This window comes from Alkalibacter mobilis (genome assembly GCF_015594845.1).
GTDB lineage: Bacteria > Bacillota > Clostridia > Eubacteriales > Alkalibacteraceae > Alkalibacter > Alkalibacter mobilis.
In genome coordinates, this window is the sequence record NZ_JADNRK010000014.1 from 1 (window position 1) to 54,630 (window position 54,630).

Below are 54,630 nucleotides of genomic sequence, written 5' to 3' on the forward strand. Positions count from 1 at the left end.
TGACCTTATAGGTCTTTAACTGCTCTTGCGACAAAGTGATCCATCCTTTTTTCATATTTTCAGTTTAATAGAATGTGACATTTTATCAAGTGAATCTAAAGGTGACATTATCACAAGTTAACAACAACAAATAATAAAAGTTTTGAAAATAAAGGGAAATTATGTTATTATAATTTCATTGATGTTGCCGAAGTGGTGAAACTGGCAGACACGCTGTGTTCAGGGCGCAGTGGGATTATTCTCGTGCGGGTTCGAATCCCGCCTTCGGCACCATATGTAATCACCTGGAATAAATGGATACAAGGTGATTACCATTAAGAAGATTTTCAACTTACATAATTAACTCAGTGGATTTCGCTGAGTTTTTTTAATGAGTCATTTTTTGGAATATGATATAATTAAATGACGTCATAATACAGAGAGGGGATTTTATTGAGAAAAATTTCCCGAATTCTAATAAAAATATTTGTTGGAAGAGATAAGATCAGGCCTCCTCAAATCTTAGTTCTCGGTTTTGCAGTGATAATTTTTTTCGGTGCCATGGTACTTTCACTGCCGATTTCATCTGTTTCGGGGGACAGAACAGACTTATTGACTGCTTTATTTACGGCAACATCAGCAGTTTGTGTTACGGGTTTGGTCGTTGTTGATACTGGAACTTACTGGTCGAACTTTGGACAGGGTGTGATTTTGTTTCTAATACAGATAGGTGGTTTGGGTTTTATGACCATGACCACACTTATTTTTCTAATAGCTGGAAAAAGAATTACTATCAAGGAAAGGATCTTGATAAAGGATTCATTAAGTAGCAACACACTGGAAGGCGTTGTCAGATTTGTCAAATATATTTTGGCATTTACATTTTTAGCTGAGCTGGCAGGTGCAATAGTTCTTGCTTTTACTTTTATTCCCTTATACGGAGGGGTAAAAGGGGTAGCGTTGTCTATTTTCCACTCAGTATCGGCATTTTGCAATGCAGGCTTTGATTTAGTCGGAGGGTTTAGAAGTTTGACGCCCTTTGTAAACAATATATCCCTTAATTTGACGGTAATAATTTTGATAATACTTGGAGGATTGGGATTTTCTGTTGTCAATGATGTTTTTAAGATAAAAAAATTTAAGAGATTGAATTTTCACAGTAAAATAGTTCTTTCTATTTCAGCTGTTCTGATAATTACAGCTTTCATTATTTTTGGCATCTTGGAGTCAGGAAATCTTGATACTGTGAAGGATCTACCCTTGCATGGCAAATTTCTATCGACTTTATTTTTAGCGGTGACACCAAGAACCGCAGGATTCAATACAGTTGATATGGCATCATTGACTATGGGGTCACTAGTTTTTGTTATATTTTTAATGTTCATAGGAGGTTCTCCGGGATCTACTGCAGGAGGTGTCAAGACTACGACTTTCGGTGTCTTGCTTTATACACTCATATCAGTTCTCAGAGGCAGGAAAGAAACAGAAGTATTTGGAAGAACTATTTCCGCTGACACGGTTAGACGTGCGCTTTCAATCATCATGATCGGAATGGGATTGTTGTTCATCGATGTACTGATATTGACTTTTACAGAAGATGCAGGTTTGGTCGAAATAGTATTTGAAGCTGTGTCAGCATTTGGAACAGTTGGTTTGAGCATGGGGATCACTCCGCAACTGTCATCAGTTGGAAGAGTTATGATAATGATCACCATGTTTGCAGGAAGGGTTGGACCACTTACCATAGCATTTGCAATCAGTGAGGTTCAATCGGATATGGAAGCCGGAAAATACAGGTACCCGGAAGGAAAAGTTATAGTCTAGTTAATCGAAATGAGGGTTGTTGAATGAAACAGTTTGCCATACTTGGAATAGGGCGTTTTGGTTTTAGTTTGGCTACAAAATTGTATGAATTGGGTTATGATGTTTTAGCCATAGATAAAGATGAAGAAAGAATAAAGTCCATAGCAGATCATGTAACTTATGCTGTTCAAGCTGATGCTACCGATATAAATACATTGAAATCGATAGGTCTCAAAAATATAGATACCGCTGTTGTGTCAATAGCATCTGATATCAATGCAAGTCTGATGGCAATACTAAATCTCCAGGAATTGGGAGTCGAAGAGTTGTTCGCAAAAGCTCAAAATGAGCAGCATGCCAAAGTATTGCATAAGATAGGTGTCGAAGAGGTGTTTTTACCGGAGAGAGACATGGGGCGACGGGTTGCGCAACATATTGCATCCAGTAATATTTTGGATCTGATTGAACTGGATCCGGATCACAGCGTTATAGAAGTAAACGTGCCTAAAAGCTGGGTGGGGAAAAACCTTTCTGATCTCGATTTAAGAGCAAAACATGGAATAAATGTAATTGCTATTAAAAGAGATTCCGATGTTCAGATATCGCCTAAGGCTACTGAAATCATCAAAGAAAGCGATGTAGTAGTAGGTGTAGGAGAAAACGAAGCCTTGTCAACGCTTAAAGAAACTGGAAAAGAGAGATTATGACGATAATTACCAGTAGGACTAACCCAAAAATCAAAAAATTACACAAGCTGAAGCAAAAAAAATATAGAGACAGCCTGGGAGAGTTTATTATTGAAGGGACCCGGTCAATTGAGATCGCTTTGACTGAAAATCAAGAAATTGAGAGTATTTTTGTTGACTCAGAATATCAATTTAAATTACACGACTGGTTGGTTGAATCTGGATTGGCAAACCACGGAAACTTCAATTTGGTCGAAGGAAAATTGCTTAAAGAGGTTTTTGACACTGTTGCGCCTCAAGGAATTCTTGCAGTAGTAAAATACAAAAAATTAAATTTGGATGAATTGATGTCTTTAACGACACCCAAGGTAATTTTGCTCGACAGGATACAGGATCCTGGTAATTTGGGAACTATAATCAGGACGGCGGATGCAGCAGGTTATGATACGATCCTGTGTACCAAGGGATGCGCTGATTTGTATAATCCAAAGACTGTAAGAGCAACGATGGGTTCGATTTTAAACGTTAAAATTTACGATGATCTGAATCAAAGTGATGTCATTGACTTTCTAAAAATAAATGGATATACAATCATTTCATCTACCCTAGAAGGCGGAATGGATTATACGGACATTCAAAAGCCTGTTAGATTTGCAGTAGTATTTGGGAATGAAGGCTCAGGTATCGATCCCCAAATATTAAAAAATAGTGATTTAAAAGTTAAAATACCAATTTTAGGCAAAGCTGAATCCTTAAACGTGTCTGTAGCGGCGGGTATTTTGATTTATTACTTTGGAGTTTGAGATCAGTCAGTATTGACATTTTATCTTTAAATGTTATAATCGATAATAATTGCATACAAAAATCAATGATGGAGACGGGAGACCGTAAGATTCTTTCAAGAGAGAGAGCACATACGCTGAAAGTGTTTTTATCGAATCAGGTCGAAATTCACTCCGGAGTACAGAATGGAAATCATAGTATATTCTGTCGGCCTGGCCGTTATAAAAAGAGAGGATATCATTTTATCAAATTGGGTGGAACCGCGGTATTTATCGTCCCTTGCTAATGCAAGGGGCTTTTTTATTCTAAATAAATAGAAATAAACGTTTTGGAAGGAGAAATCAATGAAAGAAAAACTTACTAAAATCAGAGAGATCTATATAGAAGAGATAAACAATGCAACATCTTCTGAAAATCTTGAAGATATAAGAGTAAAAGTACTTGGGAAAAAGGGCGAACTGACACTGGTTTTACGAGATATGGGAAAACTCAGCAAAGAAGAACGTCCTGAAATGGGAAAACTGGCAAATGAAGTAAGAGAAGCAATAGAAGTTAGCTTGGCAGGCCAAAAGGAAAAAATAATTGAAATTGAATATGAAAAAATGTTTGAAAATGAAGCAATAGATATAACACTTCCTGGCAAAAAAACTCCATTTGGGAGTCACCATCCACTTAATATAGTTGTTGAAAGGCTGAACGACATTTTTATAGGTCTGGGTTTCACAGTTGAAGAAGGACCTGAGATCGAATGGGCGGAATACAACTTTGATCATTTAAACATTCCGAAAGAGCACACATCCAGAGATTTGCAGGATACTTTCTATGTGAATGATGAAATGGTATTGAGAACTCAAACTTCTCCGATTCAAGTTAGGACAATGATGAAAAGAAAACCGCCTATTAGGATTCTTGCTCCTGGGAGGGTGTATCGTTCGGATGAAATTGATGCTACCCATTCTCCGGTTTTTCATCAGGCTGAGGGTCTGGTAGTAGACGAAGGTATTACAATGAGTGATCTTAAAGGAACCTTGGATTTGTTCGCAAAAGAAATGTTTGGACCAGATACCAAAACCAAATTTAGGCCGCATCAATTCTATTTTACTGAACCCAGTGCCGAAATGGACGTAACTTGTTTTGCTTGTAATGGAAAAGGCTGCAGGGTATGTCAGAATACCGGGTGGATCGAGATCCTTGGTTGCGGTATGGTACACCCCAATGTTCTTGAAGTATGCGGGATAGACCCGAAAAAGTACAGTGGATTTGCCTTCGGAATGGGGCTGGATAGAATAGCAATGATAAAGTACGGAATCAGTGATTTAAGACTTATGTTTGAAAATGACATAAGATTTCTGAAGCAATTTAAGTAGGAGGAGGAATACAATGCATATAACACTTGAGTGGTTGAATGAGTTTGTCGATATAAAAGGAATAGATCCTAAGGAATATGGAGATAGGATGACAATGTCGGGAAGCAAGGTAGAGCAACTGGAAATCCTTGGAGAAGATATTGAAAACGTGAAAGTGGGTAAGATTTTGGAAATAGAACCTCACCCGCAAGCTGATAAGCTGGTAGTATGCAAAATCGATGTAGGGAATAAGATACTTCAAATCGTCACTGGGGCTTCAAACATAAAGGTCGATGACGTGATACCGGTCGCAGTACCCGGTGCGAAACTTGCCGGTGGAATGAAAATTAAGACCAGCAAACTCAGAGGGATCGAGTCAGAGGGTATGTTGTGTTCAGCCGGTGAATTGGGGCTAAGAACTAATCTAATGGCAAAAGAAGATATTGAAGGAATTTATATTTTTAAAGAGGATGTTCAGATTGGAGAAGATGCCAAAGCTCTTTTGGGGCTGGAGGATGTAGTGGTTGAATTCGAACTTACTGCAAACAGGCCGGATTGTCACTCAATAATCGGTATGGCAAGAGAGAGTGCAGCTACTTTCAATAAGCATTTGGTTTTACCTTTGATCGAAATCAACGAGGAAAACAGCGTTGACGACATTGAAGATTACTTAAGAGTGGAAATTGAAAATACTGAAGGTTGCCCTAGATATGTAGCCAGGATGATGAAAGTTGTGGACAACAAACCTTCGCCGTCGTGGATGAGAAATAGACTTTTGAACTGTGGAATACGTCCCATAAATGCAATTGTAGATGTGACGAATTATGTCATGTTGGAAATGGGACAGCCACTTCATGCTTTTGATTATATGAAATTGGGTAGCAACAATATTCTTGTTAGAAACGCTGAAGAAAATGAAGAAATCATTACACTTGATGGCAATAAAAGAATCCTGAGTTCTACAGATTTGGTCATAACAAATGGGAAAACCCCTGTGGCAATAGCAGGAGTCATGGGTGGAGAAAATTCGGACATCGAAAATGGTACTCAAACGATAGTAATTGAGTCAGCAAATTTTAATAAAAATTATATCAGGGCAACATCTAAAAATCTTAATTTCAGGACGGATTCATCCACAAAATTCGAAAAGGGGATAGATCCTGGTTTGGCTGGTGAGGCCGCTGACAGAGCTGTGCAACTTCTTTTGGATTTGGGAGTTTGTGAATTGATCAAGGGAAAGATCGATGTCTACAAAGAAAACAACTTTAAAAAAATTATTGAAGTAGAATGCTCATGGGTCAACAGGTTTGTCGGGATCGATATCGAAGATGATAAGATGGTGGAATATCTGGAGAGACTTGCTTTAAATGCAAATTTGAACCAAGGTATAATTGAAGTTGAGATTCCATCATTCAGGCAAGATCTTGAAATCAAAGAAGACATCGCTGAAGAAATAGCAAGGCTATTTGGATATAACAATATACCAAATACTGTAATAAGCGGAACCGCCACCGAAGGCGGCAGAAGTGGAAAGCAAAGATTACGCGCAGAACTAAAAGCTTTGCTGACAGATAAAAATTTTTACGAGATTCTAACGTATTCATTCACAAGCGATAATAAACTTGCGGATTTAAATCTGACTGAAAAATCACCACTTGTGACAGAAAGCATTAGGTTGGTAAATCCGCTGGGAGAAGAGAACAGCCTTATGCGAACTACATTGATACCGGGTATGTTGCAGGTGATTTCTCATAATTTTAACAGGAATATACCAAGAGCGGGATTTTTTGAATTTTCGATGAATTACAGAAAAAACAACAAGGAAAATTCACTCCCTATAGAAAGAAACATGATATCTATTGGTCAGTACGGACAAGGTGATTTCTTTGATTTGAAGGGGATCTTGGAGCTTTTGATTGAAAAGGCGAAAATTGATGAATCGAGAGTCGAATATATAAGGGGCAACTCAACCATGTTTCATCCTAACAGGAACGCTGAAATTCATGTTGACGGTAAATGCCTGGGACTTATTGGGGAAATTCATCCAAAAGTCGTAAAGAATTATGATTTGCCAAACAGAACTTATGTAGGCGAAATTGATTTTGATCTTTTGCATGAGTTGTTTTCGGATTTGATAAAATTTGAAGAATTGCCTAAATATCCTGGTGTGCAGAGAGACTTGGCTTTTCTCGCATCTGAAGAAATTCCTGCAGGAGATATTGAAAGCTTGATCAGACAAAGTGGAGGGAACTTATTGAAAGAAGTATCCTTGTTTGATGTTTATCAGGGATCCCAAATTCAAAAGGGTCAAAAAAGCATGGCTTACTCACTATATTTTCAAGCAAAAGACAGAACTTTGACGGAAATAGAAATAAAGGAGCGGATGGACAAGATTTTAATCGCCTGCAAAGAAAAGCTTAATTTGATTCTTAGAGATGCGTAGGCAGAAAATGACGTCCAAATGGATAATATTATGAAAATGTTGATTATGAATTGCGGAAGTTCATCTATAAAGTGCAAATTGGTTGTAATGCCTCAATATGAAGTTATTGCATCGTTAAGCGTCAGTCGTTTGGGAATGGAAGATGCTCATATAAGTGTTTCTGTTCAAGGCTTGGAAAATTCGTCATTTATCGCACCAGTATTTAATCATGAGGAAGGAATAGGGCGAATACTTGGGATATTATTCGATGGAGATGACAAAATCATTGATAAAACAGAAATAAAAGCAATAGGTCATCGCATTGTTCATGGCGGAGAAAAAATGAGCAAATCAGTCATTGTGGATCAAGAATTGATCGATTATCTCGAATCCATATCGGATTTGGCGCCTCTCCATAATCCAGCTCATGTGGCAGGAATCAGGGCATGCACTAAAATGCTCCCTGATGTACTGCAAGTTGCAGCTTTTGACAATGGATATCATCAGTCCCTGAAAAAACAGGTTTATTCGTATGCAATACCCTATTATTATGCTGAAAAGTACTCCATTAGAAAATACGGATTTCATGGCATCGCTTTTAGAAGCATGACGGATGAGGCCAAGGAAACCTTGAATAGCGATCTAAATGGTAAGAAGACAGTGCTTTTAATGTTGGGAAGCGGGACTACTGCCAATGCGGCTGTAGATGGCATCTCATATGACGTTAGTACGGGCTTCACTCCTCATGAAGGTTTGATTCAGTCTACTAGATCCGGCGATACAGACCCGGCAGTATATACATATTTAATGAAAAAAGAAAATTTGACTCCTGATGAGGTCGATCATATCATGAACAAGGAAAGTGGTTGGTATGGTATGACTGGAATAAGCAATGACCTAAGGGATGTTTATATGGCGGCACAAAATGGTGACGAAAGAGCTTTAAATGCAATCGAGTCCCTGTGCCACAGAATAAAAAAATATATTGGTGCATACGCTGCGGTTATGGGCGGTATAGACACATTGATTTTTGGTGGGGGAGTCGGTGAACATGCTTGGTATGTAAGGGAAAAGGTTTGTTCGAATATGGAGTTTCTTGGAATTCAGATCGACGCAGAAAAAAACCGGGAGCTCGAGGGTCCCGGAATTATATCAAACGGTAAAATGTCGGTAGAAATCCTAGTAACCAAAGTGGATGAAGAAAAAGTGATTTCCAAGGACGCATATCAAGTTATTAAAGATTGTCAGAAGTAGCGTCATACTTCGATAAATTTAAGAAAAGGCTGCTTAATAAAAGCTGCACAAATATAAATACCATACTTTGAAAAAACGCCAGGGTGAAGTTGGATGCCATGGCGTTTTTAATTATAGTGGAAGTCAGATAATCAAAGCTGTTTATTAGAATAAATGAAAGTAAAAAAAATGTTAAACTATATTTCAATACATAAAGTTTATATTTTTTGAAAAGCTTTCTACTGGATTTAAAACTTTTGACAACACTTGAATTATTAATAATCACATAATGGCTCCAAAACATTATGTTTAAATAAAAATACACTGTTACCAATATAATGGCCATAGAAAAAATGCTAAAAATCAAGCTGTTCCCATAAAACACTGGGAGCAGGGAGACAATAACCGTAGAAAGCAAAAATATGCTTAAAATCATCAACAAATAGCCTGAAAACAAGGGGATCAGTTTGGTGGTTGCTTTTGATATGATTTCCACGAATCCAAAATTTTTGCCGGTTATAAAATTATTTGTCAGCAACATTATAAAGGGGATCAAAAAAAGAAAAATGATCAAATTCAAAATAAAGACAATTGATATTATGGAATCAGGGATAGACGATATTGATTCAAAGCTTCCATCTCCCATATAAATGTACATAAAGCTGTAACTGGCAAAGGGAATGGCAGCAAGGTACAACAAAAAAACCAAAGAAGATTTTATTATCGCTTTGACGATTAAAAAATGTTGACGTAAAGGTAGTATTGATTCTTCATAGATGTGTTCTAAATTCATTGGGGGCCTCCTGTAAATAGTCTATACACCATTATAACTCAGAGCATGATCAAGTCAACCGGGTATGGTATCAAAAAATTAATAATCCATTAAAGAAACTAAGGTATAATTAAAGAGTAAAAAATTTAATCGATCAGGATGAAGATAATGAATAAATCGAAAAAATATGTTTTGTCTATAGATTGCGGCACTCAAAGTATCAGAGGATTGATATTTGACAAAATGGGGAATTTGCTTGCAAAAGAAAGCATCATTTATGAAATTCCCTACGAATCTCCCCAAATCAATTGGGCGGAAAGAGATCCAAGAAATTATCTGGATGAGTTGTGCAAAGTAACCAACAGGTTAAAAGACAATTTTGCCGACTTGTTTTATGAATTATCGGCTGTTTCTATTACGACTCAAAGGGATACCTGCGTTTTGGTCGATGAAAATTATGATGTATTGAGGCCGGCAATACTTTGGTTGGATAACCGAAAATCAAAGAAATCAAGATCATTGAATCCGATATATAGTTTGGGAACAAAAATCATAGGTATGAAGAAAACCGTTGATGTATTCAGCAAAGAGACTCCAGCTCACTGGATAATGGAAAATGAACCTGATGTCTGGTCAAAAACCAATAAATATTTAATGTTGTCAACATATTTGATATACGAATTGACTGGTATTGCTGCAGATTCGATATCTGCTCAAACAGGTCACATGCCATTGAATTACAAGAAGCAGATTTGGGATAATAGATGGGGTCTTAAAGGAAACATTTTTCAAATCCCCCCAAAAAAACTTTATCCAATATATCCTGCAGGAACAGTCGTGGGAGGCATATCAAAGGAAGCTGCCGATAAAACAGGGTTAAGAGAAGACATGCCCTTGATTCTCGCAGGATCGGACAAAGCATGTGAAACTTTGGGAACAGGCTGTCAAAATGAAGAAATTGCCAGTGTATCGTTAGGGTCGCAGGCAACGATCGAAACGGCAAGTTCTCGATACTACGAGGTTCAACGATTCATTCCACCATTCCCATCTGCAATACCGGGAATGTACAATCCTGAGATCAACGTATATAGAGGGTTTTGGCTCGTTTCCTGGTTTAAAGAACAATTTGGCGAAGAAGAGCTGAGAGAATCAATGTTATCCGGAAAAAGCCCGGAAGAAATACTAAACGAAAAAATCCGTGGGATCGAGCCCGGGTCTCAAGGACTCATACTTCAGCCGTACTGGGGAAACGAATTAAAGAGACCTGAATCAAGAGGGGCAATAATTGGATTTAATGAGGAGCATACGAAATATCATATATACAGGGCAATTATTGAGGGAATTGGGTATGCACTAAAGGAAGGCATGTTAAAAATTGAAAAAAAATCAGGAACTGAAATAAGTAAAGTCGCCATATCCGGCGGTGGTGCTCAAAGCGATTTGATATGTCAAATTATGTCAGATATTTTTGACAGGAGAACATATAAAGTTCAAACTTCGGAAACTTCGGGTCTGGGAGCAGCAATATGCGCATTTGTAGGGCTTAATGAATATCGTGATTTTAGTCATGCAATTGCCGAAATGGTACATATTTCCAGTGAATTTTACCCGGATGAAGGTAGAAAGCAAATATATCAAGAATTGTATCATAAGGGTTATTCGAAAATTTACCAACGTCTTAAACCCGTATATGTGGAGTTGGAACGAATGCAAAATGAAGATATTGACAATAATTAGTAATAAGAATAAGATATAATTTAATCGCATTTATTCAGAGGAGGAAAGAAACTGAATGTCTGGTACAAAACATTTTAATTTGGGATTGGATGTCGGGTCTACGACTGTAAAGATGGTTATTTTGGACAAAGGTAAAATGACCTATAGCGTTTATAAAAGACATTTGTCAAATATTAAGTCAACAATAAAAGATATTATCGAAGAAGCCTACGAACAGGTTGGAAACATCAACGTTAAAGCATCGATTACAGGATCCGGGGGTTTATCTGTATCAAAATGGCTGAATATAAAATTTGTTCAAGAAGTTATTGCTTCAACGCTTGCAGTGGAAAAGACCATACCTGATACGGACGTGGTCATTGAATTGGGTGGAGAAGATGCAAAAATAACCTACTTTGATAGTTCTATTGAACAGAGAATGAATGGTACATGTGCAGGGGGGACAGGAGCCTTTGTCGATCAAATGGCTTCACTTCTTGAGTGTGATGCAGCAGGACTAAACAATCTGGCAAAAGATTACGGTGTTATTTACCCAATAGCTTCAAGGTGTGGAGTTTTTGCAAAAACAGATGTACAACCGTTACTGAATGAAGGTGCAAAAAAGGAAGATATAGCGGCTTCGGTATTTCAAGCTGTAGTTAATCAGACAATCAGCGGTTTGGCTTGTGGCAAGCCAATAAAGGGCAATGTTGCATTTCTTGGCGGACCGCTCTATTTTTTGTCCGAGTTGAGAAAGAGATTCATAGAAACTCTCGAATTGACAGAAGATCAAATCAGATTTCCTGACAATTCCCAAATGTTCGTTGCTTTAGGGGCAGCTTTCGATTCTATTGATAATGAAGATATAATCGAATTCTCGGAAATCGTCCAGAGAACAAACGAAATGGGTGACATTCAGTTGAAGGAAGTTCACCGGCTTGAGCCATTGTTTTCCGGTGTTGATTCTCTGGAGGAATTTAAATCAAGGCATCAAAGGGAAAAGGTACCTCGGGATGACTTGGTAAATTATAAAGGCAAGGTGTTTTTGGGAATCGATGCAGGATCGACAACAGCCAAAGCTGCCCTTGTTGGAGAAGAAGGACAACTTCTATATACTTATTACAGCGGAAACCAAGGAAGTCCTCTCAACCAGGCTAAAATTATTCTAAGGGAAGTGTACGATCTTCTTCCTGAAGATGTTAAGATTGCTAAGAGCGCGGTAACAGGGTATGGCGAAGCATTGATCAAGTCTGCCCTGAAAATAGACATAGGTGAAATAGAAACCATGGCACACTATAAAGGAGCAAAATACTTTCAGCCTAAAGTAGATTTTATACTTGATATCGGCGGTCAGGATATGAAATGCTTGAAAATAGTTGATGGTGTCATCGATAATATCGTCCTTAATGAGGCATGCTCATCGGGATGTGGCTCATTTTTAGAAACATTTGCCAAATCATTGGGCATGAATGTTGAAGAGTTTGCCAAGGAGGCACTTTTAGCAAAAGATCCAGTGGATCTGGGCACCAGATGTACTGTTTTTATGAATTCAAGAGTCAAGCAGGCTCAAAAAGAAGGGGCTACAGTTGGAGAAATTTCAGCAGGTCTATCTTATTCAGTAATTAAAAATGCCCTTCAAAAGGTAATAAAAATTCGAAACATGGACGAATTGGGAGAAAACATAGTTGTGCAGGGCGGAACTTTTTACAGTGATGCAGTATTACGCGCATTGGAACTGATTTCCGGTAGGGAAGTCATCAGACCCGATATTTCTGGAATTATGGGCGCATTCGGCGCAGCTTTGATTGCAAGAGAAAGGTACGAAGAAAAAGAAGAGAGTAGCATCTTGAGCAAGATGGAGCTTGACCGATTTGACGTTGACATAAGCTTTGGAAGGTGCAAACTGTGCACGAACAATTGCCTGCTTACTGTCAACAAATTTTCCGATGGAAGAAAATTTATTTCGGGAAATAGATGCGAGAGGGGATTAGGCATAGTTGAGGATTCCCAAAAAATTAAAATTCCTGATTTGTACAGTTACAAGAATAAAAAGATTTTTGCTTATACAAAAATACCTGACCTGGAAAATTTTAGGGGAGTCGTTGGAATTCCAAGGGTATTGAACATGTACGAAAATTTTCCGTTCTGGTATACATTTTTCAGAGAACTTGGATACAATGTAAGACTTTCTCCTGCAAGTTCAAAGAAAATATTTGAAATGGGTTTAGAAACAATACCTTCGGAGTCGGTTTGTTATCCGGCCAAACTTGCTCACGGGCATGTAGCCAGTCTGTTGAAATCTGACGTAGACATGATTTTTTATCCGTGCATACCTTACGAAGAAAAAGAATTTGAGGAGGCGGCAAATAGTTATAGTTGCCCAATCGTCACATCTTATCCGGAAACAATCAAGCACAACATGGACGACATAAAAAAATCAAAAGCTGAATTTGTAAATTTTTTCATAACACTGGAAGACTATGCCAAAGCAGAAAACAGATTGATCAAGGAATTTACGAAAAGAAATTTGAGTGAAGAGTTGATAAAAAATGCGTGTAGAGCGGCATGGAATGAAAGGATTACTTTCAGAAAAGATCTGATGAAAAAAGGTGAAGAAACACTAAAATATATCAAAGACCACGGCTTAAAGGGTGTGGTTTTGGCAGGAAGACCATACCATGTGGATCCAGAGATCAATCATGGGATACCAAATCTGATCAAAGAGCTAGATATGGCGGTTTTCACCGAAGATTCCGTATCTCATTTGGGTAAAATCAACGGACCGTTAAGAGTGTTGGATCAATGGAAGTATCATACCAGGTTATATGCTGCAGCAGAATTTGTATCCCGAAACGAAAACCTTGAATTTGTCCAACTAACTTCTTTTGGATGTGGAATCGATGCAGTGACCAGTGACCAAGCTCAAGACATACTCAAAGAAAAAGGCAAAATATATACTTTGATAAAGATAGACGAAGGCAATAACCTTGGAGCTGTAAGAATCAGGCTAAGATCTCTAAAAGCTGCCATGGATGACAGATTCAGCAATGATTACGAACTAAGGCCACAAACCAGGATTTATGATTACCCTAAATTTACAAAAAAGATGAAAAAGGAACATACGATCCTAATACCGCAAATGTCACCTATACATTTTGAATTTATTGAATCGGCAATGTCGAAATCCGGCTACAAAGTCGAAGTTTTGCCGGATGTAGACAATATGGCAATTGATGAGGGATTGCGAAACGTAAACAACGATGCGTGTTATCCTACTATTTTGGTAGTGGGTCAGATGATCAAAGCATTGAAATCAGGTAAATACGATTTGGATAATGTGTCATTGGTGATGAGTCAGACAGGAGGACCGTGTAGAGCTTCCAATTATGTTGGTTTTATCAGAAAAGCCCTTAGCGACAATAATATGGGTCATATACCTGTTATAAGTGCCAATCTGACCGGACTTGAATCAAACCCTGGCTTTAAGGTAACTTTGCCTTTGGCCAACAGGGCCATAATGGCTATGGTATACGGTGACCTTTTTCAACGAGTTCTTTACAGGACCAGACCTTACGAAAAAGTTCCGGGATCTGCCGAAAAACTACATGAAAAATGGTCAAGAAAAGCAAAAGATAATATTCTTAGAGGCAATTTACTGGAATTTAGAAAAATCACCAAAGAAATCGTGAAAGAATTTGACCGATTGCCCCTGAATGACACTTTGAAGCCTAAAGTAGGGATTGTCGGAGAAATTCTGGTCAAGTACCATCCTACTGCTAATAACAATTTGATCAAAGTGCTGGAAGATGAGGGTGCAGAAGTTGTGGTCCCTGATATTCTTGACTTCTTTTTGTACTGCGCTTATAACAGCGTATATAAATTTGAGGCCTTGGATTCAAGCGAGAAATCGATGAAAAATAGCAGCAGGTTTATCAATATGATCGAATGGTATAGAAAAACAATGAAAAAATCCTTGGAAGAAAGTCAAAGATTCAGAGCTCCAAGCCGGATAAGACACAAGGCTAGTTTGGCGGAGAAACTCATTGATTTGGGAAATCAAGGTGGAGAGGGATGGTTTTTGACCGGTGAAATGATGGAACTGATCGAAGACGGTATTGAAAATATAGTATGCGTGCAACCATTTGCATGCCTGCCCAACCATGTAATGGGCAAAGGCATGATGAAGCCGATCAGGGCAACATATCCTTATGCAAATATTGCAGCTATAGATTACGATCCCGGTGCAAGTGAGGTAAATCAATTGAACAGGATCAAGCTTATGCTGGCTGTTGCCAACAAAAATTTGAATAAAAAGACCAAAAATAAACCGGTGTTATAATACACTGGTTTATTTTTGGAGAAAATAAGAAAAAAAGCTGTCATTACAATAAAAAAATATACAAAAGTATTGACATCGATGATCAAACAAGCTATTATTTAAATGAAATGAATATCAGTGTATGAAATTAATTTCAAGGGGTAATGTGATGGATTACAAATATGATATCAGGTTGATAGTCAGATGCGTTAAGATGCATTACGAAGAGAACCTGAAACAAAATGAAGTGGCCGCCAGACTGGGAATATCCAAGGCAACTGTGTCTAGAATAATCAATTACGCAAAAGAAAAGGGAATAGTTGAATTTAAGATCAACAACCCTTACCCTGAAGAAATAATTCAGTTGGAAAAAAAGATAGAAAAGAAGTATGGGTTACTCGAAGTGATCATCGCAGATTTGGAATCAGATGATGAGAGCGATGTTAAAAAAGCTATAGCCAAGGAGGCCGCAAAGTATCTAAGCCGTGTGTTGAAACAAGGAATGTTGATAGGAGTTTCAAGCGGAACGACTTTGGCTGAAATACCAAAACACATAGAGAACTCAAAGACCAATGATTATACCTTCATACCGATGGTAGGTGGCAATGGTCAATATATACCCAACATTCAAACGAATAATATTGCACTTAATTTTGCAAGGGTATTCAAGGCCAACTCAAAGATTCTTCACGCTCCCGCCATGGTAGAAAAAATAGAGAACAAAAATATTTTGGTTGGAGACCCGGGCATCAGATCGGTTTTGTCGCTTACTGAAAAGCTCGATATTGCAGTTATGGGAATCGGATCATGCACACTTCAGTCTACTGTAAAGATGATAGCGGAGTTTATCGACAACAAGGAGCTTGAATCGATACGGGACAAAGGGGCCGTTGCGGACGTCTGTAATATATTTATTGACAAATACGGCAACGGAGATGCTTTTGAATCAAATGAAAGAGTCATTGGAATTACTCTTGAAGATATCAAGAGAACACCGTTAAGGGTGGCAGTGGCAGGGCATAGAACCAAATTTGAAGCAATCAAGGGAGTTGTCAATACAGGGATCGTAAATGTTTTGATCACCGATCTGTCAGTTGCTGAAAATTTAGTTTAAAAATTGGGGTGAATATAGTGGTAAAATGGGTTTTTGTTTTTTTCGCACTTCTGATAGTTCAGGGGGGCATGACATATTTTCAAGTAAAAAATTACAGAAAAAACACAATCGAAATCAGGAAAAAAGGAGATATGCTGGTTGGCCAGGCAAAGGGTGGATTCAAAGCAGGCTGTATAGTGATGATGGCTTTGTCACCTGAGGGAGAAATCTTGGAAACCCGTTGCATGCTTGGTAGAACAGTGTTTAAAAAATTTGAGATCATAGATGATTTCGATGGAAAGAATGTTTTTGAATCCAAAGATTGGGTAAAGAAAATCAAGAATGAACAACTTAAGAAAGCTATATCGACAGCCATCAAGACAATGAAAGATCAGATGGCAATTATGGAAGAAAATAAATTGGAATCCGAACAACTGGAAGTAAAAGACAATTAAGTTAATAACAGAAATCATATTTCTGTTAAATATAATTAACAAGGAGGATTTTAGATGGATTTTTTAGCTAAGTTGGCAGAAAGCTTTATCGGCTTGTTCAACGCCGGTGGAGCAACATTCATGGGATTGGTTACAGGAATCATACCTACACTAGTTGTTTTGATTACCTTTGTAAACTCAATCATCATGCTTATCGGGGAAGATAAGGTAGAAGGTTTCGCAAAGAAAATGACTGGAAACTTCATAACAAGATACACAGTTTTTCCAGTTCTTGCAATGTTCTTCCTGACTAACCCAATGGCATACTCTTTTGGAAAGTTCTTGGATGAGAAGTACAAGCCTGCATTCTACGATGCGGCAGTATCATTTGCACATCCTATAACAGGACTGTTCCCACACGGTAACGCAGGTGAGTTATTTGTATGGCTTGGAATCGCACAGGGAATCACAGAGCTTGGTCTTTCGACTGCAGGTCTGGCAGTAAGATACTTTATAGTTGGTGTTATTGTAATATTCATACGAGGTATCGTTACTGAGAGAATTACCCTAATGATGATGGCAAGAAAAGAGGTGAACTGATATGACTTACAATGCAATCAAGATTGTTAAAGGAAAAGCTGGCTGGGGTGGACCATTGATCATCAAGCCAGACGAGAAAAGAAATAAAGTATTATCAGTAACTGGAGGAGGAATAGATCCTGTTTCCAGAAAAGTTGCCGAGTTGACAGGTTGTGAAGTTGTTGACGGTTTTGCAACAACCATTCCTGATGACGAAGTTTTCGTTGCAGTCGTAGACTGTGGTGGAACAGCCAGATGTGGCGTTTATCCTAAAAAAGGTGTTTACACCATTAACTTGACTCCTGTTGGACAGTCAGGACCTTTGGCTCAATACATCAAAGAAGATATTTATGTATCAGGAGTTAAACCTGAAGATGTAACGCTTGCAGAAGAAGGGGCTACGATCAGTCAAGCTGCAAAAGCAACTGAAGAAAAGTCTTCTTCATCTAAAGCAAAAGCAGCTCCAGCAGATGAGAAGAAGAGCAGCTTTATCGTCAGAATGGGTAAAGCAGTTGGTGGAGTAGTAGGTAAGTTCTTTGCAGCTGGTAGACAAACCGTTCAAATGGTAATCAACAATATCTTGCCATTTATGGCTTTTGTTTCGATGTTGATTGGTATTATTTCAGAATCAGGCATAGGTAATGTTATAGCTGAGGCTATTGCGCCGGTTTCAGGAAGTCTTCCTGGACTGTTGATAGTATGTATTATTTGTGCATTGCCGTTCCTTTCGCCAATTCTTGGACCTGGTGCGGTTATTGCTCAGGTAGTAGGAGTTTTCCTTGGAGTTGAGATTGGAAAAGGAAACATCCCTCCTCAGTACGCTTTGCCTGCATTATTCGCTATAAACCCACAAGTTGGTTGCGACTTTATCCCAGTAGGTTTGAGTCTTGGAGAAGCAGAGCCGGAAACAGTTGAAATTGGTGTTCCTGCAGTATTGTTCTCAAGAGTTATCACTGGTCCTATATCTGTAGTAATCGCATGGTTGTTTAGTTTCGGACTTTATTAAAAAAATGGTGCGGCTTAAGCCGCACCTTAATTTTAAAAAATCAGAGTGCTTCCTGTAGTTGTTTTAAGAATGTGCTTGTAAATTAATAAGTTTTAAAATTAAATTTGAAAACAGCATTTATGCCGGTTAGGATGGGCATAATGTTCATGATAGATTTTAATGTGTAATTCAGTGCTTGAGAAAGCTTAAATGAATATAAGCAGTGGCGTATGTCATAAAAAACAAGGAGGTAATTATGAAGTATAATGTAAAAATTACAGGATATGGAGATATGGCCCTAGATTTTCTAACAGAAAATATGTTGATTATTTTTAACGAGAATGCACCTAACGAATTGAAAGAAATTTCTGTTTTACACGAAATATCTGAACTCGCATCAGAGGTTGAAGTAGGTGACCTGGTTGAAATTGGAGGCAAGGAATACTTTGTTACATCTGTAGGAGACGAGGCAAATCATACTTTAAAGACCATGGGACATTGTTCTTTAAGATTTGACGGAGCAGAAGAACCCCAGTTGCCAGGATCCATCCACCTTAAGGGAGATGGAGTTCCTACAATAGAAATTGGAAAATATATCACAATAATATAAAGGAGGAGATTTTAATGTTAAATCTCAATAGAAAATTAAGAGCCCTTGAAGAGCAAGGCAAACCAATTAAACTTGGTTTGATCGGAGCTGGCCAAATGGGTAAGGGTATGGTAAGCCAGGTAATGAAAATGAAGGGTATGATCCCTGCAATCGTAGTTGACATCAATGTTGACAATGCAATTGAGTCTTATACATTGGCTGGAGTGGCAAAGGATCAAATCGTAGTGACTGATTTGTTGAGCGAAGCCAATGCTGCCATGGAGCAAGGGAAGTATGTTGCATCTGCTAATGCAGATATACCGGCTGCCGCAAACTTGACGGATGTAGTTGTTGATGCTACTGGAGTACCGGATGTTGGAGCAAAGATAGCTATTGACTCTATTATGAACAAAAAGCACGTTGTAATGTTGAACGTTGAGACTGACGTAGTAATCGGAGCTTATCTGAAAAAATTGGCTGATAACGCAGGTGTAATCTATACCGGTTCAGCAGGAGACGAGCCAGGTTCAGTTATGGAGTTATACGATTTTGCTGACGGAATGGGCATGGACATCGTAGCTGTAGGTAAAGGAAAGAATAACCCTATTGTTGCAGGATGCAACCCTGAAACTGTATACGAGCAAGCAATGAGAGAGGGCGTAAGTCCAAAAATGCTTACCGCGTTCAAAGATGGAACAAAGACCATGGTTGAAATGACAGCAATGGCAAACGCAACAGGTTATTTGCCAGATGTTAGAGGAGGCCACGCAGTAACTGCAGGAGTAAAAGATTTGCCGGGAATTTTCCAATTAAAGGAAAATGGTGGAATTCTTAACAATACAAAAATCGTTGACTATGTTAATGGTGTAGCACCTGGAGTATTTGTAATAGTAACAACTGATCTTCCACAGATCCACCATGAAATGCAATACCTAAGTATGGGACCGGGACCGAACTATGTACTCTTCAGACCATATCACTTAACAAGTTTGGAAACTCCATTATCGGCTGCAAGAGCAGTGATATACAACGAACCTACCATAGTTCCATTGCCAGGAAAGCCGGTTGCAGAAACTATCACAGTTGCAAAGAAAGACTTAAATGCAGGCGACATGCTTGATGGTATCGGCGGTTATACTGTGTATGGTACATTTGAAACTTACGAAAATGCAAAAGCTGAGAAAGCAGTTCCTTTGGGACTTATAACAAAGAACACAAAATTGATTAAGCCTAAGAAAACAGGTGAAGTTATCACGTACGATGATATCGAACTTGACAAGTCAACTTTGATATTCAAGCTTAGAGAACTTCAAGAAATGTTGATAGGCTAATAAAACTGAATAAATTGCCAGTGTAAAAAAGTGTAGGCCGTAAACAGACAAATCCCTTTGGGATTGTTTGTTGCGGCTTTTTTATTTAACATCATTGATCAATGAGATATAATGAATCATACCAAGATAAAATTAAATCAAATAATGGAGGTATTATTTTGGATCTTAAAAATGTAGAGTGTTATTTATTGGATATGGATGGAACGATTTATCTGGGCAACGAACTTATAGAAGGTGCAAAAGATTTTTTAGATGAGATAAAGAGCAAAGGCAAACGATATATTTTTCTCACAAATAACTCTTCTAAAGACAAGGACGCTTACGTTGACAAACTTACGAATTTGAACATCAAGGCAACTAGTGACGAGGTATTTTCATCGGGAGATGCCACCATATATTACCTGAAAAAGAATACCGATTATAAAAACATTTTTTTGCTGGGAACACCTGCACTGGGAAATGCCTTTAGAAAAGCAGGATTCAATGTTTTTACACAGAGGAATGAAGCTGTTGAGTGTGTTGTTTTGGGTTTTGACACAACATTAACTTATGAAAAGCTTTGGGCGGCATGTGATTATGTTAGAAAATTGCCGTATATAGCAACTCATCCAGACTTTAATTGTCCTTTGGAAGGAGGCAAATTTATGCCTGACATAGGTGCTATGATAGCTTTTATCAAGGCATCTACGGAAAAGGAACCGATTGTTATTGGAAAACCCAAAGAACATATGCTGGACGCCATATTGGAAATTTATGATTTGAACAAGGAACAAGTGGCGATGGTTGGGGATAGATTATATACTGATATAAAAATGGGATATGACCTTGGTATCAAATCGGTGTTGGTTCTATCCGGTGAAAGTACAATGAATGATTATGAAGCGTCAGATGTCAAAGCAGATTTTATTTTTGATTCCGTTAAAGAAATGATAGAAAAAATTTAAGGAGATGAAATTATGAAAGATTATAAAAAATTACTTGATAATGATGTAAAATGTGATTGCGGCAGAGTTCATTTTGTACCAATAAAAGATGTGGATTTTACTTTCAAGGCATCAAACGTTACAGATATTGTAAAAAAATATATTAGTGGTTCTGAATTGTTGGTAGTAATTGACTATCACACTGATGAACAGATAAACAATGAAATTTTAAAAGAGCTTGAAGGTAAAGGCTTTAATTTGACAGTAGTACGATTTACCGACAAAAAACTGGTGCCTGATGAAAGAGCAGTAGGAGCAATATTGATGCACAGTGTGAGAGGTACTGATGGTATTTTAGCGGTAGGATCAGGTACCATCAACGATTTGGCAAGATTTGTAGGAAGCAGGATGGAAATTCCTGTAATAAGTATTGCGACGGCTCCTTCGATGGACGGATATGCAGCAGCAGGATCATCATTAGTTGTAAAAGGTGCAAAAAAGACTTTAAAGGCAGTTCCAGTAACAGCTATTTATGGTGATGTGGATGTAATAGCAAATGCACCATTCGAAATGATACAGGCAGGTTATGGAGATATAATCGGTAAAAAGACATCACTTGCAGATTGGGCTTTGTCAAGGGTGGTGACAGGTGAATATTGGTGTGACGATATCGTGAAATTAGTGGAAGATTCTACCGATATCTGCATAGAAAATTCTAAAAAAATAGCTGAGAGAGATATTGAGTCTATAAAGCATCTCATCGAAGCCTTGGTTTTATCAGGAATTGCCATGTCCATGGCAGATGATACAAGACCTGCATCAGGCAGTGAACATTTAATTTCACATTACATGGTGATGAAAAATATTGAGAAGGGTGAAATGATTCCTTCACATGGCATAACCGTTGCTTTTGGAACATTGGTCGTAAGCATGCTTTATGAGTTCTTGAAAGAAAACGAAATCTTCAAAACTCAAGATGACAGTCGGTCTGTAATTGAAGCAGTGGATAAGTATGTTCCAACAGTCGAGCAGACAAAAGAATGGTTGGAAATTATCGGGCTTCCCGTTTCACCGGAAGGTTACGGAGTGGATGAGGCTTACCTGGAGGAAATGATTTTGAAAGCAGGTTTCATCAGAGATAGATTCACAATTTTTAGATACCTTGATAAATTGGGAATCTTGAATGATGCTGCAAAGTATGTCTTGGCAAAAATGTTTTAAACGACGGAGCGAAAGCTCCGTTTTTTTTAAATTAAAAGAGAGACTCGAATCGACTTTGTCGACATGGAGTCTCTCTTTGTTTAAAGCAGCTTGCTGCTTGATTTCGAAGACTATGTTGCCATAGTCTTAACTGGGGATTTGCTCTTATAGAAAAAGGGGTATTAATTCTATAAGATAGGGGTTATATATGTGATGGCTTAATTATATGCCAGAGCCAGGGGTAATTCAATAGAATGTACACAAAAAAACACTTGTAAAGGATATCATATTGTTGTTTGTTCGTACAGGCTTAAAGCTTGTAATTACAAGGCTTGAAAGATAATAAACCCAATTATAGTTTGTGTTTTTTTCCATTTAAAACTATAATATAAAGAGAAGTAAAATAGCATTATGGAGGGATAACCTATGGAAGATAGATTTGAATCAAAAGGCAACGTCGTTCTTAGTGAAGATGTGATTTCTTCAATAGCTGCTTTGTCCGTTGTCGAAGTTGAAGGCGTGGCAAATCTGCATCAAGGATTTACAGGCGGCATTGCTGAAAAATTTGGGAAAAAGACTAATGGGAAAAACATCAGGGTGGTCCAAAAAGATAATGAGTTGATCATTGACTTGTCAGTTGATGTGAATTTCGGAGTTCAAATACAAAAGGTAGCTGAAAAAATTCAGAAAAAAGTTAAAACCACCGTTGAAGCCATGACTGGCTCAAGAGTGATTCAGGTAAATGTAAATGTCGAAGGAGTTCGAATGATTCAAAATAAGACTGAATGATTTTAAGCGCCCCTGTAATTTATACTTATGGGGGCATTATTGTGTTTGTGGAGTTTTTAAATTGCATCACCAGAAAATGGAGGAAAAAATATGAGCAGAAAATTTGCCCGTGAAATCGTGCTGAAAACAGTTTTTCAGATGAATTTCGCAACTGAAATCGAAGAGAGCGATCTCGAAGAAAGCATGATAGAAAAACTTATATACGACAATACCGAAATGAACGAAGAAGAAATATTTCATGAACTAAGCGAAGAAGATGTAAGATATATCAAGGATATAATAATAGGAGTTAAGCAAAAGAAGGAAATTCTGGATGAGCAAATCAACAAACACCTTGTGAATTGGAAAATCGATAGGCTCAACATGCTCGATGCCGCCATGTTGAGAATTGCCTCATATGAGATTCTTTTTCTGAAAAAAACGCCTAAAGCCGTAATTATAAATGAAGCTCTGAATCTTATTTCCAGATTTGGAGACTCTGATTCTACAAAATACATAAATGCCGTATTGGACAAGTTGAATTGAAATGAGCACCAGAACTTTTTTAGGTATCGACACCAGCAACTACACCACCAGTATGGCTTTAGTAGACGAAGTCGGCAACAGGATTTTTGATATCAGAATCCCTCTTAAGGTAAGAGAGGGCGGTAGAGGTTTGAGACAGCAGGAAGCGGTCTTTCAACATATAAAAAATCTGAACGAAATTTCTGAGAAAATCGAAAATCAGTCAAGAAACATAGCGGTTGTAACAGCTTCGTCCAGACCACGAATGCTCGATGGATCATACATGCCGGTATTCGAAGTATCCAAGAGCGTCGGAAAATTGTTGTCATCGCTTATGGGTGCTGAATTTATTGATACTTCCCATCAAAGAGGTCACATTAGAGCTGCGATAGAAAATAATTTAGATGTACCAACTGAATTTCTGGCAATTCATTTAAGTGGGGGAACTTTGGAAATAATGAAGGTTTGCTATATGGACGGATTCTTAAACGAAGAATTGTTGACAGGAACTTCTGATATCAGTGCAGGCCAATTGATCGATCGGATAGGCGTAAAACTGGGATTTTCCTTTCCTGCAGGGAGAGAAATGGAACGGTATTTGTCAGAATATACTATTGCAGATAAAGTTCAAAACTACAGCTATAAGGCGTATTTCAAAGACTCTAAACTCAATCTTTCCGGATTGGAAAATCATCTTTTGCGCAAGATAGATGAAGGGGCTGCAAAAGAGTCTATCATTTACGAAACATTTCGAAATATTGCAGAATTGATTTATGACTTGTCAAAATTTTACTCACAGTCAACGGGAATCAAAGATGTGATACTTACCGGAGGAGTTGCAGCCAATAGCATGATCAAAAATTACCTTAAACAAAAATCTTCAGCAGTCAGCTTGGAATTTTTGTTTTGTCGATCCCAAGATTGTACGGATAATGCCTATGGCGTCGCTTTAATAGGCATGGACCAGTACAAAGAAAGCGGAAGGAAGAACAAAATATGAAGCAAAAGACTATAAGTGTGGGTAAACTTACGAAATATATAAAGAGCATATTTGACAACGATGTGATATTGAGAAACGTTTTAGTTGAGGGTGAAATTTCTAATTTCAAGCTACACTCATCAGGACATGCTTATTTTAGCTTGAAAGACAATGAAGGCAGAATCAATTGCGTTATGTTCAAAAACGTTGCTGATACGGTCGGTGAACTCAAAGACGGAGATAACGTCATACTTCAGGGGAATGTATCTGTTTATGAAAAAAACGGCCAATATCAGTTGTATGTTAAAAGGTGCCAAATACAAGGCGTGGGAGATTTATATGCTCAATTTGAGAAATTGAAGGAAGAATTGTCGGATCTGGGATGGTTCGATGAAAAAAATAAAAAATCTCTGCCTAAGATGCCGGTTATGATAGGGATCGTAACATCGCCTACAGGAGCGGCAATCAGAGACTTGATCTCAGTAATAACAAGAAGGTTTAAAAATATTCAGATTCAAATTTATCCTGCTTCAGTGCAGGGTGACAAGGCACCCGGTGAAATAAGCAAAGGTATACAAGTGTTCAATACCATGGCAGAAGTCGATTTAATAATAATCGGCAGGGGTGGAGGCTCCATTGAAGAACTTTGGGCTTTTAACGAACGGATTGTAGCCGGTGCGATACATGATTCAAAAATTCCGGTAATCAGTGCAGTGGGGCATGAAACCGACTTTACGATCAGTGACTTTGTAGCGGATCTAAGAGCGCCCACTCCTTCAGCGGCAGGGGAGATCGCTGTGCCGTCTCTTGACGAAATTATGAATAGATTAAGTTATTTTGAAGATAAATTGACAAAAAATATCGATAATAAATTAAACGTTTGCTCACAAAAAATCAAAAACTTAAAAAGCGCATATTTTTTCGCAAACCCAGAAATGTTCTTCATTCAGCATGCTCAAACATTGGATGTCTTAAGAAACACCATTGTCAACCAGATGAGATCGAACCTTCAATATAAACTTTCAAAAATAACAGAAAAGAAGTCCAGGTTGGAGGGGTTGGATCCATCAAATGTGCTGAAAAGAGGTTTTGCTGCAATCAGGAATGAAGAAGGCATGTATATAACTGATTTGAATGAAATAGAAATAAATGCTCAGGTTGACATAGTTTTCGTAGACGGCGTTGCAAAATCCAAGATTATCGGGAAGGAAGCAAATTATGAAAAAAAACACATTTGAAGACAATGTAAAAAGAGTTGAAGAAATCATAAAGCATATGGAATCCAACCAAATACCTTTAAATGAAAGCTTTAAGTATTTTGAAGAGGGAATAAAATTGATAAAATCTTGTGAAACTGAGCTTGAGTCTACTCAAGGCAAGGTTCTTAAGCTGCTTGACAGGGATGGTGAAATTACAAAAGTTCCATTTGAAGGTGAAGAGTCATGAGTTTTATAGATATTTACAATTCCAAAAAGAATGAAATTGAAAAAAAAATGCAACTATATCTTTTTGAACTAAGAGATACGGTGCCGAAGGTTTTATACGATTCAATGGAGTATAGCCTGATGGCTGGCGGAAAGAGGTTAAGGCCGATTTTAACCATGGAATTTGCAGGAACAAAAGCAAAAAATCATGAACTCGCCTTGCCACTGGCTTGTGCCATTGAAATGATACATACCTATTCGCTTATTCATGACGATCTTCCGCCTATGGATAATGACAGCTTGCGAAGAGGCAAACCCACCAATCACATACTATACGGTGAAAATGTTGCGATTCTTTCAGGCGATGCATTGTTGAATTATTCTTTTGAAATAATGCTTCAGAATATCCCATTAAGAGAGAACGAGGGGTACTTAAAGGCGATGGGAATAATTGCTAACGGCGCAGGGCCACGAGGTATGATTGGCGGGCAAGTTGATGATATAAAGAATGAATCATCTGATTTGACAATAGAAGAACTTGAGAGTATAAACAACAGAAAAACCGGTGCTTTATTGAAATCATCAGTGTTGGCTGGGGCTGTTTATGCAAAACTGGAGCATAATAAAATTCAATTGCTTGAAAGATACAGCGATTTGATCGGGCTGGCATTTCAAATAGTCGATGACATTCTTGATATATCCGGCGATGCAAGTATAACGGGAAAAGAAACCGGGAAAGATACAGAAAACAATAAGATTACTTATCCGATGGTATACGGTATGGAAAAATCAAAAAAAATTGTTGATGATTTATACACTGAGGCAATTGAATGCTTGAAAAAAGCGGAAGTAGAAAACGAATTCTTGATCGATCTGACAGGTTTTATCTGTAACAGGGATTATTGAGTTCATATATTTGTAAATAAAAAGACCATGTGATATAATTCATTTAATTATATGGTGGTGCAGTATTCTAGTCAGATCTATCGCTTCTCAAGGCGGGGCTAAAAATCCGTCAAAGGGCACATCGATGAAGTTTCTTGTATTGGCTTTCGACGCCCAGTTGGGGGCTTTTACAGGGAGTAAAGGGAGATGGGGCGATCCGCAATGGCATGCGGGCGTAGACCCTGCTCCCGCGGAGACCCGGTTAACGGGAGAAACCTGCCGAAATGTTTCGTTTCGACGAGATATGGATGCAGCGTAGCCTGCCTTGAGTGAAACAGGGAGATGATAAGATCAGTCCGTACGGTTTGTGAGCTCAAAGCCTGCGGGTATTGCTTTTCGAAACCTGTTTTGCAAAAGAGGCTAGGAAGCGATGTGACTGTTGAGGAAAACTCCTAGACTGTTCTTTAGAGGCACAGTGAGGATTACAGTGTGTACTAAGTGGCAATCCAGCCTCATTTTTGGTGACAAAATGAAAAAAGGGCAAGGGAAACCGCTGGCTTGGTGACAAGCCGGTCTCTTTTTGGGAAAACCTGCTGGACCTAAGACGCAAAGTTTACTTATTGTGCTACCACCATATCATACAATCCCTTTTGGAGGATTAAATTTGAAATATAAAGATTCAGTAAAAAAAACTAAAAAAAGCAATAAAGAGTTAAAACAAAAAAGACAAAAGAAGTGGTTGATATTTATTACGATATGGACCTTTTTTCTTTCTATAGGCATTAATTTGGTATCCGAATTGTTTTTAAACAATTCGGATGTTGTTGTTTCATTTTTAATATTGGTGTCCATAGTCGCGGTGGGAATATTTTTTGATATGGTAGGGATTGCTGTAGCTTCAGCAAATCTCACACCTTTTAATTCAATGGCAGCCAATAGAGTAAAAGGATCCAGAGAGGCAGTACAGATAGTAAAAAATGCGAGTCAGGTTTCTAACTTTTGCAATGATGTAATAGGAGACATTTGTGGTATAGTCAGTGGAGCTACAGCCATAAGCATAGTATATCAAATTGGCACAAGATTCACTTTGACCGAAACCACTATTCTGGTGATTATATTCAATGGATTTCTGGCAGCCGTCACGGTCGGAGGAAAAGCAATGGGTAAAAATATTGCAATGGAAAACAATACAAGGATCGTTTATAGATTCGGTTGTATCGTAGCTTTCCTTAAAAATCCCTTTAGCTACGGGAAAGGGGGTAAAGGCGTTGTCTAGATTGGATGTATATTTACACGAAAAAGGTTTCTACGATAGCAGGGAACAGGCAAAACGGAACGTAATGGCCGGAAATGTTTCGATAAATGGAAAAATGGCAGACAAGCCTGGGATGACAGTAAAAGACGGAGATATTATTAGCGTCAAGGAAAAAGAGTGTCCCTTTGTAAGTCGAGGCGGATTTAAACTCGATAAGGCGATCAAAACCTTTGGGCTTGACTTGCAGGGTAATATTGCCATGGATGTTGGGGCTTCCACGGGAGGGTTTACAGATTGCATGCTTCAATATGGAGCCGATAAAGTTTATTCAGTGGATGTAGGATACGGTCAATTAGATTGGAAACTCAGGAGTGACGCAAGGGTCGTATCGATGGAAAGAAAAAATTTTAGACATATGGAATTTGATGAAATTGGTGAAAAGGTTGATTTTTTAGTCATGGACGTATCATTTATTTCGGTAACAAAACTTGTAGATAGAATAAAGATGTTTTTGAAAGAAAATGGTAATGCTGTAATTTTGATCAAACCACAGTTTGAAGCTGGAAAAGATAGAGTTGGAAAGAAAGGAATAGTAAAAGATCCGGATGTTCACTTCGAAGTTATCAAAGACGTGATCATATTTTTTGAAAATTCGGGTATGAGTGTCATTGGGTTAGATTTTTCTCCTGTAAAAGGTGCAAAAGGAAATATTGAATATCTTATTCTTGTGAAATATGACATTTCAGAAATAGGCACGATTTCAGAAGAAATAATCAAAGAAATCGTTAAAAAGGCAAACGAAGGTTTATAATATTTATGTAATAATATATAATAATTATTAATTGAAATAAATCGAGGTGCTTATGAATAAAATTGGTTTGTACATAAACCCAAGCAAAAGCCATAGTTTTGAGAATGCAAAGCGTGTTGTAAAAATACTAAAAGACAATGGAGTGGAAGTTTACGGCGCTGAAAATACAAAGGTTGAGATGATGGAAACCGGTATCATGATCGACGAAAAAAAAATGTTTTCGGAATCCGAATGTATTATAGTTTTCGGAGGTGACGGAACGATTTTGGAAGCAGTAAGAAAAATGGGGAAAAATCACATACCGATGTTTGGAGTCAATTATGGAAACCTTGGGTTTATGGCTGAAGTTGAAGAAAATGGCATTGATGTTTCCCTTGACAGATTATTGAAGAATGACTATGCAATAGAAGAACGTATGATGCTGGACGTGGAGATCGATGGGTTTGATTCGGAAGAACACGGTTTTACGGCGCTAAACGATGTAGTTATCAGCAGAGGTGCCAATACGAGGCTTATAGACATCAAGATATACGGCAATGAGAATCTGATAGAAGAATACAGAGCGGATGGCCTGATAATCTCAACACCAACCGGTTCAACCGCATATTCTCTCTCGGCTGGTGGACCAATAATAGAACCATCAAACGACAGCATATTGGTTGTCACTCCAATTTGTCCACATTCACTGCACAATCGAAGCATTGTCCTTGATGCAAACAAGGAAATCAGTGTATTTGCAGAGTCGAAGGACAAAAACTTAATAGTAGCTATAGACGGTCAAAAGTTTTTTGAGATGAACCAAAAACCCATTCACATAAAGAAAGCCGTTTCTACGGTAAAACTTATAAAATTCAAGGAAAACAACTTCTTCGAAATTTTAAGAAGAAAATTATCAGAACGAATATAATAAATTGCGAGGAGCGTTTGTATGAAAGGTGCCAGACAAGCAAAGATTTTGGAATTGATAGATATGAGCGAAATCGAAACACAAGAGGAATTGGCGGAAAAACTCAAAGAATCGGGATATAAAGTAACTCAAGCCACAGTATCCAGGGATATTAAAGAACTTAGATTGATCAAGATCATGAGCAAGTCGGGCAAGTATCACTATGCGTCGTTCAAGGATACCAGCAGTCAGATGAGTGAACGAATTTCCAACGTTTTCAAGGAGTCTGTAATTACTGTCGAGCATAGTGGTAATCTCGTGGTTCTTAAAACTTTCACCGGTGGTGCAATGGCGGCATCTGTGGCTATAGATTCGCTGGATTGGCCGGAAATAGTCGGATGTTTGGCTGGCGATGACACGATATTTGTAGCAATAAAAGATAATTTCAATATTCTGGAGACAATTGAAAAGTTCAGGAAATTAATAAAATAGTCCGGGAAGGTGTGCCATGCTGGCTGAACTAAACATAAAGAATTATGCTTTGATTGAAAATCTCAGAATCGAATTTCAAAAGGGTTTTAACGTTATCACGGGTGAAACCGGGGCGGGAAAATCCATCATAATTAATGCTTTGATGCAGGCTTTAGGTGCCCGAGGAAATAAAGACATGATCAAAAGAGGTAAGGAAAGGCTTGTTGTGCAGGCAATATTTACATTTGAAGGCTTACCTGAAGATATAAGTGATTTGATTTCCGGGTTGGGGGTCGACTATGAAAACAGCGGTTTGATTTTATCCAGAGAGATACATAAATCAGGACGAAATGTTTGTAGGATAAACGACATCAACATTACAGTCAATGATCTCAAAAAAATCGGAGACAAACTTGTGGATATTCATAGTCAACGTGATCATAATTTGATCTTGAACAAAGAAGAGCATCTGAAGATTTTGGATATGTATGGAAAAGAAAAAATATACGACATATTGGAATCGGTAAAAGAATTGCACGGGGAATGGAAACGAATAAAAAGAGAAAAGGAAAACTTGATAGACAGTATTGCCAAAGAAGAAAGAGATCTCGATATATTCAGATTTCAACTCAAGGAAATATCTTCAATAGAATTTGAAGTCCGAGAAGATGAAAATTTGGAAAAGAAAATAAATATTATGGGCAATGCAGAAATTCTCTTCAAGAATGCAAGTGCAATATATGAAATCTTATACGGTTCGGATACTTCAGTCCAGGATATGATAGGCGAGGCATTGAAAAATATTCAAGAAATGGAAAAAGCTGATTTTTCATTGTCCCAGTACGAAGATAGACTGAATGAAATAAATTTGAATATGGAAGACATAGCCTATTATTTTAGAGATTATAGAGAAATGATTTCTTTCGATGACTCTGAACTCAACAAATCTCAAGACAAATTGAACAAGTTAAATGCATTAAAGAGAAAATATGGACCTGAATTGGAAGATGTTTTGGAATTCAAGAAAACATTGGAGGAAAACATCGACAAGCTAGAGAGAAAAGATGCTTATCTTGATGAAATTGAAAAAAAATTGTTAAAATCAAGGGAGGCATATGAGAACAAGTCCATGGAATTGCGAAAAGTTCGAAAAGAAGCGGGTAAAACGTTTGCAGACAACATCAATAGAGAGCTGAAAGCCCTCTCTATGAAAGATGCATATTTTTCCATCATATTTCGAGAATTGAATGAAGAAAAAAACTTTGCCGCAACAGGGTTGGATGACGTTGAATTTCTCATAAGGACCAATAGAGGCGATGAAGACAAGCCCTTGATAAAAATAGCATCAGGAGGAGAAATATCCAGAATAATGTTGGCTATCAAGAGCGTTATAGGTAAATCTTACGGCATGAAAACTCTGATATTCGATGAGATAGATACTGGAATCAGTGGTTTGGCTGCTACTTCAGTAGGCAAAAAACTCAAAGAAATCAGCAAAGATATCCAACTAATAAGCATCACCCATTTGCCGCAGATAGCTTCTATGGCTGACAATCATTTTGAAGTTATTAAAGAAGGAACATCAGAAGGGAATGTTACAAGATTCAAATACTTGGATTTTGATCAGAGAGTTGAGGCTCTAGCCAATATGATTGACGGAGGACAAACTAAGAAGAGTTTGGATCACGCCAGAGAAATCTTGAGCAAAAACATCAAATAACTAAAAAACAATAAAAAACATGACTTGTTATCTATTAAACAAAGTTTCAGTGTGTTACAATATTGTGGAATAAGATAGTATGGAGGTTTTACAATGAAGAAATTAGTTCCTATAGCAATGTCAAACAGACACATACACCTGTCTGAAAAAGATTTGGCAACCCTGTTCGGCGAGGGATATGAATTGACAAAAATGAAGGATCTTTCGCAACCGGGACAGTTTGCCTGTGAAGAGAAAGTGGACGTATATGGACCCAAAAATGCAATAAAGGGTGTGAGGATTCTTGGACCAACAAGACCGGAGACACAATTGGAAGTTTCAGTTGCAGACAGTTTTGTTCTAGGGATAGCTCCTCCTGTAAGAGATTCTGGAGACATAAAAGACTCGCCCGGAGTCACATTGGAAGGGCCTAAAGGAAAGGTCGAAATCATGCAGGGCGCAATAGTTGCATCCAGACATATACACATGCACACAGATGATGCTGAAAAGTTTGGACTGAAAGACAAGGACGAGGTACAGGTGAAAGTTGATGGAAAGCGTGGCTTGATTTTTTCCAATGTCCTGGTGCGCGTCAGCGACAAATATGCTCTAGAGATGCACGTAGACGTTGAAGAAGGTAATGCGGCCGGTGTTAAAAACGGACAGATGGTTGAAATAATATAACTTAAGTCTTCCTTAAGCCCTTTGAATAAAGGGCTTTTTTCTTGTCACTTTGCATGTAAGTGGCTATAATTAAACGTGGTTGAAGCATAAAATGAACTGGGAGTGATAAAATGCCAAATCCTGTAGCTATTAGCATTTGGGGGCTTGAAATAAGGTGGTACGGTATTCTTATATCAACGGCCATTTTGATTGGGATAGGAATAGCAGTCATAAGAGGGAAGAAAAAAAATATCATTAGTGATGATATTTTGGACATCGTTTTGGTAAGTGTTCCAGCAGCAATGATTGGAGCCAGAATTTATTACGTGATTTTCAAATTGGACTATTATCTGGCAAATCCAAAAGAAATCTTCATGGTTTGGGAAGGTGGATTGGCCATTCACGGCGGTCTTATTGGAGCATTTATTGCCGGTTTTTTGGTGTGCAAGGTCAAAAAGCTAAATGTGTTGACTGTTTTGGATGTGTTTGCTCCAGCATTTCCCCTTGGTCAGAGTATAGGAAGATGGGGCAATTATTTCAATCAGGAAGCATACGGTTCTGAAACAGATCTACCATGGGCAATAACGGTTATGGATCCGTTAAAAGGACTTATTAAAGTCCATCCCACTTTTTTGTATGAATCCTTGTGGAATCTTGGAGTTCTTGCCATACTTTTGATATATGAGAAGGTGGGCAAAAAATACGAAGGGGAATTGATTTTGTTTTATGGAATCTTTTACTCACTGGGAAGATTTTTCATAGAAGGATTAAGAACAGACAGTTTGATGTTCATGAATATGAGAATAGCTCAAATTATAAGTATTTTTTCCATTTTGATTTGTCTAATTTTACTAAAAAAAATCAGAACGACCCGCAATAAAATTTAAAAATAGCCAACACTCGGTTAGTTGACCGGGTGTTTTTTTTATTGATATTTTATATAAAAGATTTTTTTTAAAAAATTCCTTTAAAACGCTTAATAATCTTGTGTAAAGTGGGGGCTAGTGGTATAATATGGGTTATAGTGGGGAATCGAGGTGTGTAAATGTTCATAGGAGAGTATCAACATAACATTGACGCTAAGGGTAGATTGATAATACCTTCTAAATTTAGAGACGCTTTAGGCGAAATATTTATCGTCACCAAGGGCTTGGATAAGTGTCTTTTTGTATTTCCTATGGACGAATGGCACAAATTCGAAGAAAAACTCAAAACACTACCCATATCCAGCAAAGATGCCAGAGCATTTTCCAGATTTTTCTTCGCTGGAGCATCTGAATGTGAACTGGATAAACAAGGCAGGATCATGATTCCCGGAAATTTGAGAGACTACGCTGGCATCGAAAAAGAAACATTCATCATCGGCGTATCGGGACGTCTGGAAATTTGGAACAAAAGCAACTGGAATGAATATAACGAGGAAGATGACCTTAGCTATGATGCCATTGCGGACAAGATGGCCATGCTGGGAATATAGGTGGCCTGATGGATTTTGTACACGAAAGTGTTTTATTGAATGAATGCATTGAAAATCTTGACATAAAACCTGATGGCGTATATGTGGACGGAACCCTGGGTGGAGCAGGACACAGCTATGAAATTTGTAGCCGATTGAACGGTTCTGGGACACTCATAGGCATCGATCAGGACGAATATGCCTTGAAAAAAGCCGAAGATCGCTTGAAAGGTTGTAAATGCAATGTGATTCTTGTAAGGGACAATTTCAAGAACATGAAGAATGTAATATATGAATTGGGATTTGAGAAGGTAGATGGAATACTTCTTGATTTGGGAGTATCTTCATTCCAATTGGATGATGGTTCAAGAGGATTTTCATACATGTTAGATGCAGATTTGGATATGAGAATGGACAATAGAAGTGGGCTGAGCGCGTTTGAAGTTGTTAACGAATATACTGAACAAGATTTATTTAAAATCATCAAGATTTACGGTGAAGAAAAATTTGCAAAACGAATAGCAAATTTTATAGTAAAAGAACGGAGTGTAGCTCCAATCAAGACCACTCAGCACCTTGCCGAGGTCATTAAATCGGCCATACCGGCAAAATTCAGAAGAGAGGGACCACACCCGGCAAAGAGAACTTTTCAGGCTATCAGGATTGAGGTCAACGATGAACTGGGAGTGCTGGAAAAGGCTTTGACAGACGGGGTCGAGTGCCTCGGCAAAAAAGGAAGGATCGCAATCATAACTTTTCATTCTTTAGAGGATAGAATTGTGAAACAACGTTTTAAGGAGCTTCAGGATCCATGTACTTGCCCACCGGATTTTCCGGTTTGCCAATGTGGAAGGGAACCCATTGTCAAAATCATAACCAAAAAACCTATATATCCAAATGAAAATGAAATCAATTTTAACCCAAGAGCAAGAAGTGCGAAACTCAGAGTTGCAGAAAAAATTTAATTCCGGGGAGTGTTTGTTATGGTAATATCAGAAAAAAAGCTATATAATTATTATCTGGAAGATGATAATATAGCAATAACCCGAATTAGAAATAAATACGAGAAAAAGAGACGTATCAAGGGCAGTTCAAAAATCAAATGCATTTTATTTGTGCTGGTTCTTTTCATGTTGGGATTGAGCGTATTGTTTCAATACTCGAGGATCAACGCAGTGAATAAGGAAATTATCGCTTTGGAAAACGATTTGAAAGAAATTCAGATGATCAACGATTCAAAAGAAGGACAAATACTTTCGAGCCTGGATTTGAATTACATTGAAACCTACGCCAAAGACACTTTGGGAATGGTGTCCCCTGAAAATGAACAGTATACATATATGGCGATAAACCAAGGCTATAAAACTGCAAGTATTGACAAATCTACGGAGACGGCTTCGAATGCAGAAAGCAAACTGGTATCTTGGATTGTAAATTTGATCAACTGATATGGAGGTCTCAAGATGTCCCTATATCACATAAGAAGAAAAAAAAGGCTATTATTTGCCTTTTTTGTTTTTTCGATACTATTCGTCATATTGGCGATCAAACTAACCTATATTCAAGCCTATCGGTCGATAGAGCTGACAGATGCCCAGATCAATCAACTTATGGGCGAAATCCCGATTACTGCTACCAGGGGCGATATTTATGACAGAAATATGAATATTCTCGCTCAAGATGCCTCGGCAAGCAGCATCTATGCAAGACCGTCATCAATTGAAGATCCTGAAATAACAGGACTCTATCTAAGTGAAATCCTGGAACTTGATAAAAATGAAATTGTTGAAAAGCTAAAAGATGAAACCAGCTCCCTGGTTTTGATAGCAAGGAAAGTCGACAACGACAAGGCTTTTATGATCGAAGATAAAAATATTAGAGGCATAGAGATTTCTGAAGATAAAAAAAGATATTACACCAATGGAAATTTCGCATCTTATGTTTTAGGTTTTACAGGTACGGATCACCAGGGGCTTTATGGCATAGAAAGAATTTTTGACGAAGATCTTAGAGGAGAAGACGGTGTTCTGATATATGAAAAAGATGGAAAAAATCAAAGAGTGCCTTCAGGATTTCAAAATACCATACCAGCAATCCCCGGTAACCATGTAGTCTTGACAATAGACAGCATAATACAACATTTTATAGAATCTGCATTGGAAGACGTCATGACAGACTTGAATCCTAAGCGAACCATCGCGATAGCAATGGATCCAAATACTGGAGAAGTGTTGGGCATGTCAGTAAAACCGGACTATGACTTAAATGATCCCAGGTCGGTAACAGATGAAATTAAAATTCGACTGGCTTCCGAATTGGAGGGAAAGAGTCTTGGTGAACAGCAACAAATAATGTGGAACAATCCAGCTGTCAGTCTGAATTACGAACCGGGATCCACATTCAAAGTTATTACTGGTGCTGCTGCCTTGGAGGAAGGTGTAGTTGAGCCGGATACCGTTTTTGTCGACGAAGGCTATATTATGGTTGACGGCATACGCATAAGGTGTCATATCTATCCTAGAAACCACGGTGAGGAGACCTTTCTCCAAGCTATCAGCAATTCTTGTAATCCGGTGATGGTTGAAACTATCATGAGATTGAATCCGCAGGATTTTTACAAACATGTATATAATTTTGGGTTTGGAGATCGAACGGGAATACAACTTGATGGTGAACAATACGGTATTATTCCTGTTAATACCAATGAAAAAAATGTAGATTATGCTACTAAATCATTTGGCCAAGGAATATCTGTTACTCCAATTCAACTGATTTCGGCATTGTCGGCAATAGTAAATGATGGAAATTATATAAAACCAACAATAGTTAAAGAAACTATATCCAGTGAAACTTCCGAAGTTATCGAAACATATGATCGATCAGTATCAAGAAAGGTGGCTTCCGAATATACGGCTATGGCACTGCAGGAAGCCATGGAAAATGTTGTTCTAGGAAGTGATCTGCTGATGTCCGCTTCCGACGGATACAATATGGGCGGAAAGACCGGAACCGCGCAGAAAATTATCGATGGAGCTTACGCAAAAGGCAAATATATTACATCTTTTTTTGGGTTTGCTCCAGTGGACGATCCCCAAATTGCTATCCTGGTTATTGTAGACGAAGCGGAAAAAAGTTATACTTCAGGTAGCATCACCGGTACAAGCACTGCAGGAATACCGGCAATAGAAATATTGAAAAACTCGCTGAAGTACTTAAATGTCCCTGTTCAAAGCACAGAAACTTTCAGCCAGACAGAAATAATACCGGATTTACGAAACCTTGACATCGAGACAGCAGATGAAATATTGACCAGACTGGGAATAGACTACTCTATTGTAGGCGATAGTGACGAAGTTGGGGCGGTAATACTTAATCAAGATCCCATGCCCGGAGGGATATTGGAAGATAACACTAAAATATCGATCCAATTTTCATCATCTGTGTCAGATGATGAAGGAATGGTGATTGTCCCGAACCTTTTGGACATGAGCATTGGCAAAGTGTCTCAAATCCTTGACAGTAAAGGACTTGAGTTGGAAATTCAAGGAAGTGGGGGTTTTTCGATTGAGCAAATTCCTGCATCAGGTGAGCTTGTTGAAGCCGGTAGTACAATAAAAGTTGTTTTTGAGCACGTTGAATAAATCAATATAGGTGATAATAATGATTTTGGAAAAGCTGATGAAAAATATATCGTACACTCTAGTACAGGGAAATGTTTACACGGATATCGAAGATCTCTGTTACGATTCCAGACGCTGCGTGAAAAACAGCTTGTTTTTTGCTGTTGCGGGCTATGAAATAAATGGTAATAGATTTATAGCCGATGCAGTAAATAACGGTGCGACTGTCGTTGTGACCGACGATTTGTCTGAGAGTGGGATCGATAAATTGAAAGACTCAAATTTAACGGTTGTTTCAGTGAACAATGTAAGAGAAGTCATGTCAGCAGTAGCATCAATGTTTTATGATTTTCCTTCCCAAAAGATCAAAGTGATAGGAATTACAGGTACAAATGGAAAAACCACCACGGCATTTTATCTAAAACAGATTCTAGAATATTCTGGATATAAAACTGGAGTAATTGGCACGATGGGAAATATTTGCGGAGATGTTTTTTTAGAGTCTACTCACACGACACCGGAATCCATCGAAATCCATAAGATCCTCGATATGATGGTATCGGAAAATGCTGAATATGTAGTTATGGAAGTTTCATCTCATGCACTTGAATTAAATAGAGTGGATCATGTGAAATTTCAAGGGAGTATTTTCACAAACCTTACGCAGGATCATTTGGACTTTCACAAAGATATTGAGTCATATTACAAAGCCAAGAGAAAGTTGTTCGACTTTGATCAGGATTTTTGCATAATAAATGTGGATGATGATTATGGTTTCAGACTAAAAAATGAAATTGGAAATATTGAAAGGGTAGTTGGTTTCGGTGTGAAAGATCATGCTGAATATAAAATCAAAGATATTGATTTTAAAGAAGGCACAACGGAGTTTAAAATAGAACATCAGGATGAGATCCTCAATTATGAGATGAATCAAATTGGCGAGTACAACATTTTTAACATGTGTGGGGCTATATTGGCCGCTAAAATGGAAGACCTGGAAGAAACGGCAATAAAGCAAAGCGTAAAAAATGTAAAAGGAGTTAAGGGTAGACTAGAAATCATTCCTTCTGAACAAAAATTTACAATAGTGATAGATTTTGCACATACACCGGACGGATTGGAAAATGTATTGAAATCTCTCAAGAAAAATCTTGGAGGAAGATTGATAACTGTTTTCGGATGTGGGGGGAACAGGGATAAAGAAAAAAGAAGTAAAATGGGAGCTATATCGGGACGACTAAGTGATTTCAGCATTATCACCAGTGACAATCCCAGAAGAGAAGACCCTGATTCAATAATCAAGGATATTCAGTCGGGGATATCTGCTGTAACGGAAAGTTATTTATTGATAACGGACAGAAAAGAGGCAATAAAAAAGGCGATTCATATGGCTGATCAAGGAGATATTATTCTACTGGCCGGCAAAGGGCATGAAATGGTTCAAATCATTGGAGACGAAAAGTTTCCTTTTGATGAAAGAGAAATTGCAAGGGAGATTTTAAATAATTATGATTCCGATGACTTTAGATGAAGTTGCAGGTGCCACCGGCGGGAAGTTACTTTGGGGAACACCTGAAACAATGGTTAAAGGTGTTGATATTGACACTCGTTCCATAAAAAATGGCGATGTGTTCATAGCGATCAAAGGGGAGCGGGTCGATGGGCATGACCTTTTGAACTTTGCTAGATCTTCAGGAGCGGTCGCTGCAATCTGTGAAAAAAATGTTGAAAAAATTCAAGGGCTGGCTGTGATCATGGTGGAAAATACAGTTGAAGCCTTGCAAAGACTGGCTGCTCATTACAGAAAGAAATTTTCAATTCCTATAGTAGCCATAACAGGCAGCAGCGGAAAGACCACTACTAAGAACTTGATAAGATCGATTTTACAAACCGAGTATTTTACCGTATCCACCAGAGGAAACAAAAATAATCATATAGGCTTGCCTTTGAGTATTTTAGAGATGGACGAAAGGACCGAAGCTGCTGTATTTGAAATGGGAATGAGCAATTTAGGCGAAATTAGCGTCTTGACGAAAATTGCGAAGCCTGAGATAGCAGTTATTACGAATATAGGGACAGCTCATCTGGAAAATTTGGGAAGCAAGGAAAATATTTTAAAAGCAAAGATGGAAATATTTGAAACTCTTGCAAGAGATCAAACTGCAGTGATAAATCAAGACGATGATCTATTGTCAACTATAAAAGATGTTACTTATAAAATTTTAAGAGTTGGCATCAATTCGGAAGATTTGGATTTAAAATGTGTTTCTTACCGAATGGAGAAAACGGGTTTGGTAATGCATTTAGAGAGTAGAGATAAATCCATTTCAGGGGAGTTTACATTCAGATACCCAGGACTGCACAATGTATACAATTGTCTTGAAGCCGTAGCTGTAGGGAAATTACTGGGCATAGGAAACGAGAGCATTCAAAAGGGTTTAGATAATTATTTACCAGATGAGAACAGGATGGATATAATATCTATAAATAAAAGTGTTATCATTAACGACAGTTACAATGCAAATCCGCAATCAATGGAGAGTGCTTTGGACGTTCTTGGTTTGTATAAAGGCAAAAACACAAAATTAATAGCGGTTTTGGGTGATATGCTTGAAATAGGAGACCTTGCAGAGAAATTCCACAGAGAAATAGGTGGATATGCTGCTGAAAGGGGAGTGGACCTCTTGTTGACGTATGGAGCCAGCGCTGTTTATTATAACGAAGGTGGAGAGTTGGGAGGCATTGAGAAGGCAAGTTCCAAACATTTTTTGTCGAAAAAAGATTTGGCGGCTTTCTTAAAAGAGATTGTATCCAGTACGGAATGTGCTGTTTTGATCAAAGGCTCCAGGGGTCTCAAAATGGAAGAAATATTTGAAGTGTTAAAAGGCGGGATGATTTGATGACGGATGTTTTGATTTGGCTGATTACAGGACTATTGGCAGCGCTTGTTTTAGGACCCATTACGATACCGATTCTGACCAGGATGAAATTTGGACAGACCATAAGAGAAGAAGGACCTAAAAGCCATATGTCTAAAGGCGGGACGCCAACAATGGGCGGGGTTATTTTTATATTTGCATCCATTATTGGTACCGTGGTCTTTTCTGAGCGGGGGCCTACGCAATTAATGATTTTAACGGCATTTACCGGTTTTGGCCTGATTGGGTTCATAGACGATTATATAAAAGTGGTCTTGAAAAGAAATTTGGGATTGCGGGCATGGCAAAAAATATTGATGCAGTTTGTATTGGCTATTGTTCTTGTTGTTTGGTCTTACAAAAATGTGGGGACTGAATTAATGATCCCATTCATGGAGTCTAAATTTGATTTAGGTTTGTTTTATATTCCGTTTGGCGTGTTTGTAGTGTTGGCCTTTGTCAATGCAGTGAACCTTACTGATGGGCTTGACGGACTGGCTTCAGGGGTATCGGTGTTCAGTTTTATTTTCTTTATTTTTGCTTCATTTATTGTGAATGTACAAGCTGTACGTGTATTTTCTGCGACTGCGATCGGTGCATTGTTGGGTTTTTTAAAATTCAATTTTTATCCGGCAAGGGTTTTTATGGGCGATACTGGTTCCATGGCTCTTGGAGGTGCTGTTAGTGCTTTGATTTTGTTGACCGGATCTCCTCTTGTGATGTTGTTGGGAGGTGGAGTTTTCTTTATGGAAACACTATCGGTAGTGATCCAGGTCGCTTATTTTAAAGTCAGCGGGGGCAAGAGAATATTTAAAATGACTCCCATACATCATCATTTTGAGTTGTCCGGATGGAGCGAAGTAAAAGTTGTTTTGTCCTTTTGGTGCGTAGCGGCTGTTTGCGCGCTCTTGGCTATAGCAAGTATAATATGACCGGTGGTGGATCAAATGAATAAAAAATTAATAATAGGTCTTGGCAGGAGTGGTATTGCCAGCGCAAATTTTCTTTTAAAAAAAGGCTTTAGAATAGTCATGTATGATAAAAATGCTCAAGATTGTCTCAAACGCAGAGATTTTATAGAAATTCTGGAAAAACATCATGATTTGGTGGATGGAGTATTCGGAGATGAAATGCCGATTGAAAAAATTAATGGAGTCGACTTGGCGATAATAAGTCCGGGGATCCCCCTCGACAGCAAGATTCCTTTGGAGTGCAGTGCAAAAGGAATAAAGATCATAGGTGAGATCGAGTTGGCCTTCAGACATTTGAAAGCGCCTGTAATAGGAATCACGGGAACCAACGGAAAGACTACCACAACAACTTTGATTTATGAAATTTTCAAATCGACGAATATTCACGCTTTTTTAACAGGAAATATTGGCTATCCAATAATTGATTGCGTAGATAATGCTAAAAAAGAAGATGTGGTGATTGCTGAATTGTCAAGTTTTCAGTTGGAGTCTATCGAAAATTTCCGAGCTGTAATATCAGTTATGCTAAATATCACGCCGGATCATCTTGATAGACACAAAGATATGGAACAATATATAAAAGCCAAGGAAAATATTTATAAAAATTCCACAGAAGACGACTTTCTCGTTTTAAATGCGGATGATCATATATTGCGGAAGTCAGCTGAAAAAACTCGTGCAAAGGTAATATTTTTCAGCATTAAAGAAACAGTGACGAACGGAGCTTTTTTAGATCAAGGAATGATAAAAGTGGCAAAAAATGGCTCATCAATAGACTTGATGCACATATCAGAACTCAAAATACCAGGTATGCATAATGTCAAGAATGTGCTGGCGGCAGCAGCAGTGGCTTATTTTTATGGAATTGATGTTGATGTGATCAAGAGGGTATTATGTAATTTTCAAGGGGTAGAACATAGACTGGAGTACGTAAGGGAGTTGAACGGTGTGACTTACTACAATGATTCCAAGGGTACAAACACTGATGCAGGTATAACCGCTCTGGATGCGATCGATGGATCTGTAATTTTAATAGGTGGCGGATATGATAAAAAGTCTGATTTTACTGATTGGATAAACAAATTTGAAGGCAAAGTCAGAAAAGCTTATCTGATTGGTGAAACTGCAAAAAAAATAATGAACAGGGCTGAAGAACTGGGATTCTTCAGTGTAGAGATCTGTTCATCTTTAAATGAAGCGGTAGATAAGAGTCATAAAGAGGCCAAAGCTGGAGAAGTAGTCCTCTTATCGCCGGCATGCGCTAGTTGGGACATGTTTGACAATTACGAAACAAGAGGGAACATATTCAAAGAGTTGGTCAATGAACTGTAAAATATTGAGGGTGATATTTTGAAATCTGCAGTAAGTGGAAACCCGAATAAAAAACAAAAAAAGAGCGTAAGAAGGAAAAAAACTTCACCAAGTGACTTTTGGATAACATTCTGCATAATAACACTCACTTGTATAGGAGTAATGATGGTATTTAGCGCAAGCATTTATCAATCTGGAGCTATTTACGATGATCAATACGCCATTTTTCAAAAACAGCTGCTCTTTTCAGTTGTAGGAATTTTCACCATGTTTTTTGTATCAAGAATAAATTATAAGATATATCAGAAATATGCGTTTCACCTTTTGGTGCTATCCATAGTGCTTTTGCTTCTGGTTTTCGTGCCAGGCATAGGTCATTATGCAAATGGTGCTTACAGGTGGATCAGAATTTTCGGAGTATCACTTCAAACGTCCGAGGTTGCGAAAATTGCGGTCATAATCTTCATGGCCGCTTCCCTTACCAGTATAAAAGACAAGGTTAGGACATTCCGAGTTGGATTTTTGCCATACATGTTTCTAATGGTTGTCGTATGTGGGATCATTATCATGCAACCAAACCTGAGTACAACTTTGATTATTGCCATGATTATCATAGGGATGCTTTTTGTTGCAGGCGGAAATATGATTTATCTAGGATCTTTGTTCGGAAGTGTTGCGGCTGCAGCTGTGTATTTGATCTTGACAGGATGGAGAAAAGATCGCTGGGAAGCATTTATTAATCCGGAGTCAAACCTCACAGGAACCGGATGGCAGTCAAGGCAATCCATATTGGCTCTGGGTTCAGGTGGCGTATTTGGACAGGGATTGGGAAATGGAAAACAGAAAATGTTTTTCTTGCCTGAACCCCAAAACGACTTTATATACGCCCATATAGGGGAAGAACTGGGTTTGATTGGCACATTGATCATACTGATACTGTTTCTTGTGTTGATTTGGAGAGGAATTAAAGTTTCCATGGAAGCTCCTGACACTTTTTCTTCATTGTTGGCTTTCGGGCTGATATTCATGATAGGAATTCAGGTCGTGATAAATATAGCGGTTGTTACACAACTAATACCTGTCACAGGGATACCATTGCCATTTATTAGTGCCGGTGGTACTTCGATAGTATTTTTAATGGGCGGTATGGGAATAATGTTAAATATTTCGAAACACATTCCGTCAAAGAGGAGAAAAATATGAAAGTATTGATTGCAGCCGGTGGGACCGGCGGACACATATATCCTGGAATAGCGATAGCAAAACATATCAGTGAAATGGAACCCGATTCACAAATCAAGTTTGTGGGAACTAACAGAGGTATGGAAACTTCAATAGTACCCGATAATGGTTTTGAACTGGAACTTATAAGGGTAAAAGGGTTTGATAGAAAACTTTCGTTTAATACATTGAAAAGCTTCAAGGAGCTGTTTTTGGGTATGGGAGATGCAAGAAGATTATTAAAAGCATACAAGCCGGATATTGTCATAGGAATGGGCGGGTACGTATGTGGCCCAATTTTGTTATGGGCTTCAAGAATGAAAATTCCAACGATAATTCATGAACAGAATGCTTTCCCGGGTGCTACCAACAAGCTCCTGAGTGGTTTTGTCGATAGAATAGGAATAAGTTTCATAAATGCCCGTGAATATTTCAAAAACAAGAACAAGATATTTCTATGCGGAAACCCGGTTAGAAGAGAATTCTTTAAAACTGATTACGAATCATTCAGAAATGACCTGGGTTTTTCGAAAGAAGATTTTGTTGTTGTATCGGCCGGAGGAAGCCTTGGGGCTGAGTCTATAAATAAGGCGATGATCCAGGTCATTACATCAGCAGAGACGATTGATTCCCTCAAGATCATTCATATTACAGGAAAAACCAAATATGATGATTTTATGGCCGAATTAGTTTCCCGAGGAATAGATCCCGATCAAAACAACAAAATTAAAATTTTATCTTACAGTGATTCAATGGATAAGATATATGGTTGTGCTGACTTGGCAGTTTCAAGAGCAGGAGCCATGAGTGTTGCTGAATTGGCTGCAGTTGGGACACCTGCAATATTCATTCCATATCCTTATGCCACCGACAATCATCAAGAATACAACGCTAGATCTGTGACGGATTCAGGGGGAGGAATCTTGATATTGGATAGTGATCTTGCGAATGATCCGGGAATTTTGTTTGACAAAATAAGTTGGTTGGCGGATAAAAGATGCGAGCTTGAGACTATGCGTGCAAGAATGAAGGCAAAAGCGATAATAGACTCCGAAATGATCTTTTATAATGAGATAAAACGCTTATTGAATGGAAATGCATAAAAATGGGAAATATAAAGAGAGACAACAAGAACAAAAGAAAGAAAAAAAGAAAAATTATCGGAATTTTGAAGATGTTGTTTTTTGTAGTGTTGTTGGTTTTTGGTTTGAATTTTGTTTTCTTTACTGATTTCTTTGAAGTTAAAAATATTGAATTCCCTGAATTCCAAAAGATCGACAAGGAAACGCTTATGGTATCGTCAGGACTTAAACTTGGAGAAAATATCATTCTTATCAAAAAAAAAGAGGCTGCGCTTAATCTTAAGAAACTTGGATATATCAAAGATGTCAGCATAATCAGGGTCTTTCCGGACACCATAAAGATTTACATAACTGAAAGAGAACCCGAATTTATAATCAAGAACGAACGAAAATTTGTTTATGCGGATGAGGAAGGTGCTGTTGCTGAAATCTCAGATCAGGTCAAAAGATTGAACATACCACTCGTGACCGGTTTGGATGGGATTTTAAGTGATCCGAAAGAGTCTGAGAAAATTAAAACCGATCCTTTATGGGTGGGGAACAACCTGGTTACTTCGATATCGCTCTTAAAGCAGTATGAATTGACTGGAAAAATTTCGGAAATATACGTGACTAATGAAAAACAATTGCACATATATACGAATGGTGGTAGTATAATTAAAGTTAAAGATAAGGAAAATCTGGAGAGCAAAATAGATTTTATTTACACATACATTAATGATAATGACGATAGGATGATAATTGATCTTACCCATGGAGGAAACCCCACATATACTCCAAGGTAACGAGGAGAGAAAATATTTTGAAAAAATTTTTAGGAAGACCGGTAATAGGATTCATATTTGCGATAATTGGTATAATGCTGGTGATGCAGGGTCAAACCATCGGCAATATGGGCGGCTTGGTCAGCTCTCAAAGAGCTGATGAACTTTTGCTGGAATTAAATCAGTTGAAACGTGAGAACGAGCAATTAAGTATAAGGACTGAAGAATTACAAGAAGCAGTCACCGACTTTGAATCTTTGGCAGCAGACAATAACAGGTATATAGAGAAATTGGTTTCAGATGTGAACAATGCCAAACTGTATTCAGGACAAACTGATGTGACCGGTAGCGGTGTAACCATTACGTTGGATTATGACAGCGTTGAGAATGACGGATTCGATCCTTTTTTATACAATTCCGAGTTGTTGCTTCTTATGGTAAATGAACTTAATGCAGCTGGAGCTGAAGCAGTATCGATCAACGACGAGAGAATAATAAGCACTTCGGAAATCAGGCTGGCGGGAAGTCATATAAATATCAATGGAAAAAAACACTCCAGGCCGTTTGTGTTTAAAGTTATCGGAGACACGAAAACACTTAGATCGGCAGTACTGATCAGAGCCGGGATAGCGGATATAATGAGGGCAAATTATATAAGTGTGGATATCGAAGACGAGTCTGAACTCTTGGTTGGTAAATACGAAGGGGTCATAAGTTACAGGTATGCAAAACCGGTGGTGAGTGAATGATGAAAGCAAAAACCGGGAAAATGAATTTGAATGTATTCATTGTCTTTGCGGTAATAGGAATACTTATCTCATTCTTTTTTGCAAATACATCACGAGACGATGATGGTTGGAGTGGTATCGTAACGGCCAAAACCATATACAGTTTCCAGACTGAAATAAGTCAACAAAAAACAAGAAATGATGAACTGAAAGAAATAATTGCCGAACTCGAAGGAAAACTTGAGAAATATTCTCTTGAGAATCCGGATTATGACGCATTGGAAAATGAACTGTTCAATGAATTGTCCAAATATGATATAATTACAGGAAAGTTGGATGTAAAAGGTGAGGGAATAAGCATCGAGTTGGCGGACAGCACCAGAATCCTGGAACCGGGGGAAAATATTAATAATTTCATTATCCACAATAGTGATGTATTAGAAATTATCAATGAATTAAGATCCAACGGAGCAGAAGTCATAGCGTTAAACGGATACCGCCTTACATGGGATTCTAATATCGATTGTGCAGGCCCTGTAATATACGTCGATGACTTTGTGGCTGGAACACCATTTGTTATAGAAGCCATAGGTGACAAGGAAAAACTATACGCCGGATTGGAGTCACAAGATAGTATCGTCCAGCTGTTAAGACACTGGGACATTATGGTGAATATCCGCGAAAGAGATGAAATTCTAATAAAAAGCAGAGATAATCTCTAGGGATTCGCATGGAAAGGTGATAAAATGATTTTAGCGATTTTGGGATTGGCACTGGGGGTTTTTCTTGGTTTTATCATTCCAGTGGATCTTCCGTCTTCATATACTTCATACATGTCGATCGCACTGCTGGCCGCACTTGATTCGGTTTTTGGCGGTGTGCGAGCCGAGTTGGAGAATAAATTTGATTCCCATATTTTTATTTCCGGTTTCTTCGGAAATATAATTATAGCCACTTTTTTGGCTTATTTCGGGGACAGGGTTGGGATTCCTCTGTATTATGCTGCAATCTTCACTTTTGGAACGAGAATGTTCCAGAATTTTGCTATAATTCGCAGGATCATATTAAAAAAAATAGAAGAAAAATACAACAGATAACATAAAATTATTCATGGGGGGTATTAATTTGCTTCAATTTGATATGGAATTTGAACAATTTGCTTCAATAAAAGTTATAGGTGTAGGTGGCGGCGGAAACAACGCCGTGAACAGAATGATCGAGTCAGGCCTCAAAGGTGTGAGCTTTGCAGTGATCAATACTGACAATCAGGCTTTATCCTTGTCATTGGCACAAGAAAGAATACAAATAGGCGAAAAAACAACTGCAGGCCTCGGAGCTGGAGCCAACCCGGAAATAGGTCAAAAATCCGCAGAGGAAAGTGAAGATCAACTTAGGGAATCGATCAAGGGAACTGACTTGTTGTTCGTAACCGCCGGAATGGGTGGCGGTACGGGTACAGGAGCTGCTCCTATAGTTGCCAAGGTTGCGAAAGAAATGGGTGTATTAACCGTAGGTGTGGTTACAAAACCTTTTTCTTTTGAAGGAAAAGTAAGGATGAACAATGCAGACCTTGGAATTAAACTTTTAAGCGAAAATGTCGATGCCCTGGTTACCATTCCAAATGATAGATTATTGCAGTTGGCGGATAAGACCACATCCCTTAGAGATGCCTTTAAAATGGCAGACAATGTACTGCTGCAAGGGGTTAGGGGTATTTCTGATTTAATAGCCATACCGGGACTTGTGAGCTTGGACTTTGCAGATGTAAAAACAATAATGAAGGACACAGGATTGGCACACATGGGTGTAGGAGTTGCAACAGGAGAGAATAAAGCCGTGGAAGCAGCTAAACAAGCTATTCATAGTCCGTTGTTGGAGACTCAGATCGATGGAGCAACTGGTGTTCTTCTGAATATTACCGGTGGATCGAACTTGACATTGTTCGAAGTCGATCAAGCAGCAGAAATTGCAAGAGAAGCAGCAGATCCGGATGCAAATGTAATATTTGGAGCGGCAATAGACGAAAGTATGGAGGATGAAATCAAAATTACTGTCATTGCTACAGGATTTTCAAATAAAGCAACTCAATCAACTGTTCAACAGCATGGAAAGCCGGTTCAAACTGGAGAGAGCAAGCAGAATCAAGGTCATTTTGATCAATTTGATATCCCGAATTTTTTAAAACGAAATAAATAGAGAGCTAGATTAAATATTGAATTTCAGGCCGTTTTCAACTTGAGAGGGTTGTTGACGGCCCGTTGTGATTTAAAGATTTATAGACATTAAAAAAAACATCGGTTATAATTATTACATGTTGTTTTAGGAGGAGTTATTTTTGAAATGTCCATTTTGCAATCATATGGAGAGTAAAGTAGTGGATTCCAGACCTACTGAAGAAGGAAACGTTATTAGAAGACGAAGAGAATGCTTCAGTTGTTCAAAGAGATTTACTACATACGAAAAAATTGAAGACATACCTCTTATGGTTGTGAAAAAAGGCGGTCATAGAGAACAATTTGATAGAAGCAAGATCATAAACGGAATTCTCAGAGCTTGTGAGAAAAGGCCGATCTCAATCAATCAAATTGAATCCATAGTTGATGATATTGAAAGAGAAGTTTATCAATCATCTGATCGAGAAGTTTCATCGGTTGCCATAGGAGAGAAAGTAATGATACATCTGAAGAAAGTTGATGAAGTTGCTTACGTCAGATTTGCTTCTGTGTACAGACAATTTCGAGATTTAAACACTTTTATAGATGAATTGAATAAGCTGTTGAAAGAGAACAACCCTGTTTAAACAGGGTTTTTTTCTAAAGGAGAATATATGAGTTACGAAAAAACACTTGAAACAAAAGAAATTTACAAAGGAAAGATACTTGACTTGGATGTGGAAAAGGTTGAGTTGCAAAACGGAAAAATTTCCTACCGTGAAATAGTCAGACACAACGGCGCTTGTGCAGTATTGGCTGTCAATAACAACAAGGTAGTCATGATAAGGCAATATAGAAAACCTGTTGATTTGGATCTGCTAGAAATTCCTGCAGGTAAAATAGATGAAGGCGAATTACCGGAAGCTTGTGCTGTCAGGGAGTTGGAAGAAGAAACCGGATTTATCCCGCGCAAACTTATAAAACTAGGAGAAATTTATACTTCTCCCGGGTTTTCCAACGAGATAATTTACATGTATTATTCTAACGAACTGTTAGTTGGAAAAATCAATAGAGATGAAGATGAGTTTATTGATGTTGTTGAAGTTGAGATGGAAAGTCTGGATGGAATGATAAAAGAGGGAAAAATCAAAGATGGTAAAACATTGGCGGCAATTACTATGTATAGGAGCCTAGTATTGGCAAATGATTGATTGGAGGTGCAGCATCAATGAGGATTATTTGGATAGTAATAGATAGTGTGGGAATCGGAGAGCTGCCAGATGCTAATTTATACGGTGATGAAGGCAGCAATACCTTGGGTAATCTCTATAAAGCAATGCCAAAGCTAAAATTGCCAAACATGGAAAAACTTGGATTGGGAAATATTCAAGGGGTGTCAAATATTCCCCGAACAAAAATACCCGCCGGTGCGTTTGGCAAAGCAGGACAAAAATCTCCGGGTAAAGACACGACCACGGGTCATTGGGAAATGGCGGGAATAATTTTAGAAAAGCCCTTTCCACTGTTCCCGAACGGTTTTCCGGATAGTTTTATTCAAGAGTTTCAAGATGCCATCGGAAGAAAGGTTCTAGGAAATTATGCAGCAAGCGGAACTGAAATCATAAATATTTTAGGTGAAAAACATATGGAAACCGGATCGCCCATTGTCTACACATCGGGCGACAGCGTTTTTCAAATAGCTGCACATGAAGACGTAATCCCTTTAAAAGAGCTTTATTCGATTTGTGAGAAGGCCAGAGAGCTGTTAAAAGAAGATCTTGCTGTAGGCAGAGTAATTGCAAGGCCGTTTACGGGCTCTAAAAATGGAGATTTCGTTAGAACCGCAAATAGGCACGATTATGCTTTGGACCCATTTCATGATACGGTTTTGAACAGAATAGAAGATAAAGGTCTTAAAGTATACGGAATAGGAAAAATTCATGATATTTTTAATGGTTATGGAGTTAGTGAAAGTTCGAAAATGAATGATAACAGGCATGGTATGTTAAAAGTAATGGAGCACATGAAAATTGTGAAGGAAGGTCTGATTTTCATTAATCTGGTTGATTTCGACATGAAATTCGGACACAGAAATGATGTGGAGGGATATGCCCAGGCCTTGATGGTGTTTGATGAACAACTTGGCGAACTTATGGAACAAATCAAAGAGGATGATATCCTAATAATCAATGCTGACCACGGATGTGATCCGACTACGGCAAGTACTGATCATTCGAGAGAGTATGTACCGATCCTGGTTTATGGAACTAAAATTAAAAATGTTGATTTGGGGATCAGAGAGAGTTTTTCCGACATTGGTCAGACAGTTGCAGAATTATTAGAAACCAAACCAATTAGAAACGGGAAAAGCTTTGCGGATAAAATATTGGATCATTAGATTTGAATCTATTATTCATATGATAAAATTAGAATGTTACAAAAGAAAAACGGAGGTAAGCAAATGAGTAATTTCATATTTTCCAATCACGATACAGTTGAATTGGCAAAAAAATACAGCACACCGCTTTATGTACTGAGTGAGGATATCATCGAAGAAAATTCCATGAAAATAAAATCTGCTTTTGAAAAAACGATGATAGATTACGAAATAAATTATGCAGGAAAAGCTTTCTTGACTACTGCAATGTGCAAAATCATACAGCGGCTAGGGCTTTCATTGGACGTAGTTTCAGGAGGAGAATTATACACTGCTATCACTGCAAATTTTCCTGTAAACAGAATATGTTTTCATGGTTCGAACAAGGCAATTTCAGAAATACGAATGGCTTATGAAAATAAAATCGGAAAAATTGTCGCTGACAGTGAATATGAATTGGGAATTTTAAATGAGATTGCAGAAGAGATGGATGTCAGACCCAATGTCATGGTAAGAGTTTCGCCAGGCATAGAGGCTCATACCCATGAATATGTTCAAACAGGTCGTATAGATTCAAAATTTGGGGTGCCGCTGAAATTGATGGAAAGCGTATTGTCAGATCCGAACAAATACAAAAATTTAAATATAATTGGACTTCATTGCCACATAGGTTCACAGATATTTGATGAAAAACCATTTTTAATAGCTGCTGGAACAATGTTGGAATTAATGAAAAAATTAACGAACAATGGATTTGAATTGAAACAGCTCAATTTGGGTGGTGGGTTTGGAATCCCTTATTTAAATGATGAAGGGGCCTTTGATATCGAAAATTATATCAAGAAACTCGTAGAGTTTATAAAGGAAAAATCGACACAATTAGATATCGAATTTCCTAAAATACTGGTGGAACCGGGCAGATTCATTGTCGGCCCGGCAGGAATCACCCTATACGAGATAGGTACTATAAAGGAAATCCCGCACACTAGAAAATACATAAGTGTGGACGGAGGCATGGGAGATAATCCGAGACCTGCTTTGTACAATGCACTATATCATGCAGTGGTTGCAAATAAGCCAAAATATAATGATGACGATGAAGAACTTGTGACCATAAGCGGAAGATGTTGTGAAACGGATACATTGATAACAGACGTATTGCTGCCAAAATGTGAAGCGGGAGATATATTGGCTGTTTTAAACACTGGAGCTTACAATTATTCCATGGCCAGCAACTACAACAGATTACCCAAACCTGCAGTAGTTCTTTTAAAGGGAAATGAGGATCAACTTATAGTTGAAAGAGAGACATATGCAGACTTGGTATCCAAGGATCGCATTCCAAGTTGGTATGATTGATGGACTCACTTTTGAATAATATTAAAGATTTTATATACATAGTTCCAGCGCTTTTAATATCTTTGACGTTTCATGAATTGGCTCATGGATTGGTTGCATACAAACTAGGAGACCCTACAGCAAAGAGTATGGGTAGACTTACGTTGAATCCTATAAAGCATATTGATCCAACAGGTTTGCTGATGTTGTTTTTATTCAGATTCGGGTGGGCTAAGCCGGTAGTTTACAATCCTGAATATTTTGAAAACAAAAAAATGGGTACTTTATTGGTTGCTCTAGCAGGGCCCGTTGCAAATGTTATAATAGCCACCATTTCCATGGGACTATTGATTGCCACCAATGGAATTTGGAGCTCTTTCTTAGGAATGCTTTTTCAGTTTAATGTTGTGTTTGCAGTTTTCAATATGTTGCCCGTACCTCCATTGGATGGTTCAAAAGTGTTGGCAAGTATCCTTCCTGAAAATCTTTCTTTTTTTATATGGAAGTACGAAAAAATTGGATACATGATACTATTGGGGTTGGCGGTCAGCGGAATGGTTTCTAAAATCATCTTCCCCATTTACAACTATTTGGCAGTGGGAATAATAAATCTGGTTCAGATATTTTTATAAGAATCAAGAAAAGGTGCGAAAATGAATTACGAAGTGGAACTGGAAGAATTTCAAGGCCCATTTGATCTTTTGTTGCATTTGGTCAACAAACATGAGATCGATATTTTTGACATACCTATTTCGTCAATAACAAGGCAATATCTAGAATATCTCGATCGCATAAAGCAGAAAGATCTAGAATTGACAAGTGAATTTATTTTGGTTGCTTCAAAGTTGATCGAGATAAAATCTAAGATGCTGCTTCCTGTAGAGGAAGATCAAAACGGCGACGAAATAGATCCGAGAGAAGAATTGGCTCAGCGATTATACGAATACAAAATTTTCAAAGAGATCAGCTCTTTTATGAAAAGTAAAGAGGAAGTATATTTGCGGACTTGTTTTAAAGATCCGGAATATGTTGAAATCAAGCAAGAAATCGAAACGGAAATTGATCTTGATGAATTGTTAAAAGCTTTGAGAAATGTGCTTGCTACGGCTGATCTCTTGAAAGAAGACGATTTTAAGGTTCACAAGATACAGAAGGAAACTGTAAGAATAGAGGACAAGGTTATTGAAATCCAAAGGGTTTTGGAAATGCGAAATGAAGTTTTATTTCAAGAGTTGTTCGAAGGTTGCAAATCTGCAACAATCGTCATCACTACGTTTTTGGCTTTGTTGCAATTGATTAAGAATAACATTATATCCTACAAGCAACACAAGAATTTTGAAAATATCATTATCAGCAGGTGCGAAGGGTGATTTGAGTGGATAAGAATAAACAAAAATCTATAATTGAAAGTATTTTGTTTGCCATGGGCGAACCGGTTTCAGCCAATGAAATTGCCCAGTCGCTAAATTTAGAACCGGGTAAAATCAAAAATGTGTTGGATGAAATCGCTGAAGAGAGCGAAAAAGAAAATAGGGGAATACTTATTAAAAGGATGAATTCAAAATATCAAATGTGCACTAATCCTGATAATTACGAGTATATTCATGGACTGCTTTATGAGAAAAACAAGGGGAATTTATCACAGGCGGCTCTTGAAACATTGGCTATCGTAGCTTACAAGCAACCTGTGACCAGGGTCGAAATCGAATCATTGAGAGGCGTAAAGTCAAGCAGTTCGATACAGACGTTGATAGATAGAACGCTTATCAGGGAAGCTGGAAAGCTGGATGCACCAGGAAAGCCCATCTTGTACGAAACGACGCTGGAATTTCTAAAATATGCCGACATTGGAAGTTTAAAGGAATTGCCGGCTTTCGAAGAGTTTGTCGAAGGTATACAGGAAAAGATAAATTAAATGAGCTTAGGCTCATTTTTTGTTGATTCTTAAGGGGATTCATTCAGCCATGTTGTTATTGATAATATACATCAAGTGAGATAAAATATAAAAGATAACGTATAATTAATTTCGCAAAAACAAAATAACGAAAAATGGACGTGTCCATAGCCGTTTGGTAAAATCAAGTTACCACACAAAATCGAACCAAAGGAGGCTATGAAACATGTCCGATAACA

General features: G+C 38.0%; 52 protein-coding genes, 1 tRNA gene and 1 other annotated feature. Of the genes, 52 read left to right on the plus strand and 1 reads right to left on the minus strand.

What is annotated here, in order from left to right; all coding sequences use genetic code 11:
* Positions 1–186 precede the first annotated feature (186 nt).
* The 7 genes from IWB18_RS08050 (at position 187) to IWB18_RS08080 (ending at position 8,273) form a co-directional block, all read left to right on the plus strand.
* Positions 187–273 (plus strand) — tRNA-Leu (locus IWB18_RS08050).
* 159 nt (positions 274–432) lie between these two features.
* Positions 433–1,803, plus strand: a complete 1,371-nt coding sequence (locus IWB18_RS08055; protein WP_225877809.1) for a TrkH family potassium uptake protein — start codon at positions 433–435, stop codon at positions 1,801–1,803.
* A gap of 23 nt (positions 1,804–1,826) precedes the next feature.
* The gene (locus IWB18_RS08060) at positions 1,827–2,489 is read left to right on the plus strand and encodes a potassium channel family protein (RefSeq protein WP_195683112.1); all 663 of its coding nucleotides are present in this window, start codon (positions 1,827–1,829) and stop codon (positions 2,487–2,489) included.
* The gene (locus IWB18_RS08065) at positions 2,486–3,271 is read left to right on the plus strand and encodes a TrmH family RNA methyltransferase (protein ID WP_195683113.1); all 786 of its coding nucleotides are present in this window, start codon (positions 2,486–2,488) and stop codon (positions 3,269–3,271) included. Before IWB18_RS08060 ends, IWB18_RS08065 begins: the two co-directional genes overlap by 4 nt.
* A 56-nt stretch (positions 3,272–3,327) precedes the next feature.
* Positions 3,328–3,534, plus strand: a binding site (T-box leader).
* Positions 3,535–3,595: 61 nt separating this feature from the next.
* Complete coding sequence (pheS, locus tag IWB18_RS08070) at positions 3,596–4,618, plus strand: phenylalanine--tRNA ligase subunit alpha (RefSeq protein WP_195683114.1); 1,023 nt, start codon at positions 3,596–3,598, stop codon at positions 4,616–4,618.
* A gap of 13 nt (positions 4,619–4,631) precedes the next feature.
* On the plus strand, positions 4,632–7,040 hold the full coding sequence (gene pheT / locus IWB18_RS08075) for a phenylalanine--tRNA ligase subunit beta (protein WP_195683115.1): 2,409 nt from the start codon (positions 4,632–4,634) through the stop codon (positions 7,038–7,040).
* Positions 7,041–7,070: 30 nt separating this feature from the next.
* A complete protein-coding gene (locus tag IWB18_RS08080; RefSeq protein WP_195683116.1) occupies positions 7,071–8,273 on the plus strand; it encodes an acetate/propionate family kinase in 1,203 nt (400 codons plus the stop codon).
* Here IWB18_RS08080 and IWB18_RS08085 read toward each other — a convergent pair.
* Positions 8,254–9,045 (minus strand): hypothetical protein, encoded by a 792-nt coding sequence (locus IWB18_RS08085; RefSeq protein WP_195683117.1) that lies wholly within the window; start codon positions 9,043–9,045, stop codon positions 8,254–8,256. The genes IWB18_RS08080 and IWB18_RS08085 overlap by 20 nt on opposite strands.
* Positions 9,046–9,192: 147 nt before the next feature.
* Between IWB18_RS08085 and IWB18_RS08090 the strand changes: the two genes are divergently transcribed.
* From IWB18_RS08090 to scpB, 45 genes are all read left to right on the plus strand, one after another.
* Positions 9,193–10,761 (plus strand): FGGY-family carbohydrate kinase, encoded by a 1,569-nt coding sequence (locus IWB18_RS08090; protein WP_195683118.1) that lies wholly within the window; start codon positions 9,193–9,195, stop codon positions 10,759–10,761.
* A 55-nt stretch (positions 10,762–10,816) separates the two neighbouring features.
* A complete protein-coding gene (locus IWB18_RS08095; protein WP_195683119.1) occupies positions 10,817–15,079 on the plus strand; it encodes a 2-hydroxyacyl-CoA dehydratase in 4,263 nt (1,420 codons plus the stop codon).
* 148 nt (positions 15,080–15,227) lie between these two features.
* Positions 15,228–16,172 (plus strand): sugar-binding transcriptional regulator, encoded by a 945-nt coding sequence (locus tag IWB18_RS08100; RefSeq protein WP_195683120.1) that lies wholly within the window; start codon positions 15,228–15,230, stop codon positions 16,170–16,172.
* A 17-nt stretch (positions 16,173–16,189) separates the two neighbouring features.
* Positions 16,190–16,606: a transcriptional regulator GutM gene (locus IWB18_RS08105; protein ID WP_332310679.1), complete on the plus strand. Its 417-nt coding sequence runs from the start codon at positions 16,190–16,192 to the stop codon at positions 16,604–16,606.
* 54 nt (positions 16,607–16,660) lie between these two features.
* Positions 16,661–17,185, plus strand: a complete 525-nt coding sequence (srlA, locus tag IWB18_RS08110) for a PTS glucitol/sorbitol transporter subunit IIC (RefSeq protein ID WP_195683122.1) — start codon at positions 16,661–16,663, stop codon at positions 17,183–17,185.
* 1 nt (position 17,186) lies between these two features.
* On the plus strand, positions 17,187–18,170 hold the full coding sequence (gene srlE / locus IWB18_RS08115) for a PTS glucitol/sorbitol transporter subunit IIB (protein ID WP_195683123.1): 984 nt from the start codon (positions 17,187–17,189) through the stop codon (positions 18,168–18,170).
* A 235-nt stretch (positions 18,171–18,405) separates the two neighbouring features.
* Positions 18,406–18,759, plus strand: a complete 354-nt coding sequence (locus IWB18_RS08120) for a PTS glucitol/sorbitol transporter subunit IIA (RefSeq protein ID WP_195683124.1) — start codon at positions 18,406–18,408, stop codon at positions 18,757–18,759.
* A gap of 14 nt (positions 18,760–18,773) precedes the next feature.
* Complete coding sequence (locus IWB18_RS08125) at positions 18,774–20,069, plus strand: NAD(P)H-dependent oxidoreductase (protein ID WP_195683125.1); 1,296 nt, start codon at positions 18,774–18,776, stop codon at positions 20,067–20,069.
* A 158-nt stretch (positions 20,070–20,227) separates the two neighbouring features.
* The gene (locus IWB18_RS08130) at positions 20,228–21,013 is read left to right on the plus strand and encodes an HAD-IIA family hydrolase (RefSeq protein WP_225877810.1); all 786 of its coding nucleotides are present in this window, start codon (positions 20,228–20,230) and stop codon (positions 21,011–21,013) included.
* 12 nt (positions 21,014–21,025) lie between these two features.
* Positions 21,026–22,213 (plus strand): sn-glycerol-1-phosphate dehydrogenase, encoded by a 1,188-nt coding sequence (locus IWB18_RS08135; RefSeq protein WP_195683126.1) that lies wholly within the window; start codon positions 21,026–21,028, stop codon positions 22,211–22,213.
* Between the two features lie 405 nt (positions 22,214–22,618).
* Positions 22,619–22,981: an Asp23/Gls24 family envelope stress response protein gene (locus IWB18_RS08140; RefSeq protein WP_195683127.1), complete on the plus strand. Its 363-nt coding sequence runs from the start codon at positions 22,619–22,621 to the stop codon at positions 22,979–22,981.
* 90 nt (positions 22,982–23,071) lie between these two features.
* A complete protein-coding gene (nusB, locus tag IWB18_RS08145; RefSeq protein ID WP_195683128.1) occupies positions 23,072–23,506 on the plus strand; it encodes a transcription antitermination factor NusB in 435 nt (144 codons plus the stop codon).
* A 1-nt stretch (position 23,507) separates the two neighbouring features.
* Entirely contained in the window at positions 23,508–24,485 is a 978-nt protein-coding gene (locus IWB18_RS08150) for a Kae1-like domain-containing protein (RefSeq protein ID WP_195683129.1), read from the plus strand.
* The gene (xseA, locus tag IWB18_RS08155) at positions 24,482–25,702 is read left to right on the plus strand and encodes an exodeoxyribonuclease VII large subunit (RefSeq protein WP_195683130.1); all 1,221 of its coding nucleotides are present in this window, start codon (positions 24,482–24,484) and stop codon (positions 25,700–25,702) included. The genes IWB18_RS08150 and xseA overlap by 4 nt, the downstream gene beginning before the upstream one ends.
* Positions 25,683–25,910: an exodeoxyribonuclease VII small subunit gene (gene xseB / locus IWB18_RS08160; protein ID WP_195683131.1), complete on the plus strand. Its 228-nt coding sequence runs from the start codon at positions 25,683–25,685 to the stop codon at positions 25,908–25,910. The genes xseA and xseB overlap by 20 nt, the downstream gene beginning before the upstream one ends.
* Positions 25,907–26,794, plus strand: a complete 888-nt coding sequence (locus tag IWB18_RS08165) for a polyprenyl synthetase family protein (RefSeq protein WP_207740785.1) — start codon at positions 25,907–25,909, stop codon at positions 26,792–26,794. Before xseB ends, IWB18_RS08165 begins: the two co-directional genes overlap by 4 nt.
* 643 nt (positions 26,795–27,437) lie before the next feature.
* Positions 27,438–28,049: a hypothetical protein gene (locus tag IWB18_RS08170; protein WP_195683132.1), complete on the plus strand. Its 612-nt coding sequence runs from the start codon at positions 27,438–27,440 to the stop codon at positions 28,047–28,049.
* Positions 28,042–28,839, plus strand: a complete 798-nt coding sequence (locus tag IWB18_RS08175) for a TlyA family RNA methyltransferase (protein WP_195683133.1) — start codon at positions 28,042–28,044, stop codon at positions 28,837–28,839. The genes IWB18_RS08170 and IWB18_RS08175 overlap by 8 nt, the downstream gene beginning before the upstream one ends.
* 52 nt (positions 28,840–28,891) lie before the next feature.
* The gene (locus IWB18_RS08180; protein WP_195683134.1) at positions 28,892–29,746 is read left to right on the plus strand and encodes an NAD(+)/NADH kinase; all 855 of its coding nucleotides are present in this window, start codon (positions 28,892–28,894) and stop codon (positions 29,744–29,746) included.
* Positions 29,747–29,767: 21 nt separating this feature from the next.
* Positions 29,768–30,217, plus strand: a complete 450-nt coding sequence (locus IWB18_RS08185) for an arginine repressor (RefSeq protein ID WP_195683135.1) — start codon at positions 29,768–29,770, stop codon at positions 30,215–30,217.
* Positions 30,218–30,233: 16 nt separating this feature from the next.
* Entirely contained in the window at positions 30,234–31,916 is a 1,683-nt protein-coding gene (gene recN, locus IWB18_RS08190; RefSeq protein ID WP_195683136.1) for a DNA repair protein RecN, read from the plus strand.
* A 93-nt stretch (positions 31,917–32,009) separates the two neighbouring features.
* Complete coding sequence (gene pduL / locus IWB18_RS08195) at positions 32,010–32,579, plus strand: phosphate propanoyltransferase (protein ID WP_195683137.1); 570 nt, start codon at positions 32,010–32,012, stop codon at positions 32,577–32,579.
* 110 nt (positions 32,580–32,689) lie between these two features.
* Positions 32,690–33,445 (plus strand): prolipoprotein diacylglyceryl transferase, encoded by a 756-nt coding sequence (lgt, locus tag IWB18_RS08200; protein WP_195683138.1) that lies wholly within the window; start codon positions 32,690–32,692, stop codon positions 33,443–33,445.
* A gap of 158 nt (positions 33,446–33,603) precedes the next feature.
* A complete protein-coding gene (gene mraZ / locus IWB18_RS08205) occupies positions 33,604–34,035 on the plus strand; it encodes a division/cell wall cluster transcriptional repressor MraZ (protein WP_195683139.1) in 432 nt (143 codons plus the stop codon).
* A gap of 8 nt (positions 34,036–34,043) precedes the next feature.
* The gene (rsmH, locus tag IWB18_RS08210; RefSeq protein ID WP_195683140.1) at positions 34,044–34,979 is read left to right on the plus strand and encodes a 16S rRNA (cytosine(1402)-N(4))-methyltransferase RsmH; all 936 of its coding nucleotides are present in this window, start codon (positions 34,044–34,046) and stop codon (positions 34,977–34,979) included.
* An 18-nt stretch (positions 34,980–34,997) separates the two neighbouring features.
* The gene (locus tag IWB18_RS08215; protein WP_195683141.1) at positions 34,998–35,462 is read left to right on the plus strand and encodes a septum formation initiator family protein; all 465 of its coding nucleotides are present in this window, start codon (positions 34,998–35,000) and stop codon (positions 35,460–35,462) included.
* Positions 35,463–35,477: 15 nt separating this feature from the next.
* Positions 35,478–37,655: a penicillin-binding transpeptidase domain-containing protein gene (locus IWB18_RS08220; RefSeq protein ID WP_195683142.1), complete on the plus strand. Its 2,178-nt coding sequence runs from the start codon at positions 35,478–35,480 to the stop codon at positions 37,653–37,655.
* A 19-nt stretch (positions 37,656–37,674) separates the two neighbouring features.
* A complete protein-coding gene (locus IWB18_RS08225; RefSeq protein WP_195683143.1) occupies positions 37,675–39,165 on the plus strand; it encodes a UDP-N-acetylmuramoyl-L-alanyl-D-glutamate--2,6-diaminopimelate ligase in 1,491 nt (496 codons plus the stop codon).
* Positions 39,152–40,534 (plus strand): UDP-N-acetylmuramoyl-tripeptide--D-alanyl-D-alanine ligase, encoded by a 1,383-nt coding sequence (locus tag IWB18_RS08230; RefSeq protein ID WP_195683144.1) that lies wholly within the window; start codon positions 39,152–39,154, stop codon positions 40,532–40,534. The genes IWB18_RS08225 and IWB18_RS08230 overlap by 14 nt, the downstream gene beginning before the upstream one ends.
* Positions 40,534–41,484 (plus strand): phospho-N-acetylmuramoyl-pentapeptide-transferase, encoded by a 951-nt coding sequence (mraY, locus tag IWB18_RS08235; RefSeq protein ID WP_195683145.1) that lies wholly within the window; start codon positions 40,534–40,536, stop codon positions 41,482–41,484. Before IWB18_RS08230 ends, mraY begins: the two co-directional genes overlap by 1 nt.
* Before the next feature lie 15 nt (positions 41,485–41,499).
* Positions 41,500–42,855, plus strand: a complete 1,356-nt coding sequence (gene murD, locus IWB18_RS08240) for a UDP-N-acetylmuramoyl-L-alanine--D-glutamate ligase (RefSeq protein ID WP_195683146.1) — start codon at positions 41,500–41,502, stop codon at positions 42,853–42,855.
* 18 nt (positions 42,856–42,873) lie between these two features.
* Positions 42,874–44,037 (plus strand): putative lipid II flippase FtsW, encoded by a 1,164-nt coding sequence (ftsW, locus tag IWB18_RS08245; RefSeq protein WP_195683147.1) that lies wholly within the window; start codon positions 42,874–42,876, stop codon positions 44,035–44,037.
* On the plus strand, positions 44,034–45,158 hold the full coding sequence (gene murG, locus IWB18_RS08250; RefSeq protein ID WP_195683148.1) for an undecaprenyldiphospho-muramoylpentapeptide beta-N-acetylglucosaminyltransferase: 1,125 nt from the start codon (positions 44,034–44,036) through the stop codon (positions 45,156–45,158). Before ftsW ends, murG begins: the two co-directional genes overlap by 4 nt.
* 2 nt (positions 45,159–45,160) lie before the next feature.
* The gene (locus IWB18_RS08255) at positions 45,161–45,922 is read left to right on the plus strand and encodes a cell division protein FtsQ/DivIB (protein WP_195683149.1); all 762 of its coding nucleotides are present in this window, start codon (positions 45,161–45,163) and stop codon (positions 45,920–45,922) included.
* 17 nt (positions 45,923–45,939) lie between these two features.
* Complete coding sequence (locus IWB18_RS08260; protein ID WP_195683150.1) at positions 45,940–46,650, plus strand: DUF881 domain-containing protein; 711 nt, start codon at positions 45,940–45,942, stop codon at positions 46,648–46,650.
* Positions 46,647–47,351, plus strand: coding sequence for a DUF881 domain-containing protein (locus IWB18_RS08265; protein ID WP_195683151.1), 705 nt, complete (start codon positions 46,647–46,649; stop codon positions 47,349–47,351). The genes IWB18_RS08260 and IWB18_RS08265 overlap by 4 nt, the downstream gene beginning before the upstream one ends.
* A gap of 27 nt (positions 47,352–47,378) precedes the next feature.
* A complete protein-coding gene (locus tag IWB18_RS08270; protein WP_332310680.1) occupies positions 47,379–47,726 on the plus strand; it encodes a small basic family protein in 348 nt (115 codons plus the stop codon).
* 43 nt (positions 47,727–47,769) lie between these two features.
* Positions 47,770–48,825: a cell division protein FtsZ gene (ftsZ, locus tag IWB18_RS08275; protein WP_408626611.1), complete on the plus strand. Its 1,056-nt coding sequence runs from the start codon at positions 47,770–47,772 to the stop codon at positions 48,823–48,825.
* A 139-nt stretch (positions 48,826–48,964) separates the two neighbouring features.
* Entirely contained in the window at positions 48,965–49,429 is a 465-nt protein-coding gene (gene nrdR, locus IWB18_RS08280; RefSeq protein ID WP_195683154.1) for a transcriptional regulator NrdR, read from the plus strand.
* 27 nt (positions 49,430–49,456) lie between these two features.
* Positions 49,457–49,993, plus strand: a complete 537-nt coding sequence (locus tag IWB18_RS08285; protein WP_195683155.1) for an NUDIX hydrolase — start codon at positions 49,457–49,459, stop codon at positions 49,991–49,993.
* A gap of 17 nt (positions 49,994–50,010) precedes the next feature.
* Complete coding sequence (locus IWB18_RS08290) at positions 50,011–51,180, plus strand: phosphopentomutase (RefSeq protein WP_195683156.1); 1,170 nt, start codon at positions 50,011–50,013, stop codon at positions 51,178–51,180.
* A gap of 63 nt (positions 51,181–51,243) precedes the next feature.
* Entirely contained in the window at positions 51,244–52,518 is a 1,275-nt protein-coding gene (gene lysA, locus IWB18_RS08295) for a diaminopimelate decarboxylase (RefSeq protein WP_195683157.1), read from the plus strand.
* On the plus strand, positions 52,518–53,129 hold the full coding sequence (locus IWB18_RS08300) for a site-2 protease family protein (protein ID WP_207740787.1): 612 nt from the start codon (positions 52,518–52,520) through the stop codon (positions 53,127–53,129). The genes lysA and IWB18_RS08300 overlap by 1 nt, the downstream gene beginning before the upstream one ends.
* A gap of 21 nt (positions 53,130–53,150) precedes the next feature.
* The gene (locus tag IWB18_RS08305) at positions 53,151–53,867 is read left to right on the plus strand and encodes a segregation and condensation protein A (protein ID WP_195683158.1); all 717 of its coding nucleotides are present in this window, start codon (positions 53,151–53,153) and stop codon (positions 53,865–53,867) included.
* A 5-nt stretch (positions 53,868–53,872) separates the two neighbouring features.
* Positions 53,873–54,412 carry an SMC-Scp complex subunit ScpB gene (gene scpB, locus IWB18_RS08310; protein WP_195683159.1) on the plus strand — a complete coding sequence of 180 codons (540 nt, stop codon included), beginning with the start codon at positions 53,873–53,875 and terminating at the stop codon, positions 54,410–54,412.
* Positions 54,413–54,630 lie beyond the last annotated feature (218 nt).

Coding starts and splice junctions, on each gene's coding strand:
- IWB18_RS08060 (WP_195683112.1), top strand. CDS start 1,827: ATGAAACAGTTTGCCATACTTGGAATAGGGCGTTTTGGTTTTAGTTTG.
- IWB18_RS08065 (WP_195683113.1), top strand. CDS start 2,486: ATGACGATAATTACCAGTAGGACTAACCCAAAAATCAAAAAATTACAC.
- pheS (WP_195683114.1), top strand. CDS start 3,596: ATGAAAGAAAAACTTACTAAAATCAGAGAGATCTATATAGAAGAGATA.
- pheT (WP_195683115.1), top strand. CDS start 4,632: ATGCATATAACACTTGAGTGGTTGAATGAGTTTGTCGATATAAAAGGA.
- IWB18_RS08080 (WP_195683116.1), top strand. CDS start 7,071: ATGAAAATGTTGATTATGAATTGCGGAAGTTCATCTATAAAGTGCAAA.
- IWB18_RS08085 (WP_195683117.1), bottom strand. CDS start 9,045: ATGAATTTAGAACACATCTATGAAGAATCAATACTACCTTTACGTCAA.
- IWB18_RS08090 (WP_195683118.1), top strand. CDS start 9,193: ATGAATAAATCGAAAAAATATGTTTTGTCTATAGATTGCGGCACTCAA.
- IWB18_RS08095 (WP_195683119.1), top strand. CDS start 10,817: ATGTCTGGTACAAAACATTTTAATTTGGGATTGGATGTCGGGTCTACG.
- IWB18_RS08100 (WP_195683120.1), top strand. CDS start 15,228: ATGGATTACAAATATGATATCAGGTTGATAGTCAGATGCGTTAAGATG.
- srlA (WP_195683122.1), top strand. CDS start 16,661: ATGGATTTTTTAGCTAAGTTGGCAGAAAGCTTTATCGGCTTGTTCAAC.
- srlE (WP_195683123.1), top strand. CDS start 17,187: ATGACTTACAATGCAATCAAGATTGTTAAAGGAAAAGCTGGCTGGGGT.
- IWB18_RS08120 (WP_195683124.1), top strand. CDS start 18,406: ATGAAGTATAATGTAAAAATTACAGGATATGGAGATATGGCCCTAGAT.
- IWB18_RS08125 (WP_195683125.1), top strand. CDS start 18,774: ATGTTAAATCTCAATAGAAAATTAAGAGCCCTTGAAGAGCAAGGCAAA.
- IWB18_RS08135 (WP_195683126.1), top strand. CDS start 21,026: ATGAAAGATTATAAAAAATTACTTGATAATGATGTAAAATGTGATTGC.
- IWB18_RS08140 (WP_195683127.1), top strand. CDS start 22,619: ATGGAAGATAGATTTGAATCAAAAGGCAACGTCGTTCTTAGTGAAGAT.
- nusB (WP_195683128.1), top strand. CDS start 23,072: ATGAGCAGAAAATTTGCCCGTGAAATCGTGCTGAAAACAGTTTTTCAG.
- IWB18_RS08150 (WP_195683129.1), top strand. CDS start 23,508: ATGAGCACCAGAACTTTTTTAGGTATCGACACCAGCAACTACACCACC.
- xseA (WP_195683130.1), top strand. CDS start 24,482: ATGAAGCAAAAGACTATAAGTGTGGGTAAACTTACGAAATATATAAAG.
- xseB (WP_195683131.1), top strand. CDS start 25,683: ATGAAAAAAAACACATTTGAAGACAATGTAAAAAGAGTTGAAGAAATC.
- IWB18_RS08165 (WP_207740785.1), top strand. CDS start 25,907: ATGAGTTTTATAGATATTTACAATTCCAAAAAGAATGAAATTGAAAAA.
- IWB18_RS08180 (WP_195683134.1), top strand. CDS start 28,892: ATGAATAAAATTGGTTTGTACATAAACCCAAGCAAAAGCCATAGTTTT.
- IWB18_RS08185 (WP_195683135.1), top strand. CDS start 29,768: ATGAAAGGTGCCAGACAAGCAAAGATTTTGGAATTGATAGATATGAGC.
- recN (WP_195683136.1), top strand. CDS start 30,234: ATGCTGGCTGAACTAAACATAAAGAATTATGCTTTGATTGAAAATCTC.
- pduL (WP_195683137.1), top strand. CDS start 32,010: ATGAAGAAATTAGTTCCTATAGCAATGTCAAACAGACACATACACCTG.
- lgt (WP_195683138.1), top strand. CDS start 32,690: ATGCCAAATCCTGTAGCTATTAGCATTTGGGGGCTTGAAATAAGGTGG.
- mraZ (WP_195683139.1), top strand. CDS start 33,604: ATGTTCATAGGAGAGTATCAACATAACATTGACGCTAAGGGTAGATTG.
- rsmH (WP_195683140.1), top strand. CDS start 34,044: ATGGATTTTGTACACGAAAGTGTTTTATTGAATGAATGCATTGAAAAT.
- IWB18_RS08215 (WP_195683141.1), top strand. CDS start 34,998: ATGGTAATATCAGAAAAAAAGCTATATAATTATTATCTGGAAGATGAT.
- IWB18_RS08220 (WP_195683142.1), top strand. CDS start 35,478: ATGTCCCTATATCACATAAGAAGAAAAAAAAGGCTATTATTTGCCTTT.
- IWB18_RS08225 (WP_195683143.1), top strand. CDS start 37,675: ATGATTTTGGAAAAGCTGATGAAAAATATATCGTACACTCTAGTACAG.
- IWB18_RS08230 (WP_195683144.1), top strand. CDS start 39,152: ATGACTTTAGATGAAGTTGCAGGTGCCACCGGCGGGAAGTTACTTTGG.
- mraY (WP_195683145.1), top strand. CDS start 40,534: ATGACGGATGTTTTGATTTGGCTGATTACAGGACTATTGGCAGCGCTT.
- murD (WP_195683146.1), top strand. CDS start 41,500: ATGAATAAAAAATTAATAATAGGTCTTGGCAGGAGTGGTATTGCCAGC.
- murG (WP_195683148.1), top strand. CDS start 44,034: ATGAAAGTATTGATTGCAGCCGGTGGGACCGGCGGACACATATATCCT.
- IWB18_RS08255 (WP_195683149.1), top strand. CDS start 45,161: ATGGGAAATATAAAGAGAGACAACAAGAACAAAAGAAAGAAAAAAAGA.
- IWB18_RS08265 (WP_195683151.1), top strand. CDS start 46,647: ATGATGAAAGCAAAAACCGGGAAAATGAATTTGAATGTATTCATTGTC.
- ftsZ (WP_408626611.1), top strand. CDS start 47,770: ATGGAATTTGAACAATTTGCTTCAATAAAAGTTATAGGTGTAGGTGGC.
- IWB18_RS08285 (WP_195683155.1), top strand. CDS start 49,457: ATGAGTTACGAAAAAACACTTGAAACAAAAGAAATTTACAAAGGAAAG.
- IWB18_RS08290 (WP_195683156.1), top strand. CDS start 50,011: ATGAGGATTATTTGGATAGTAATAGATAGTGTGGGAATCGGAGAGCTG.
- lysA (WP_195683157.1), top strand. CDS start 51,244: ATGAGTAATTTCATATTTTCCAATCACGATACAGTTGAATTGGCAAAA.
- IWB18_RS08300 (WP_207740787.1), top strand. CDS start 52,518: ATGGACTCACTTTTGAATAATATTAAAGATTTTATATACATAGTTCCA.
- IWB18_RS08305 (WP_195683158.1), top strand. CDS start 53,151: ATGAATTACGAAGTGGAACTGGAAGAATTTCAAGGCCCATTTGATCTT.